This window comes from Aeromonas sp. MR16 (assembly GCF_022549315.1).
Lineage (GTDB): Bacteria > Pseudomonadota > Gammaproteobacteria > Enterobacterales > Aeromonadaceae > Aeromonas > Aeromonas aquatica.
In genome coordinates this window covers 114785-171003 of record NZ_JAKZFK010000004.1, presented here as the reverse complement: position 1 = coordinate 171003, position 56219 = coordinate 114785, and the positions used below count along the sequence as shown (strand labels likewise).

The following is a 56219-nucleotide window of genomic DNA, read 5'->3' as shown; positions in this document are numbered from 1 at the left end:
CCCCTTGGCGCAAGCCTGAACCAGCTCCTGCCACAGGCTCCCAATCTGACCGCAGCGCATCTCGATCAATCGCCCCTCGGCATCGAAGCGCGGCAAGCTGGCGTTGGCATCCGAGCTGAAGCTGATGCGATCGGCGGGCACCCCGGCGGCCAGCAGCTCCACCAACCCATCGGCGGCCAGCCGCTCGCCATCCTCCAGCAAGTCGGGGAAGCTCGAGGTGGTGAGATCGACCCAGCCCCCCGCCTTGCCCCAATGGATGGCCTCGGCAAACAGCCAGGGGTTGCGATTGCAGTGGGTCGGATAGAGCTGGCGCAGGGGGATATCGGTCTCATCCCGCAGGGCCCGCAGCGGTGCCAGCGCCCCACGGCCATCCCCCAGATGGAAGAAGCTGACCCCGCTCTTGCCCGCCAGCAGGCCCGCCACCCGCGCCTCGCTCACCAGCCGGGCCAGCTCGTGGTGAGTCGGCGCGCTGGATCTGTGGTCGCTGATGGCGACCTCCCCCACCCCCAAGACCTCGGGGATCAGCATGATGTCCGACTCCACCGAACCGGTGAGGGTCTTGACCGGCAGATGATAGGATCCGGTATACATGAAGGCGCTCACCCCGGCGGCGCGAAACTCCCGCACCTTGCCGAGCACCTGGGCCAACGTGCGGGTCAGGCTGTCGGTGCCGAGCGCCGCGACCAGGGTGGTGACCCCTGCCCTCAAGGCCTCCCCGGCGGCCAGTTCAGGGGTGCGAAAGGCAAAGCCGCCCTCTCCACCGCCGCCGGTGATGTGGGCGAGGGGATCCACCAGGCCGGGCACCAGGTAGCGGCCACGCCCATCCACCCGCGCCACTGGCCAGCCGTCGGGCACGGCCAGCCCCTTGCCTATCCATGCGATCCGGCCATCGGCCACCAGCAGATCCTGCTGCCCCAGGTGGGCTGGGCAGTAGAGTTCGGCACCCTCGATCAGGGTCAACATCATGGTTATTCCTCGCAATCCGGTTAATGGCGCCAAAGAGACGGATATCTCCCCATTAATCCACCATTGCCGCCTCAGTGAAAGCTTTTCCTCTGCGGCATGCGACCTCGTCCGCCATAGGCAAAGGCGGCCGGATCCGCTAGGCTCAGCAACAATTCTCCCTTGCTGGCCCACCGCGACGCTCATGAACTACCTGGCTCACCTGCATCTGGCCGCCCATACCCGAAGCTCCCTCACCGGCAACCTGCTGGGGGATTTCGTCAAGGGGCCGCTGCCGAGCGCCCTGGGCCCCACCTTCGACGAGGGGATCTGGCTGCACCGCAAGATAGACGCCTTCACCGACGCCCATCCCGAGCACAGGGCCGCCGTCGCACGATTCGAGCAACCCTGGCGCCGCTTTGGCGGCATCCTGGTGGACATGCTCTACGATCACTGGCTCAGCCTGCATTGGCAGCAGTTTCACCAAGAGGCCCTGCCCCACTTCCTGCACGAGAGCTATGGCCGCTTGCTGTCAGACGACACCTCCTTGCCGGAGGGCTTGCCCCCGCCCCTCAAGCGGATGGCGGAGCAGGACTGGATCGCCTCCTATCGCAGCCGGGAGGGGCTGACTCGGGCCCTCAACGGCATAGGCCATCGGCTGCGCCGCCCGCTGCCGCTGGGAGAGGCGCTCACGACTCTGGACGCGCCGGCATGGCAGGCCGGCGAACGGGGCTTCCTGCGTTTCTATCCCGAGCTGATGGCCTATAGCGAGCGGCAGCTGACCGAGCGACGCCGGCCGCCGGCCCCATAAAAAAACGCCCCGAGGGGCGTCTTGTCAGGATCGGGCCTGGCTTATTGAGCCTCACCCTTCTTCTTGCGAATGCTGAGCCCCAGCTCACGGCCGCGCAGGCGGGCGTAGTAGATGGTGCCGACGAAGGCGAGGGTAGTGAACACCAACTCCACCACCGCCAGCCACCGCTCCCCTTCATCCGTGGTGATCAGGGTCAGGGCGTGCAGGAAATAGGGCATCAGCACGAAGTTGCCCCAGGCGTGGGTGTAGGGGTTGCCCTGCACTATGCCCTTGAGGGGGAACAGCAGCGGCACCGTCCAGATCACCGGCAGCAACCAGGGGTTGAGATCCGGGTGGGGCGAGAGCCACAGATGCCAGAGGATAACCCAGGCCAGCAGGCCGAAGAAGCCGACCAGGGTCAGCAGACGGGCGAAGCGGGTGCTCACTTGAGGATCTCCAGCACCAGCTCGGGCGGACGGCCGAGCCGGGCCTGGCCATTCTTGATGACGATGGGGCGCTCGATGAGCTTGGGGTGTTGGTGCATGGCACTAATGAGGGCATCGCCGCTCTGCGAACCGAGCCCCAGCTCCTTGTAGAGATCTTCCTTGGTGCGCATCAGCTGGCGGGGGTCGCTAAAGCCGAGCTGGCTCAGCAGGGTACGGATCTGCGCCTCGCTCGGCGCCTGTTCCAGATAGAGCACCACCTCGGGGGCGATCCCCTGCTGCTCCAGCAGGGCCAGGGTCTCACGGCTCTTGGAACAACGCGGATTGTGGTAAATTTGGGTCTCGCTCATGGTAACTCCCTGATTGATCGCAAGATGGGGCAAGAAATGGCGCTATTGTAGGGGAAACCGATGCGCAGGGTAAGCAGGAGGGGAATGGAAATGAAACGAATTTGTTGGCTGATTGTGGCCAGCCTGCTGGGGGCCTGCACCCCGGCCCCCAGCTTCACCGATGGGGCGGGCAAACAGATTGGCCTGGAGCAGCTCGGTGGCAAGCCGCTGCTGGTCAACTACTTCGCGCCCTGGTGCGCCCCCTGCCTGCGGGAGATGCCGCTGCTGGCGGCCCTGCACCGGGAAGGCCAGATCGGGGTGCTCGCCATCAGCTTCGATCCCGCCTCCCCGGCCGACTTGAAGGTGCTGGCACGGCAGTATCATATCGCCGTGCCGCTGATGATCCCCGATGATGAGGCCAACCTCCCCTTCCCCAGGCCGACGGTGCTGCCCACCAGCTATCTGCTCGATAGGGAGGGCAAGTTGCAGGAGACCCTGGTGGGAGAGCTCGATGAGCAGAAGATCGCCGCCCTCAAGGCCCGACTGGCGGCGCAACCCTAGCGCAAGCTGCTATCCAGGCATGATTTAACGCCATCTAACCCTGTATAAAACATCAAAACCAGCATATAAATCCACCATAACAAGACGGGGTGCCTCTCGGCACCCCGTCTCATACCCACGCGGGTTGGCGGATCAGCCCTTCAGGCTGTCCAGATCCTTCTTCGCACGCTCCAGCTGGGTGATGCGCGCCTCGATGCGGGCCAGGGTCAGCTTGTCGCTGGTGGTGCCCCGCGCGACGATCAGCTCGTCGATGGCCGCCTGGTAGTCCCCGCGCAGGGAGAGGGTCTCCGCCCGCGCCATGTGCAGCTCCGTCATCCGGCCGGCCTTGCGATAGGCATCGGACAGCAGGCTCCAGGCCAGGCTGTTCTCTTCATGCTCGCGGGCATAAGGGTCCAGGATGGCGATGGACTTCTTGTAGTTACCCCCCTCCAGATAGGCGTTGCCGAGGTTGACCACCACCACCTCGTTGTCCGGCATGCGGGTGCGGAATCGCTCCAGCCGGGCGATGGCCTGGGCACTGCGCCCCTTGGCGAGATCGATGTCGGTCAGGCCATCCAGCACGAACAGATCTTCGGGATGACGGGTCGCCAGCTGCTGCATCAGGGTGTCGGCCTCGTCGGTGCGTTTGAGCTGAAGCAGCACCAGTGCCTTGCCGTAGAGGGCGGCGTCTTTGAGGGGATAGTCCCCCTTCTGCAAGCGGCTGTCGAAGTAGGTGAGCAGCGCCTGCGGGTTCTCGGTGCCGTAGCGCACCTGGATACGCACCTTGGCCAGCCAGAAGTCGAGGCTGGGGGGTAACGTCCGCTGGCCATAGCTGCCGGCGCGGGCGCGGGCCTCGCTGATCCGGGTCTCCGGCAGGGGGTGGGTGAGCAGCATTTCCGGCGGCTTGCTGGCGTAACGGTACTCGGCCGCCAGTTTCTGGAAAAAGTTGGCCATGCCCATGGGATCGAAACCGGCGTCATACAGGGTCTTCATGCCGATCCGGTCCGCTTCGTATTCATTGTCGCGGGTGTAGTTGATGGCCGACTGCATCGACAGGCCGAGCGTCGCCTGCAGGGCGGCGATACCGGCGGTGGGGTTGATCACCGCCAGCGCGATGGAGCCCACCAGACCCGCCAGGGTCATGGCCGAGCTGCTGGCCTGCGCCTCCATGTAACGGGCGATGTGGCGCTGGGTCACGTGGGTGATTTCGTGAGCCAGTACCGAGGCCAGCTCGCTCTCGCTGTCGGCGTAGAGAAACAGGCCTGTGTGCACCTTGACTCGCCCGCCGAGGAAGGCGGCCGCGTTGATGCTGGGATCGTTGATGAGGAAGAAGGTAAAGGGGAAACGCACCCCGTCGGCGTTGGTGAGCAGTCGCTGACCCAGATCGTCGATGTACTCGTTCAATACGGGATCGTCGATGATGGGCAGACCGGCCCGCGCAAACCGCATGAAGGCATTGCCATAGCGCACCTCCTGCTCGATGGGCAGGGCCGCGACGCCGGCGGTGCCGATGTCGGGCAGCTGATTACTCGCCTGGGCATGAAAAGTGGCGCCCATCATGGAAACCAGCAGCGGAAGTGATGCCATCAAGGGGGAAAAACGTGCCACGTTATCTCTATCTCCATCAGAAAAGGCTTCGGCAGAATACCCTTGCCCATCAAGGCTCACAAGCGTTGTTTCACGGTGCCATCACGGCCATAATGACGACCACCCACGCGATGGAACCCTCCTCCCTCTATGGAACAGCAATGGGAACGGCTCGACCTGACCCCCTGGCGTTGTCCCGAGCCCCTGATCCGGCTCAAACTCTGGCTACGCGGCGCCCAAGCTGGTCAATCCCTGCTCATTTTACTGGGGGATGCCGGCTCCAGACAGGACATTCCGGCCTGGCTGCGCCGTCAGGGTCATCAGGTGTCGCTGCAGCAGGAGTCCGATAGCCGTCTCGTCTTGCGGCTCGTCGTCGGGGCCGGGCCGTCACCGTGACGCCAATGCCAGCGATCTCCCTTTGCAGTCCGTCGTCGGGGCCTTGTCATTACGATGGACATGACCCCAGTAATCTAAGGAAGCCTCGATGTTAGAAGTATTGAAGCGCTGGTATCAGACCCGTTTTTCCGATCCGGACGCCGTCACCCTGTTCCTGCTGCTGGTATTTTGCTTCGCCGTGCTCTGGCTGTTCGGCGATCTGCTGGCGCCGCTCTTGGTCGCACTGGTGATGGCCTATCTGCTGGAGTGGCCGGTCAGCCGGCTGCAACGGGCCGGGCTCTCTCGCGCCCTGGCGACCAGCCTGATATTGCTGCTGTTCATCGCGCTCACCACCATGGCATTCCTGGGGCTGATCCCGACCCTGGTGAATCAGGGCATCAACCTGGCCAAGGAGGCGCCCTCCATGCTCAACCATGCCCAGGATTACGTGCGCACCCTGCCGGAGAAGTACCCCGAGATCATCGACGTCAGCCTGGTCGAGACCATCATAGACAACATACGCCAGCGCATCCTGGCCGGGGGTGAGCAGTTGGTGAGCGCTTCCCTGAGCTCGCTTATCAACGTGGTCGCCATCCTCATCTACGTCATCCTGGTGCCGCTGATGGTGTTCTTCATGCTCAAGGACAAGACAGTGCTGATGGGAGGCCTGCGCCGCTTCCTGCCGCGCAACCGCACCCTGGTCAACCGGGTCTGGGTGGAGATGAACGACCAGATCATCAACTACATCCGTGGCAAGGTGATCGAAATCCTGATCGTCGGGGTGGCGACCTATGTGCCCTTCGCGCTGATGGGGCTGCGCTACTCGGTGCTGCTGGCGGTGGCGGTCGGTTTCTCGGTGCTGGTGCCCTATATCGGCTTCGTCGCCATCAGCGTGCCCGTCGCCATGGTCGCCCTGTTCCAGTGGGGGCTGACCCCCGACTTTGCCTGGTTGATGGTGGCCTATCTGATCATTCAGGCGCTGGACGGCAACCTGCTGGTGCCCGTGCTGTTCTCGGAGGCGGTCAACCTGCACCCGGTCGCCATCATCATCGCCGTGCTGGTGTTTGGCGGTCTCTGGGGGTTCTGGGGCGTCTTCTTCGCCATCCCCCTGGCGACCCTGGTCAAGGCGGTGCTCAATGCCTGGCCCAAGCGGGATGAACAACCCCGTCCCACGGCCTGATATTGAGATAAGCGGGATCATCAACCCCGCTCGATGACCTGATACGAAAGAGAGACGCCAGCCTCTCTTTTTTTGTCTGCGTGGCCAGACGGCGACGACAAAGAGATCCACTTAGCACCCACCCTGACGCATCGGGAGAATAGGGTGACCGAAATGTTTCTATCGACTTGAATTTAAAATAAAAACAGGCTTCACTGACAGCATCGTCAGCACTACCCTGTGCCCCCAGCCGTGGCCCCGACTAAAAGGATGTTTCCATGCCCCCTCTCCGTGCCCTGCGCCATGCGCCTCTCGGCTGCCTGTTGACCCTGCTGCTCGCACCCGCCGTCCGGGCCGAGATCGATCTCGGCTCCCTCGACATCTTCGTGCAGGACAGTCCCACCAGCCCGGTCCCCAAGGGCCTGGTGCTGGGCGCCGCCGTCATCGGCGGGGATGCACGCTATCAGGGCCAGGACAACACCGCCCTGGCCGTACCCGGCGCCATCTACTTCGGCGATCAGTTCATGTTCCTCGGGGACAGGGCCCGCTACTACTTCCACAAGGACGACAACTTTGCCGCTTACGGCTATGGCCGGCTGCGCTTCGGCAACCTGGATCCCGACGATGCCCCCGAGCTCGCGGGGATGGAAGAGCGCGAGTGGGAGCTGGAAGGGGGCGTAGGCGCCAGCCTGATCACCCCCTACGCCCTGCTCAGCACCCGCCTCAGCACGGACGTGACAGGGACCAGCAACGGCCAGGAGCTGCTGCTGTGGGCCGACTTCCCCATCATTCGCGACAAGCTGCTCATCATGCCCGGCATGGGAGTGATGATCCGCAGCGACAAGATGGCGAACTACTACTTCGGCGGTGTCTCCGGCAGCGAGGCCATGGCCCAGCGCCCCGAGTGGGACACCGGCACTACCCTCTCCCCCATGGTCGCCCTCATCACCAGCTACCGCTTCAGCCCCCACTGGATCGGCATGTTTGCCGCCAACTACGAGCTGTATGACAACGACATCGCCAACAGCCCCATCGTCCAGCACGATGGCGAGCTCTACGCCGGCTTCGGGATCGGTTATATCTGGTAACCGGAGCGCCCGGTAGCAAGAAAACGCCAACAGCAAGAAGGGAGCCCGAGGCTCCCTTCTTTTTCATCGATTGACGGCGAGCACTATAGTCCGGCCAAAAACTCGGCCAGCACCTGGTTGACGAACGCCGGGTTCTCCAGAGTCGAGATATGGCCCGCAGCCGGGATCTCCTTGAAGGGACAAGCCAGCGTCTCGGCCATCAGATAACCCTCCAGCACCGGGCGCGCCTTGTCCTCGCAGCCGGTCATCACCAGGCTCGGTACCGTGATCTCCTCGAGCCACTCCATTCTGTCGTCCCGGGTCACGAAGCTGCGCCCCACCGCCACCAGGCTCGCCACCTTGTCCGCTGGCCAGCTGGCAAGCCGAGCCTTGAAGCCAGCCATCAGCGCCGCATCCGGTTGATGGGCAAAGAACAGCGGCGCCACCTGCTCCACGATGGGCTCGGGGATGCTGCCAAGTTGCTCGATGGCGCCGAGCATGGCGAGATAGCGCTCGCAGGGGATCTGGGGCTCCCAACCGACGAAGCTGTCCATCAGCACCAGTCCCTTGAGGCGAGCAGGAGCGGCTCTTGCCAACTCGACACCCCACATGCCGCCGATGGAGAGGCCCACCAGCACGAAGTCGTCGACGCCGAGGGCATCGAGCAGGGCGAGATGATCCCGGGCCAGGGTTCCCAGGGTGCAGGGGCCTGCGGGCAAGACATCGGAATCACCGTGGCCCCACAGCTCGGGCACGATGCAGCGATATTGCCCCTCGAGCGCGGCAACCTGCGGCGCCCACATGGCGCTGTCCCACAGATAGCTGTGGCCAAACAGCAGGACCGGGCCCTGACCCTCGTCCAGGTAGGCCAGTTGACGACCCGCTATCTCCATCACTTTTTTCATGTTTGCTCCTGTTGCCGCAAAGGGGGCGGCAGTGTAGCACGTCCCTATTGGCAGTGGCGCCTCCCTGGTGCAAGCTGGATCAGACTCAAACAGGAGAAGAGCATGCCGAAGGAAAAGAGCAAGAAACGCCCGCGCCTGGACAAAAAAACCTATGAACACCACCTCGCTCAGCTGCAAGAGGAGCTGGTCAAGCTGCAGGAGTGGGTCAAGCAGGAGGGACTGAAAGTGGTGGTGTTGTTCGAGGGGCGCGATGCCGCCGGCAAGGGCGGCGTCATCAAAACCATCACCGAGCCCCTTAACCCCCGGGTCTGCCGGGTCACCGCCCTGCCCGCCCCTTCTGACAGGGAGCGTACCCAGTGGTACTTCCAGCGCTATGCCGCCCACCTGCCCTCGGCGGGTGAGATGGTGCTGTTCGATCGCTCCTGGTACAACCGGGCCGGGGTAGAGCGGGTGATGGGCTTTTGCACCGATGCCGAATACCGCGAGTTTCTGCGTGCCTGCCCCGAGTTCGAGCGGATGCTGACTCGCTCCGGCATCACCCTCATCAAGTACTGGTTCTCGGTGTCGGACGAGGAGCAGGAGAAACGCTTCAAGGAGCGCATCAACACTCCCATCAAGCGCTGGAAGTTCAGCCCCATGGACTTGCAGTCCCGCTCTCGCTGGGTGGAGTACTCCCGCGCCAAGGATGACATGTTCACCTACACGGATACCGAGGACTGCCCCTGGTTCGTGGTCGATGCCGACGACAAGCGCCGCGCCCGCCTCAACTGCATCGCCCACCTGCTCGGCAAGGTGCCCTACGAGGCGATCCATTACGAACCCATCAAGCTGCCCCCCATCAAGACCGAAGGTTATGAGCGCCCCCCACTGACCAGCCAGACCTTCGTACCCGACATCACGGCCGCGCTGGAGGCCTGAGCATAAGCTCGGGTGCTATGCCTGCCGGACAGATCCCAAACGGCAGGCAATAAAAAGCCGGTCTGACGACCGGCAAAAAGGCATTGAATACAAGGAAAACCTGAACGCTCTCAGGCGCGGATATATTTGGCCGTGCGCGGGAAGGCTTGCTCCTTGGCATCGAACAGGTAGCAGGCCTCGGCCGGAATGCCGACGCTGTACTGCTCGCCGGTGACCACATCGATATCGGAATGGGCCTTGACGGTGAAGTCGTGACCATTCACATCCATGTAGACGAAGGACTCGGCCCCCAGATGCTCGGCCACCTGCACTATGCCGGTCACCTTGCTATGGGCATGGGGGTGATCCAGAGTCACCAGATGCTCGGGGCGCACCCCCAGCTCGACCTTGTCACCGACCGCGCCGCTGCGGGCATCGATCCGGGCACGCACGGTGTCACCTGAGGTCAGCCGAACCACACACTCCTGCTCGCCTATCTCCTGCAGCTCGCCCGCCAGGAAGTTCATCTTGGGAGAGCCGATGAAGCCCGCCACGAACTTGTTGTCCGGGTTGTGGTAGAGATCGAGTGGCGTACCGAACTGCTCCAGGTTGGTCTCGGCCTCGCCCTTGAGCGGGCTCAGCACCACGATGCGGTTGGCCAGGGTCATGGCCTCCACCTGATCGTGGGTCACGTAGATGATGGTGGAGTTGAGCTCCTTGTGCAGCTTGGCGATCTCGATGCGCATCTTGACCCGCAGCGCGGCATCCAGGTTCGACAAGGGTTCGTCGAACAGGAACACCTGCGGCTGCTGCACGATGGAGCGACCTATGGCCACCCGCTGGCGCTGGCCACCGGAGAGCGCCTTGGGCTTTCTGTCCAGCAGCGGCTCCAGCCCCAGGATCTCGGCGGCGCGCATCACCCGCTTGTGGATGTTCTCCTTGTCCATCTTCTTGAGCTTGAGGCCGAAGGCCATGTTCTCGTAGATGTTCATGTGCGGGTAGAGGGCGTAGGACTGGAACACCATGCCCACGTTGCGCTCCACCGGTGGCACGTCGTTCATGTAGCGGCCGCCGATGGTCAGCTCACCGCTGGTGATGTCCTCCAGGCCCGCGATCATCCGCAGCAGGGTGGACTTGCCACAACCGGACGGGCCGACGAAGACGATGAACTCCCCTTCCTTGATGGCCAGGTTGATGTTGCGCAGCGTGTCCTTGTGGACCGCCGGATCGTAGTTCTTGCGAACGTTGTTGAGTACTACTTCAGCCATGACGAGCTCCGCTCTTGAATCTTTGCAAATCGTGATGGAGGGGGGAGCGCACTCCCCCGGCCACAAACCTTAACCTTTGACGCCACCGGCGGTGAGACCGCCCACCAGCCAGCGCTGAGCCAGCAGGAACACCACTGTGATGGGCAGACCCGACAGCACGGCGGCGGCCGCGAAGTCACCCCACAGATAGTTCTGCGGATAGAGGTATTGCTGGGCACCGACCGCCAGGGTCAGGTTGTTCACATCCTGCAGCAGGATGGAGGCCACGGGCACCTCGGTGATGGTGCCGATGAAGGCCAGAATGAATACCACCGCCAGGATGGGCACCGACAGGGGCAACAGGATCAGGCGGAAAGCCTGCCACGGGGTGGCGCCGTCGATGGCCGCCGCCTCCTCCAGGGAGGAGTCGATGGTCTCGAAGTAGCCCTTGATGGTCCAGACGTGCAGCGCTATGCCGCCCATATAGGCCAGGATCAGGCCGCCGTGGGTGTTCAGACCCAGCCAGGGGATGTAGTCGCCGATCTTGTTGAACAGCGCATAGATGGCCACCAGCGCCAGCACCGCCGGGAACATCTGGAAGATCAGCATCCCCTGCAGGATGGTCTGCTTGCCACGGAACCGCAGGCGGGCAAACGCATAGGCACAGGTGGTCGACAGCGCCACTATCATCACGGCGGTGATGCCCGCGATCTTGATGGAGTTCCACAGCCAGGTCAGCACCGGGAAGGGTGGCGGCGTGATGCTGCCATCGGCGTTGGTGATGGACATGCCCAGCGCCAGCTTCCAGTGATCCAGGGTCGGATCGGAGGGGATGATCTCCCCCACCGAGAAGTTGCCGTTACGAAACGAGATGGCGATGACCATGATCACCGGGAAGATGATCAGTGCGAGGAAGCCCCACATGACCAGGTGGGTTGCCCACACCCGGTATTTGACTGACTTGGGTTGTACGATTGCCATTGAGAAGCCTCCTTACTGTTGCTTGTCGGCTTTGGACAATTTCAGGTTGAGCAGTGCGAGCGCGCCGACGATCAGGAAGATGGCGGTGGCGATGGCACTGGCCAGACCGTAGTCCTGACCACCCGAGCCCTGGAACGCGATCCGGTAGGTATAGTTCACCAGCAGATCCGTGGTCCCGGCCGGGGTACTGGCCCCTATGATGTCCGGTGCCCCGTTGGTCAACAACTGGATGAGTACGAAGTTGTTGAAGTTGAACGCAAAGGATGCGATCAGCAGCGGCGTGAGCGGCTTCATCAACAGCGGTACCGTGATCTTGAAGAAGTTCTGTACCGGACCCGCACCGTCCATGGCCGACGCCTCGTAGAGGTCCTCCGGGATCGCCTTGAGCAGCCCCATGCAGAGGATCATCATGTAGGGGTAGCCGAGCCAGGTGTTGACGATGAGGATCATCACCTTGGCCAGGAAGGGGGTGGTGTACCAGTCCGGCTTGATGCCGAACGCCGCTTCCAGGAACAGGTTGATCTCACCGAAGTTCTGGTTGAACAAGCCCTTGAACACCAGGATGGAGATAAACGCTGGTATGGCATAGGGCAGGATCAGCATGACCCGGTAGAAACCGCGCCCCCTGACCTGATCCCACTGCACCAGACAGGCCATCACGGTGCCGATGGCCAGGGTGAAGAACACCGAGCAGGCGGAGAAGATCACGGTCCAGACGAAGATCTGCATGAAGGGACCCTGGATACCCGGGTCTGTCATGATGCGGACGAAGTTCTTCCAGCCCACGCTCACCACGAAACCGGGGGCCATGCCCTTGCCGACGAACTCGCCATTGGCATCGATGTACTGGTAAAAGCCGGTGTCACCGTTGGGCAGCATCAGCTCGCCGCTCTGGTTGTCGCGCAGCAGGTTGCTGTCCTTGATCACCACGCCGGACGGCAGCACGGCGCCATCCGCCAGCTGGGTGTAGAGAGGTTTTTGCGCCGCAAACTTGCGCAGGCTGCTCATGGTCAGGTGGATGTTGCCTTCCGGCAGCACCAGATCCAGCGCAGTGAGATGAGTGCGATGATCGACGATGGCGCGAATGGGGGCCGCCTGGCCGATGGATGCCCCGTTCAGGGGTTGCAACTGGACAACCTGCGCCTCGTCACGGACCTTGCCCTCACGGACGGCCAGGGCATGCGCCTTGTTGTTCAGCAGACTAAGGGGCTGGCTGATGAAGGACTGGTCATCCTGTTGCAGCAACAGCTGGAACTGATTGTTCTCGCCGCCAAGCAGGGTGAAATCGAATTCACCGCCCGCCACCTTGTAGATCTTTTTAAGATGGAATTCCCGCGCCTGCTCGAGGGAGAGCAGGTTGGCACCCGAGTAGTTGGTGAAGGCGATGCCGATCGTGTAGGCAAGAGGGAAGATGATGAACACCACCATGCCAGCCACACCGGGGAAAATATAGCGGTGGGCATAGGTCTTCTTGTTCATGAAGACATACAGACCGACGGAGACCACCACCAGATCGAGCAGGGCGAACACCCACTCACCGCTGGCATACATCATCACGGCAGCATAGCCGTTGAGAATGGCGACCAGGGCAGCGAGGGTCCACTTAAGCCAGGTGTGCTTATCCTTCGGACCGGCATAGGATTCGATAGAAGGTACTACTTCCATGCCAATTAACCTTTATTACGCCAAGAGAGATTGGAGAGAGTGGGAGGCCCGAAGGCCTCCCTGGTGCATGCTTACTGAACGATACGCTTGGCAGCGGTATCCAGGGCTTCGTCAACGCTCTGACGGCCGGAGGTGACGTTCTTGAGGGCTGTTTCGAAGGAGGACCAGAAACGGCTCATCTCAGGCACGGACGGCATCGGCTCGCCATTCTGGGCGTTCTGCATGGTGGCCTTGATGTTGGCGTCGGATTCCAGGGTCTTCTGGAAGGATTTCAACGCCACGGCGCCCAGCGGTTTGTCGGCATTCACCGGCGCCAGGCCAGCATCGGTCAGCAGGTAGTTCTCGAGGAACTCGACAGCCAGATCCTTGTTCGGGCTGGCGGCGTTGATGGTCGCGCCCAGCACGCCAACGAAGGCCTTGGCCGGCTTGCCATTCAGGGTCGGCAGCGGCGCTACACCGTACTTGATGCCGCTCTTGTCCAGGTTGCTCCAGGCCCAGGGGCCGTTGATCATCATGGCCACTTCGCCCTTGTTGAACTTGGCATCCATGACACCGTAGTCGATGCCCTTCTCCAGGTGACCGGACTTGATCATCTCGGAGATGTAGCCGACGCCGGCCTTGGCACCTGCGTTGTTCACGCCGGTGTCTTTCACGTCATAACCGGTAGCGGTCTTCTTGAAGGCATAACCGCCGTTGGCGGCCACCAGCGGGTAGCTGAAGTAAGGGGTGTCATAGGCCCACATGATGGCGCGCTTGCCATTTTTCTTCAGATCTTCGTCGATCTTGGCGATCTCTTCGAAGGTCTTCGGCGGGTTCGGCAACAGATCCTTGTTGTAAATCAGGCTCACGGCTTCCACCGCAACCGGGTAACCGTAGGTCTTGCCATCGACGGTCATGGCATCCCAGGCGAACTGCTCAAACTTGGCCTTGGTGGCGGCGTTCGGAGCGACCGGCACCAGCAGACCGGCCTTGACCCACTCACCGTAACGGTCGTGAGCCCAGAGGAAGATGTCCGGACCATTGCCGGTAGCGGCGGCTTGCTGGAATTTCACTTCAACCTGATCCGGGTGAGCGACGGTCACCTTGATGCCGGTCTCGGCTTCAAATTTCTTGCCTACTTCGGCCAGGCCGTTGTAGCCCTTGTCACCGTTGATCCAGATGGTCAGCTGACCTTCGTCAATGGCGGCGGTGGCTGAACAAGCCACACCCAGGGTAGCCAGACCGATCAGGGATGACAGCAATTTCTTTTTCATGAGCCTTTCCTTGTATGAGTTCCGCGCTGTAAGAGCATTGTGTGCGAGATGAATATTATCCCAAGCCGCCAATGCCTCACATGACATGCCTCGCATTTTTGAAATGCAATTACGTATTTTCTTCCAGAAAGTTCTGAAAACATTTTCTTATTTCAGCGACTTATCGGGGTTTATCGCCATATTTTTGTCTGCACACAGAAAAATAATTACCGAATAGAAATAAAATTACACCAATGAAAGGGCTTTCACCCCATTGAAAACCCTTTCACACCCATTATTTTGTTTAATGTGTTAACAAAGTACCGAGTCAATTTCGACGTGCGCCAACCCCTTAAATAAAAAGACACCGGAGCGAGCCCCGGTGTCTTTTTGCTAAAAGTGATGACTGGATCACATTATGACTGGCGCAGCAGCTGATCCTTGAGGTTCGGCGGCACGCCCCTGATGGTCAGGGTATCGGTCTGCGGGTCATAAAATACACGGCTGTTCAATAACTTCTGCTCGAAGCTCAGGGTCAGGCCACCGCCGGAGCCGACGAACTTGGTCAGGCCACGCAGGGTGGATCTGTCCGCCGGGAAGCGGTCCTCGAGCTCGTACTCCTGGCCGATGAAGCTGTAGAAATCGAGGTCGCCCTCCCCCGGCAATTCTGCCGACAGCTCCTTGATTTCAATTTCCTCGCCGGCACTGGCCTGCTCGGTACAATATTTGAAGACCTGTTTCTTGTAGTCATTGCGTTCGGCGGGCTCGAGCTGACGGCTGTCGCAATAATCGTCCACCGCCTGCAGCAGCCCCTTATTCTGCACCTTGGCATCCATGCCCTCGCGAGCACCCAGCAAGTCCATGAAGAAATCCCCCAGCTTGCGGCCGACTCGCCCCTTGCTGAAGGTGATATAACGGCGTGAATCCGGCTGGGTTTTCCATTCGGTCAGGTCGATGCGTGCCACCAGATTGAGTTTGCCGATATCCAGATACTGGATATGACGCAATTCCAGCGCCTCGCTGACGGTGACACTCTCCTTGCCTTCCAGCAGGGCGAGCATCAGATAATCCACGCCGACATAGTTGTATTTGGCGAATAGCAGCACACCCTGCTCATCCAGGGCGTGATCCACCAGATTTTTCACCAGCAACTGGGTCATGGCCACCGAGAAGGGAACGAAGTCGGTCTGTTCGCCAAGCAGTTGCTCGAGGGCGATGCGAAAGGCCGGGGAAGGCTGCTTCGGAGCCTCCTCGCCGTCGGTGAGCTCGGCGACGGCCGCCTCGGGGTCAGCAAAGAAACCAAACCCCTTGCCGCCCTTGCCGTTATAGATGCGATGCAGCTCCGCCATCAACCCTTGTACCGCCTCGTCTGCGGGCAGAGTCTGGCTACGAGTGTCGGCGTGGGGTTGACCATCGTGGCCAGGCCGCAGGGAGTGAAGAATGATCTTGTCGATATCGAGACTCATGTCACAAAGCCATAGTGTTAGCCGAAAGGGTGAAGTATTATAAGGCGCTTTGAACCGAGATGAACCCAAGATTATGCCCATCGTATCAAAGTACAATAACGAGCAGTTTGACGCCCTGATGAACGATCTGATCACCGCCCTTGAGAAACACAAGGCGCCGGTGGATCTCAGCCTGATGGTGCTTGGCAATCTGACCACCAATATCATCAACGGTATGGCCCCGGCCCAGCGTCAGGCGATCACCGAGAAGTACATCCAGGCGCTCACCGCCTCGGTGGATCATCGCCACGATGCTCACTGAGTTTCTTCGTATTCTTTGATGTTTTTCAAGCAGATGGATCACTATGGTCGAAACCGGCAACCCCTATCGTGATAATGTTTCTCGCCTGATCACCTGGGGGCATTGGTTCTCCTTCTTCAACATCATTCTGGCCATGCTGATCGCGACCCGCTATCTGGGTTCCATCAGCTGGCCATCGACCACGCTCGGCATTACCTATCTCATCATCAGCTGGATAGGCCATTTCTCGTTCCTGAGCTTCGTCACCTACCTGCTGACCGTCTTCCCCCTGAGCTTCGTGCTGCCAAGGGAAAGGTCACTGCGCTTCATCTCGGCCATCATCGCCACCCTGGCCCAGGTGCTGCTGCTCATCGACACCCAGGTCTTCCAGCTGTTCAAGTTCCACTTGAATGGTCAGGTGTGGCAACTGCTGCTGGATCAGGCCCAGACCGAAGAGGGCTCGATCTGGAGCATCATCTTCGTGGCAGTGCCGACCATCTTCCTGCTGCAGTTGCTGCTGTCGGCCTATGTGTGGCGCAAGATCAACAAACGCAAACGGCGCCAGTACGGCAACCAGGTCGGGCTGGCCCTGCTGGTCTGCTTCATGCTGACCCATCTGGTCAACAGCTGGGCCGATGCAACCCTGTATCAGCCCATCACCATGCAGCGCGCCAACTTCCCGCTCTCCTACCCCATGACCGCCAGGAGCTTCCTGGCCAAGCATGGCTGGCTGGATCTGGAGCAGTATGAGAAGCGGGCCGAGGATCAGGGCAGCGCCGAGAACCGGTTGATCTATCCGCTACGCCCGCTGAACGTGAGCGCGCCCGCTGAACACAAGAACCTGCTGGTGGTGGTGGTCGACTCCCTGCGGGCCGACATGCTCAACAACATCAACATGCCCAATCTGCAGCGTTACGCGGATCAGCACCTTAATTTCCAGAACCACATGAGTGGCGGCAATGACGATGTGATGGGGATGTTCAGCCTCTTCTACGGGCTGCCAGGCCACTATTACGGCGACATCCGCACCGACAAGCGCCCGCCGGTGCTGTTCGACGAGATGCTGCGCCAGGACTACCAGTTCGGCCTGTTCGGGGCGCTGGAAGACGCCCAGCAATATCAGCAGAGCCTGCTCGCCGGCCTGCGCAAGCAGGTGTTCGTCTCCGAGCAGACAGATGACACCCGTCTCATCGGTGACTGGCAGCAGTGGCTCGCCAAACGTTCGGCGGACAGACCCTGGTTCTCCCTGGTCTACCTGTCCAGCCCGGGGGATTATCAGGTGCCTGCCGATGTGAAAGGCCCCTTCCAGCCGGAACTGACCCGCTTCAACCCGGCCACCGCCTATAAGCCAGAGAACCTGCAGAAGCTGGAGAATCGCTACAAGAACACGGTGTTCTACACCGATCAGCTGCTGGAACAGATGCTGACCCGGTTGCAGCAACAGGGATTGAGCGAACAGACCATCGTCGTCATCACCTCCAATCACGGCCAGGAGTTCAATGAGACTCAGAGCAACAGCTGGGGCTATGGCAGCAACTACTCCCCCTATCAGGTGCAGGTGCCGCTGGTGCTCGCCTGGCCCGGTGCCGAGAACAAGCCGCAGCCGCAGGCCAGCAGCCACCTGGATCTGGTGCCAACCCTGATGAAGGGCATGCTGGGGGTACGCAATCCGGTGCGCGACTACAGCATTGGTCGCAGCCTGTTTGACGACAGCCCCCGTGGCTGGTTGCTGGCGGGGGATCAGAACGATTTCGCCATCTATCAGGGCAACACCATCACCCACTTCAACAAGCAGGGTGACTTCGAGCTGCTGGATCGCAACACCTATCGCCCCATCAAGCACGGCACCCCGGACATGGGCGCCATGATCCAGGTGATGAACGAGCTCAACCGCTTCTATCGCGCCCCATAACGGGCTTGACCCCGTCCCTTAAAGCCCGCCGCCTTGGCGGGCTTTTTATTGCCTAAAGACTCGCTTAGGGACTGAAAAGGCCCCCTGTCATCGTCTCCATGTTGCCCTGTTTTATCCCCCATATCCGCAAACGTATCCCTTCCACTAATGATGTATAAGTCAAAAAAGTCAGTCTGATCAAGATCATAAAAACAAAATGATAATGATTATCAGTCATTGAACCAAAAGGATTCATCTGTAATAATCCGCGCCCTTCAGGCTTAAATAATAATCATTATCAACAATGAAAAGACTACTGCACTACTGGCCCATGCTGCTGTCCGGTACAGCCTTGGCCGCCAGCGATCCGGCCAGGATCGACTCAACCGAGATGAACCCCGAGCTCAAGGCGCGCGAGACCATAGTGGTCAAGGGCCAGCGCATAGAGCAGAAATTGTCCGACGTGTCGGGCTCCATCACCGTCATCACCGAGGAGGATCTGGATCGCCAGGTCGCCACCGAACTCACCGACGTGTTCAAGAATGAGCCCGGCGTCTCGGTGACCGGCTCCGCCGGCCGGCCGCAGAACATCATCATTCGCGGCATGGGCGGCAACCGGGTGTTGATCATCAAGGACGGGGTTCGGGTCAGCGACGGCTTCGGCGCTGACGACCTCAACGACAAGGTGGGCCGCTTCAGCTTCGACCTGGACGACGTCAAGCAGATCGAAGTCGCCAAGGGCGCCGGCTCCTCCCTCCATGGCTCCGATGCCATCGGCGGCACCATCGTCATCAGCACCAAGCAACCGGAAGACTACCTGCAGGGTCAGGATGCCTATCTGAGCAGCAAGGTGTTGCAGGATGGCAGCAGCGACAAGCAGAAGCTGAGCGCCACCGGCGCCGCCCGGGTATGGGATACCGAGCACCTGCTGCGCCTCTCCGGCTGGCAGGGGCACGAGACCGCCAACTATGACGAGAGCCGCATCCCGGCGGATCTGGACGGCCTCAGCGCCTCCACCAGCTCCCGCTTCGATCTGAGCGATCACCACCTGCTGCGCCTCGAGCTCGATTACTTCGAGGACAACGCCCAGCGGGATCAGGGACCCCGCGAGGTGCCCCAGCCCGACGGCAAGTGGCAGGTGCGCCAGTACCGCGAAGACGCCTCCCAGAAGACCCAGGGCGGCAAGCTGAGCTGGGAGGCCCGCAGCCTCGATACCCTGCTGGCCGACAGCTTCACCTGGAGTGCCTACGGCAATCACGCCAAAAACACCGCCAACAAGCGCAGCCTGCTGCAAAACGATCTGCTGAGCGGCTATCCCCGCTATCGCAGCGAGCGCGAGCTCGCCACCTTCACCGAAGACAGGGTCGGCACCGAGCTGGATGTGCGCCGTGATCTGACCACGGGTGACATCGCCCACAAGCTGAGCTACGGCCTGGAGCTGGAGCGCACCAACCACGAGCGACCGGTGGAGAAGCTGAGCCTGGAGGCCGGCGTGCCGCAACCCCAGCAGTCTGCCCCCTTCAGCCGGGCCCGCACCGACAGGGCCGGCGTCTGGCTGAGCGACGTGGCAACCCTGGGCCAGTGGCAATTCACCCCCACCCTGCGCATGGATCACCAATGGCTGCAGCCGCTCGATGGCAGCAACGGCGAGAACCACAGCTGGCATATCTCCCCGAGCCTGGCCACCAGCTATCGCTTCAACGAGGAGTGGCGCAGTTGGCTGAGCTACGCCAACGGCTTCCGCGCCCCCTCCTATGACAAGGTGTACGGCAACATACCCCACTACTTCGCCCTGCCGCCGTTCGAGATCATCGCCAACACCGAGCTGCAGGAGGAGACCAGCCACAGTTTCGAGTGGGGATTGAGTGGTGAGGGACAGAACTGGAGCATCAAACCGGCCCTGTTCTACAACCGCTACTACAACTTCATCGATTGGCGTGAGGTGGGGTTGCGCCTGCGCGACGGGGTCATACTGCGCCAGTACCGCAACGTGGCCAAGGCCGAAACCTGGGGAGCGGAAGTCGCCGCCAGCTACTGGCTGACCCAGGAATGGGAAGTCGCCACCAAGCTCGGCTGGGTCGACGGGCAAGACAGTCAGGGCGAGGCGCTGCGTACCCTCACCCCGCTGGAGGGCAACACCCGCCTGAGCTATCAGGCCAACGACTGGAGCCTGGGGCTGCAGGCGGATTACGCCGCCGCCATGAACCGGGTGCCCACCTGTGGCAACAGCCTGACCGGCAGCCAGGACGACTGCCTCAAGAGCGCCGGCTGGTTCAGCTTAGGTATGACCGCCGACTGGCTGGTCACCGATGCCCTCAAGGTCAACCTCAAGCTCGATAACCTGTTCGACACCCGCTACACCCGCTATCAGGATGTGGCCGGGCTGGAAGCCGGTACCGATGCCTCCCTCTTCACCCAAAGCGGTCGCACCCTGAGTGCCAGCCTGCGCTACACCTTCGTGGGGATCTGATGCACGCTCTTTTGATCCTGGCCAGCCTGCTGGCCACCCCGGCGCCCGCCTCTGTCCATGAAGTGACCCAAGCCGCGGCGCCCCTCATCCCCGAGCGTCCACAACTGCACAAGGGAGAGATAGCCCGCTTCGACGCCTATGGCGGCTGGCGCGACGACAGCCGCAGCGCCCCCGCGTTGCTGACCCTGCTGCGCGAGCAGAATCGCTGGACCGAGCAACAGCTCGCCGGCCAGCAGCCTCTCGCAGCCAAGCTGCAAACCGAGTGGCAGCACCGGGAGCGGGGCGAGCCCATGCCCGTCGAGTGGCTGAGCCAGGCCGGCAGCCAGTGGCGCATGAGTGCCGATGGCAGCCTGTGGCAACGCAACGATGAGCAGGCGGAGCCCCGCCAACGGCTGGCCCCGCGCCAGAGCGGCGACGGCTACTACGAGCTCGCCGCCTGGTCCCTGCACCCGAACGGGCGCTGGCTGGCCCTGGCCGAAGACAGCCGAGGCGATAGAGACTACCGCATCACCTTGCTGGACTTGGCAAGCGGCGAGACCCTGGCCACCCTGCCCCACAGAGCCAGCGATCTGCTCTGGAGCCTGGATGGCAAGACCCTCTACACGGTCGCCAGCGAGCGCAACACCCTGCGCCCCTGGCAACTCTGGGCCTGGCGAGACGGCAAAGAAACCATGGTGCATCAGGAGGTGGACGCCGCCTGGCTACTCAGTCTCTATCGCACCACGGACAAGCGCCACCTGATCCTGCAGAGCAACAACCACGACAGCTCGGAGCAATACCTGCTGGACGATGGCAAGGCGGCCCTTGTCAAGGCGCGTCAGCCCGGGGTCGAATACTACCTGGACACCCTGGCCGAGCGGGTGCTGATCAAGAGCAACAGAGACGGGGAGCTCGGTCTCTACCAGGCGGCCAGCCTGGCCGAGGTAGGTAGCAAACCCTGGCGACCGCTCTGGTCCGGGCAGGATCGCAGCCTCGAGAAGTGGCGCCTGTTTGCCGCCCATACCGTGCTGCAATACCGCAAAGACGGGGACGACTGGCTCGACGTGCTGGACGCCGACGGCAAGCTGACCCACAGCCTGCCGCTCACCGAAGGAGCCGGCACGGCCTGGATCCAGGGCGCCCAGGATCCTGCGAGCGAGCGGGTCCTCATTCGCCGTCAGGGCATGGCCGAGGCCCCGCACCAGCGCTGGCTGGATCTGGACTCGGGCGCCTGGCTGACTGGCGACAAGCCGACCCAGGCCTCTCCCTATCAGAGTGAGCGGCGCTGGGTGCAGAGCAAGGATGGGGTCAGGGTGCCGGTCTCCCTGGTCTGGCGCAAGGACATCAGCCAACCCAAGGCGCTGCTGCTCTATGGCTATGGTGCCTACGGCACCCCCATGCGCCCCTACTACCAGTCCCAGGTGCTGAGCCTGCTGGATCGCGGCTTCGTCTACGCCATCGCCCATGTGCGCGGCGGCGGCATGCTGGGGGAGGCCTGGTATCTGGATGGCCGTGGCCAGCAGAAGCAGCACAGCGTGGACGACTTCCTGGCGGTGGCAGACAGCCTCGCCCGGGATCCCGCCATCGATCCCGCCCGGTTGTTTGCCATGGGCGGCAGCGCCGGCGGTCTGCTGGTGGCGGCGGCCCTCAATCAGGCGCCGACCCGTTTCGCCGGCGCCGTGCTGCAGGTGCCCTTCGTCGACATGCTCGGCACCATGATGGATCCCGAGCTGCCGCTCACCCGCCAGGAGTATGCGGAGTGGGGCAACCCGGCGAACGCCGCCGATTATGCTGCCATGCGCCGACTCAGCCCCTATGACAATCTGCACGCTGCCCCCTACCCGCCACTTTATGTGACGGCAGGGCTCCATGACAGTCAGGTCCCCTACTGGGAGCCGCTCAAGTGGATAGCCCGCCTGCGGGCCCACAGCACAGGCAAGGGCCCTTATCTGCTCAGGACCGAGCTCGATGGCGGCCACCTCGCCAACCCCCGTACGGCGCAGCTGCGCGCGGCCCAGGAGTATGCCTTCCTGCTCACCCTCGCCGGGGTGAACCACTGATGCCACGCCTCATCTTTTCTGCTTTGGAGTCACCTATGAAACCCTCATCCCTGGCCCTCTGGCTGACGGCGACCCTGCTCGCTCAGCCTCTGCAGGCCGCCGAGCTGCTGTATGTCGATGCACCGCCGCTCACCACCACGCCCCAAGCCTGGCTGGAGAGCCGCCTCGGCGTGACCCTCGTCCCCGACTACGACAGGGTCAGCCTGCTCGGCCACCACCATAGCTTCCATCAATTGGTCAACGGCCTGCCGGTGGCCACCACCCAGGCCGCCGTCAGCATCGATCCGACCGGCAAGCCCTGGCGCCTCTATCACAACCTGCGTCCGCTGCAGAGCACCGAGCCCGTCTGCGACCCCGCCACCAGCCTGGATCCCCTGCTCACCAGCCTGCGTGATGCGGGTGCCGAGGTAGATACGCTGGGGCCGGTCGAGGCCTGGTACTGGCGCGACGGCGACACCCTGGTGCCGGCCCTGCGCCTGCGGGTGCGCGAGCACAAGGACGGCAACGCCAAGGCCGCCTACCAGCAGCTGTTTGCCAGCTGTGACGGCAGCCAGGAGCTCGGCCGCTGGATGGACGCCGCCACCACGGCGGCACCCTTCACCCCGGATGCGGGGGATCAGTCCGTACTGGCCCGGGTGTTTAACCCGGATCCCCGCACCCAGTTGCAGGATGCCAGCCTGGTCTGGCACGAATCCCTGGTGCTGGCAGAGGCAGCCTATCAGGACAATGTGGCCCTGCCGGTCAGCCTGCGAGGCAGTGACTATGTGCTGAGCGGCCCCAATGCCCGGGTGGTGGATGCCATGGAGCCCACCACGGCCCCCTACAGCGCCGACAACCCCCAGGCATTTCGCCTGACCCGGGACGATGCCGGCTTTGCCGACATCAATGCTTACTACCACCTGGACTTGGCCCAGCGCCACCTCAAGGCGATCGGTTTCACCGACCTCATCCCCGGCGCCCTAGACATCGACACCGATGCGGGTTATCAGGACAACTCCCTCTATGACCCCTTCGAGCGCAGGCTGGAGCTGGGCCGCAGCGGCGTGCCCGATGCCGAGGATCCCATGGTCATCTGGCACGAGTTCGGCCACGCGGTGCAGCACCACATAGTGCCGGATCTCGGTGACGAGGCGGACTGGGGCGCCATCGGCGAGGGCTTCAGCGACTATCTGGCCGCCAGCCACCGCCAGCGCAGCGAGGCCGGCCGCAACTTCGAGCCGGCCCTGGTCTTCAACTGGGACGCCCGCTTCACCGACCGGGCCCCGCGCCAGCTGGACGATCTGCGCGCCCGCTACCACCCGGACTACAACTACCCGGCCCACAGAACCGTCAACGGCAGCAACGGGGATCAGCTGTGGGGCACGCCGCTGTTCCAGGCGCTGCTGGCCTCGGTCGCCGAGTATGGAGAGGTGGCGCGGGACGAGTTCGATCGCCTGATCATCGAGTCCCACTTCGGTCTGGGCCCGGCCATCCGCATGCCGCAGCTGGCCCGCCTCACGGTGGACACCGCCGAGCGGCTCTACCCGGCGCGCCATTATGGCCGCCATCTGGAGCAGGCGTTCCGCCAGCACGGCCTGCTGCAGGCCCCGGTCAACCTGGCCCTGGCCGATGGCAGCGCCATCGAGCTGGGTCAACGCCAGTCCGTGGTGCTCACCCTGAGCAACCCCGGCAACACGGCGGTGACCCTGCACGATCTGACCCTGACCCTGCCGACCGGCCTGCAGGCCGACCCTTACCAATGGCAGGCTAGTACCCTGGCGGCGGGTGCCAGCATGAGCACCACCCTGCGACTGTTGGCCCAGAGCCCCCTCGCCTGCGGCGACGTGGCCGCCCTGCCCGTCAACCTGACCCTGACCGGTGCCAGCCCGAGCGAGCGCCAATGGCAACAGTCCCTGAGCCTGCCCATCGGTACCCCCGTCATCAGCCGGGCCAACGGCCAGGCCCTGACCCTCAAGGATGCGCAGAGCGCGGAGGAGAAAGGGTTGAGCCAGGCCAGCCTGCTGCTGGAGAAGACCCAGACCCGGGTGAGCGACCAACTGCAGCTGAGCCTGGACTTGCAACACGAGGCGTTGGATGAGCTGGAGATCTGGCTCAACTCTCCCTCGGGTACCCGGGTCCAGATCTGGGACAAGGGCTACAGCCCGCTGCCGCGCCTCAAGGGTGTCTTCCCGACCGAGCTGCAATCCTTGCAACCCCTGAGTCAGTTCATCGGCGAGCCGCTGGCCGGCCAATGGACCCTGGAAGTGGTGGACAACGCCCCCGGCAAGCAGGGTCGCCTCAATGGCTGGAGCATCAGCCAACGCACCGGCGCCCAGTGTGGCGAGCCCATAGTGCTGCCGGATGACGGCATCATCCACTTCGACACCGCGGACAGCAGCGGTGGCGGCAGCCTCAATCTGCTCTGGTTGTTGCCGCTCGCCCTCTGGCGCCGTCTGGTGCGTCGCGACTGAGACGCCCCTCGACATTATTAATGGCTAAAAAACAGCGAGGGGCCCAAGGCCCCTCCAAGGACAATAAATGAAGATGAGAATGACCCCGCTGGCCTGTTTGCTGGCCCCCCTGCTCACCGCCTGTGGTGGTGGCAGCACGGATGAGGCGCCGCTGGCGGCGCCGGATTATCGCCTGACGGTCACCCTGCCCCAGGCGGGCACCCTGTGTGTCAACCTCAACCAGAACGACAGTTGCGAGCCCGGCGAACCCGAAGTCAGTGGCGCCGCCGGTGCCCGTCAGCTGAGCGGCACCTCCCCCACCTTGCTGACCAGCCCCTTGCTGTTCATCCCACGCGATCCGGCCGCCCTGACCCTGACCCACCCGGCGGCGCGTCTGGATGGACAACAGCTCACCCCCACCCTCTTGAGCAGCCTGTTGCAGACCCGCATCGGCGACGGTATCCCCCCAGCCCAGGCACTGGCCGAGCTGCTGCTGGCTCTGGCCCCGCTCCAGCCTGGCCAGGATCTCGCTGCCCTCGCTCAGCTGACCGCCTTCAACCAGGCCCTCTCCGAGCTGGCGCTGGCCGCCCTCGGTGACGCCGGCACCTTGCCGGGGCTCTCTGCCGATGAGCGCCGACGTCAGATCTGGCAGGGTCTGGTCACCCTGCTGCCCGAGCTCGGCCAGCACTTTGCCAACAGCCCCGAGCTGCAGAGCCTGCAGGCCAGACTCAGTGCCGTCTTGCTGCAGCAGCAGCCAAGAGCCCTGATCACCGCCAGCGGTGTCACCACTTACAGCGACGGGGTGGACTACCTGCTGACCAGCGAGCCCGCGGATCATCCGGGCCAGGACGCCAGCCTCAAGCAGTCCCCCTTGCGCTATCGCAAGCTCGACAACCAGGGGCAGCCGCTGCCGGACAGCGCAACTCAGTGGGACTGCGTGGAGGATCTCAATACGGGTCTCGTCTGGGAGAAGAAGCTGGATGATCCGGACAGCCCGCGGGATCTGCACCGGGCCTTCGCCTGGGAATTTGGCAACTACCATCCCTTGCAGGAGGAGCTGGATTACGCCTGCCCGAACGGCGAGGCCATCTGCACCACGGAGCAATACCGTCAGTGGCTCAACAGCCAGCAGCTGTGCGGCATCGCGCACTGGCGCCTGCCCGAGGCCCAGGAGCTGATGAGCCTGCAGCATTTTGGCTCCCTCAGTCAGCAGGATGGTCAGATAGCGACCCTGGATGTGCGCTACTTCCCCGATCTGGGCACCGGGTTCAATGGCTTCGATGGCTATTACTGGAGTCAGACCCTGACCCCGTCCCGTCGCCTCGAGAGCGCACCGCTCAGCGTCATTGCCCCGCTCTTCTGGGGTGAGGATGCCGGCACCGATTACCCGACCCCCGTACAAACCCCTGACGACACCAATGCCCTGCAACTGCGCCTGGTGGCCGAGGTAACCCGATGAACAAGTTTCTCCTGACCCTGCTGCTCGGTCTGTGCAGCCCGCTGGCACTGGCCATCGCCATCTGCGACGACAACATGCCCAGAACCAGCCCCAGCTCCCGCTTCCTCGATCACGGTAACGGCACCGTGACCGACCGGGCCTCCGGCCTCACCTGGATGCGCTGCCAGCTGGGGCAAACCTGGCAAAATGACAGCTGTCGCGGCGAGCCTACCCGGCTCTACTGGCAGCAGGCGCTGCTGACCGCCGAGCGGATCCGCACCGAACCCAATCACGCCCTCCATGGCTTCGGTGGCCACCAGGACTGGCGCCTGCCCACCATCAAGGAGCTGACCAGCATACTGGAGTCCGCCTGCTACAAGCCGGCATTGAACGAGACCATCTTCCCCCGCGCCATGGCCGGTGACGGGAAAGAGGTGAATGACGGCTACGTCTATCTCTGGTCCGCCACCCCCTTCCCGGCGGGCAAGACGGTGGCCTATCTCGACATCACCAGTGGCTCCGTCGGCCTGCGGGCCCCCAGCGCCTGGGCCAAGCAGGTGTTGTTGGTGCGTTGATGGCCTGGGTGGGGGTCTCATGACCCCTACCCTGTTGCCTGTTTGTGAGGCAAGCCGTCAAAAAAGCATCAAATTACGTCATTGTGTGCCGGTAACGGCAGGTTTTGCGCCCCGCAGCGCTGGCATGAAAACGGCAGAGCGGTTAGTCTAGCGGCGTTGAAGCAATCCCATGAGGTACAGATGAAAACCGTATTGCGTTTTAGCCTGCTGGGCGCCTTGTTATTGGGTGGCCATGCCTTCGCCGCCGAACCGAAAAAATTTGATATCAGCATGTTCCCCGCCGCCGAAGTGAACCAGGAACGTGTCGTGATCCGTCTGCCGGAAGTCGAGAATGAAGCCGACATGATGGTCGAACTGCAGGTCGGCAAGAAGATGCTGGTCGACTGCAACCTGCCGCGCTTCGCCGGCAACCTGGAACAGCACAGCGTCAAGGGCTGGGGCTACAACTACCTGACCCTGGGCCAGGTCTCCGGCCCCGTCAGTACCCTGATGGCCTGCCCGGATGGCCAGAAGAAGGATACCTTCGTCCAGATCTATGGCCAGGGCTTCTTCGTGAACTACAACTCCAAACTGCCGTTCGTCATCTATGTGCCGCAAGAGTATGAAGTGCGCTATCGTCTGTGGCGTGCCGACAACCTCGCGCAGCCAGCCATGATCGAATGAGTGCCTGATGCTCGGGTACAGTTGTTCATAAACATCCAAATAAGGCGCCACATGGCGCCTTATTTTTTGGGTTTTTCGCGCGTCAATGCCGCCATTTCCTTTACAGAAGCTGACATAACTCCACTATTTTTCAGGCTTTTTTGTGGCACTCACCGCAAAATCCCCCCTCGGAATGAGCGAAACCCAGTTCGATGAAATATATTTATTAACATAGTAAAAAAATTGATTTTGCACTCTGCGACGGCCTGATGATACTTGCCCGCAAAGGTCAAACTAACCAGAACAAGAGCACTATGAGCTTCGAATCAGACAAGCGTTTCAATGACTTCAAACATTTTCCCCGTGGCCTGCGTCGCAGCGGCGAATTCACCGTGGCCGAAGCCGACAGTCTGGAAAAATACGGCACCGTCATGCTGGCGCTCTACCAGGGCAACCTGGCTCCGCGCGACGAGGTCGAGAGTGCCTTCATCGAGCAGGTCAAGTCTGGCACCGCCGGTAGCAATCCCCACGCCAAGGTGTGGTTCAAGTATCTGAAGGTGATTGGTCCCAAGCGGGTGCATCGTCTGTGCACCGTCGCCGGTGGCGCCAACGAAGACATGGGCGGCAGTTTTGAAAGCAGCGGTGGCGGCGGCGGTGGCAGCGACGAGTCCCTCGATTAATGGATACCGAGCTGCTTCGGACCTTTATCGAGGTCAGCAAGACCCGGCACTTTGGCCGGGCTGCCGAGAATCTCTACCTGACCCAATCGGCGGTGAGCTTTCGGATCCGCCAGCTTGAGCAGCAACTCGGGGTCAGCCTGTTTGCCCGTCATCGCAACAACATCCGCCTGACCGCCTCCGGTGAGCGTCTGCTGCCCTACGCAGACGCCATCTTGCACACGCTAGGCCGCGCCAAACAGGACGTGGCTCTCTCCCCCGGCTTCAGTCAGCAGCTCGCCATCGGCGCTCCCGCGGTGTTCTGGGAGCTCGATTTCAACGACTGGCTCAATCACGTCTATGCACTGGCCCCCGGCCTCGCGGTGCGGCTCGAAACCGCGTCGCGCGAGCACCTGTGCCGCCAGTTGCTGGAGCGCTCCCTCGACTTGGCCTTGCTCTCAGAGCCGACCAAGATCGACGAGATCGCCCTGCACCCCATCGGTGAGCTGGTGTTCGTGCTGGTGAGTCGGGACAGTGCCGCCAACGCCGACAGCCTGATGCAGATGCCGCACATTCACCTTGACTGGGGCACCAGCTTCGAGCCCCAATCCAGCCGCTTGCAGAGCCTGCAGAAGACACCTGTGCTGCATTCGAGCTCCGCCAGCATGGCGCTGCAGTTCGTGCTGTCCAACGGTGGCGCCGCCTACCTGCCGCGGCGGATGGTGAGCCCCTTCCTCGAGCAGGGACGACTGCACCTGGTGGAAGGAGGGCAGCCGCTGAGCCGCCCGCTCTACCTCGCCTATCTGGAGAAATCCGATCGTCGCGAGCTCATCGATCAGCTGCTGACCCTGCCTCTTGGCTGGGACGAGGTCGAGCTGCGACTGCCATCCCTCGAGCAAGGCAAGCTGCTGCCCTGATGACGCTTCACCCGCGTCTTTCTCTGCGGTGCTTGCACCTGGCAGCATAACCGCAATGAAAAAGGGGCCTGATGGCCCCTTTTGTATGGATGTCGTTCAATCTCAGCCGTGCTGTCGGCGATCGTTGGCCTGGGCCAGCAACATGCGGCTCTCGCGCAGGAACTCGTCCGCCCGCTCGCCGAAGAAGCCGGAGACCTGTTCGAAGGCATCGATGAAACCCGCCCTGTCCCCCTGCTCCAATATCCCCAGCACCTCGCCGAAGTTCTGGTAGTAGCGGCGGATCATCGCCAGGTTCTCCGGTGACGACAGTATGATGTCGGCATAGAGGTGCGGATCCTGGGCAAACAGCCGTCCCACCATGGCGAGCTCCAGCCGGTAGATGGGAGAGCTTAAGGCCAACAGCCGATCCAGGTTGGCCTGCTCCCGGGAGAGGTGCCAGCCGTAGGCGAAGGTCGCGAAGTGGCGCAGCGCCTGGATGAAGGTCATGGCCTCGTCGTGGGCCTTGGCCTCCACCTGCTGCAGGCGCGCGCCCCAGATGGTCATCTGATCCAGCAGCCACTGGCTGGCGGCCGGGTCCCGACCCTGACAGCAGACGATCACCTGCTTGGCGAGGCTCGCCACGTCCGGCCCGAACATGGGGTGCAGCCCCAGCACAGGCCCCTTGTGCACCGCCAGCATGTGGGAAAGCGGCTCACTCTTCACGCTGGTGACGTCCACCAGCAGGCAATCGCCGGGCAACGCACCGAGCCGGTCGATGATCTGGCAGGTGACATCGATGGGCACCGCTACCATCACCAGCCCGGCCCCGGCCAGGATGGCGTCCGCCCGCGGCCAATCGGCCTGCTCCAGGCTCTCGACTCTGTAACCCGACAGGCTGAACAGCTGACCGAACAGCCGACCGAGCTGGCCCTGACCGCCGATGATCACCACCTTGCCGAGGGTCGGCTTCATGCACTTGAAGTGGTGTTCCTTGTCGCTTGCCGATTCCAGGATATAGGACTCGCGCATCACACGGCGCAGCACGTCCTCGATGAGATCCCCCGGCACCCCGAGGGACTCTGCCTCGGCGCGGCGGCGGGCCAGCATGCTCGCCTCCCGATCCGGCGCATAGATGGGCAGGCCGTGCCGGCTCTTCACTTCCCCCACTTCCCCCACCAGGGCCAGGCGCTCGGCGAACAGATCGATCAACTGCCTGTCCACCGCATCAATCTTGTCCCTGAGGGCATTCAATTCTTCGGCCATGTCCAATCCTTGCTGGCGCCGCTGGCGGCGACGCCTTGTGATTCAATCGATTGCAACAGATGTCAGGAGGGCGCCACCGCCGTTGGCCCTGGCGCCCTCCTGCTCCAGATGATGACAAGATACCACGGCTTAAGACGCAGTTCTGCCCTGAAGCGGCGCCGCCAGCTGACGATGGCTGCGGGCCAGCAAGTCGGCGGTGGTGTCCCAGTCGATGCAGGCATCGGTGATGGAGACCCCGTAGCGCATCTGCTCCTTGGGCTGCTCGCTGGACTGGTTGCCCTCCAGCAGGTTGGATTCGAGCATCACCCCTATGATGGAGCGGTTGCCCTCCTGGATTTGGTGGATGACGTTGTCCGCCACCTTGGGTTGCAGGCGGTGATCCTTGCTGGAGTTGCCGTGGCTGCAATCCACCACCAAGCCGGGCAGCAGACCCGCCTTCTCCAGCGCCTCTTCCGCCAGGGAAACATTGACCGAGTCGTAGTTCGGGTGCTTGCCGCCGCGCAGGATCACGTGGCCGTCCGGGTTACCCTGGGTCTGCAGCAAGGCGACCTGGCCCTGCTGGTTGATGCCCATGAAGGCATGGGGGCTGGAGGCCGCCTGCAGTGCGTTGATGGCGGTGCCGAGGTTGCCGTCGGTGCCGTTCTTGAAGCCAACCGGCATGGAGAGACCGGACGCCATCTCCCTGTGGGTCTGGGATTCGGTGGTACGGGCGCCTATGGCCGACCAGGAGAACAGCTCCGCCAGGTATTGCGGGCTGATGGGGTCGAGTGCCTCGGTCGCGAGCGGCAGCTCCAGCTCGGCGAGCCAGCAGAGCAGCTCGCGGGCGCGGTGCAGCCCCAGCTCCACGTCGAAGGTGCCATCAAGATTCGGATCGTTGATAAAGCCCTTCCAGCCGACCGTGGTGCGCGGCTTCTCAAAGTAGACCCGCATGACAATGTAGAGAGAATCCTGGTAGGCATCATGCAGCGCTTTGAGTCTGGTTGCGTACTCTTTGGCGGCGTCCATGTCGTGGATGGAGCAGGGTCCACAGATCACCAGCAGGCGATGATCACGACGGTGGATGATGTCGGCGATGGTGGTGCGAGCCCCTTGCACGAAGGCCAGCGCACGCTCGGAGATGGGTAACTTCTCCTTGAGCTGGGCAGGCGTGATCATCACTTGTTCGGACTGGATATGGATGTTGTTCAGGGGATCTCTCTGCATTTTCTCATTCTCTCTACTGTATTTAAGCCAATCGCGCCGGGTGTATTTTATTGTTTACACAAGTCAGCACTTTGTTACGCAACCGCCCTCACCTTACCAAGGAAAAACAAACAATCAAGTGAAACCAGCGGTGCAATGGCTCAACAGGTGAATAAACGACCAGATTATTGACCTCGGCAGCCATAAAATCGGGCCTCCATAATCCCCAAAGAACAAAATATCGTAAACTTTAATTTACAATAAAGTCATTCGCATGAGTCCAGACGACTGGTTCCCTTCTTGTTTCTCTCTCGGGCATAAAAAAGCGGGGCACCTGGCCCCGCTTGTGTTCCCGTCTTCTCTTCTTCTATTTATGCCTTGCCGTGCGCCTTGATGACCGCCACCGCCTTGTCCGGGAAATCGCTGAACACCCCGTCCACATCGGCCTGATAGAGGAAGATGTTGAGCAGGTCGGTGAAGTCTTTCGCATAGGCCGGGATCTGCCCCTGATCCTGGCGGAAGGTATAGGGATGCACTTTGAGGCCGGCGGCGTGGGCCTCCTTGACCATGCCGGTGAACACCGGCTTGCCCGGGGTGCCCGGCTCGGTGACTATCATCGGCTTCCAGGGGCCTATGCCGTCGGCGTAGCCGGCGATCGTCTTCATGGCCCCCGGCTTGAACATCCAGTCGTAGTCGTAGGGGGTCGCCTTGCCCTTGGCATCGTAGACCATGGTCTCATTCCAGTCGGTCTCGGCCATCAGCTGCACCAGCTTCAAGTCCATCCCTAAGGCAGGCATCAGCTCGGTGTCGATGCGCTTGAGCTCGTCGGCATCGAAGCTCTGCAGGTAGATCTTGCTCTCTTTATTGGTGTAGCCGTACTGCTTGAGCACCTTGAGCACGGCGCTGGAGATGTCCTTGCCCTCGTGGCGGAACAGCCAGGGGGCCTTGATCTCCGGGTAGATGCCGATGTTGTTGCCGGTGCTCTTGTTGAGCCCCTGGATCATCTCGATCTCCTCCTGGAAGGTATGGATCTCGAAGCGGGATTGCCAGAGCGGGAAGCGGGCCGGATAGACGGGCACCTGCTTGCCATCCACCAGCTGGAACGGCTCCGTCATGCGCAATGAACGCACCTCGGCCAGGGTGAAGTCCACCACGTAGTAGCGACCATCCGGGCGAGCCCGGCCGGGGAAGCGCTCGGCCACGTCTGTGATGCCGTCGAGGAAGTGATCGTGCATCACCACCAGCTGGTCATCCTTGGTCATCACCAGATCCTGCTCCAGATAATCGGCCCCCATGCCGTAGGCCAGCGCCTTGGACGCCAGGGTGTGTTCGGGCAGGTAACCGGAGGCGCCGCGATGGGCGATCACTATCTTGCCTTCGTCGGCGGCCAGGGCGGGCAAGGCGAGGGCAGCCCCGAGGCCAAGGGCCACCAGGGAGAGAGGAAGTTTGTTCATGGATTGTGCTCTTGTTATTGTGCCGTTTATTATTGCGACTTGAATGTAGGTTATTGTTATAGCAGAGGTTTATTGCAGATTGATGGCGGGCGACCAGGGCCGCCCGCCTTCTTCATCAGCTTGCCTTCGGCAAGGCCTGATGTTGATCCAGCCAGGCTTGCAGCTGTTGCTGCTCGATCTGGGACAGGCGCAGCCCCAGCTTGCTGCGGCGCCACAGGATATCTTCCAGCGAATGGGCCCACTCGCGGTTCATCAGGTAGCGCACCTCCGACTCGTACAGCCCGGCGCCGAAGTGCTGGCCGCGCGCCTCGTGCAGCCAGAGACGGGCATGACTGCCGTACGCCTCGGCGATGCGGCGGGCGCCGCGCTCATCCAGCCAGTCGAATTCGAGCATGTAGGCGCGGGCCAGCTCTGTGGTGGAGCAGTCGAACTCGCCGCCGGGCAGCCGGCTGCTGGCGGTCCAGTCGTCGCCCATCTGGTGGAACCAGGGTTTGAGCTTGTTGCAGGCGGCCTGGGCCAGCTTGCGGTAGGTGGTGAGCTTGCCGCCAAACACCGACAAGAGCGGCGCCCCGTCGGATTCACCGGACAGTTCGAGGGTGTAGTCGCGGGTCACCGCCTGGGGTGAGTCAGACTCGTCATCGCAGAGCGGGCGCACCCCCGCATAGGTCCAGATCACCTCGGAGGGCGCAATCTGGCGGGTGAAGTGGGCGTTGACCACCTTGCACAGGTAATCCACCTCGGCGGCGCTGATCTTCGCCTCCCGCGGATCGCCCTTGTGTTCCACGTCCGTGGTGCCGATCAGGGAGTAATCCTGCTGATAGGGGATGACGAAGACGATGCGGTTGTCCTCGTTTTGCAGGATATAGGCCTCTTCGCGCTCATGGATGCGCGGCACTATGATGTGGCTGCCCTTGATGAGGCGGATGCCACGCGGAGATTTCTCGTGCAGGCTCTCGTCATAGAAGGTCTTGACCCAGGGCCCGGCCGCATTGACCAGGCCACGGCAGGTGACGGTGAACTGCTCGCCCCCTTCCCGCTCCAGGGTCAGGGTCCAGTGCTTGGAGCCACGCACTGCCTTGATGCAGCGGGTGCGGGTCTGCACCTCGGCGCCCTTGTCGCGGGCCATCATGGCGTTGAGCACCACCAGGCGGGCGTCGTCGACCCAGGCGTCCGAGTATTCGAAGCCCTTGTTGATGCCGCTCTTGAGGCCGTCTTGCGGCAGGAAGCGCAGACCGCAGCTGCCCTTGAGCTTGTCGCGCTTGGCCAGGTTGTCATAGAGGAAGAGGCCGGCACGGATCATCCAGGCCGGGCGCAGGTGCGGGCGGTGCGGCAAGCGAAAACGCATGGGACGGGCGATGTGCGGCGCCATGCCGAGCAGCACCTCCCGCTCCGCCAGCGCCTCTTTCACCAGCCTGAATTCGTAATGTTCGAGATAGCGCAAGCCGCCGTGGATCAGCTTGCTGGAGTTGGACGAGGTGGCCGAGGCGAGATCCTGTGCCTCGAACAACGCCACCTTCAGCCCCCGCCCCGCCGCATCCGCCGCGATGCCGACCCCGTTGATGCCGCCGCCGACGACGACCAGATCATAATGTTCGCTCATGTTCACCTACTTTCTTATTTTGTGTTTGCCATGTGGGCAATGTTTGATTTCGCTCATATTAGAACATGAAAAAATGATAAACGAACATTTTATGATGAGAATGTGATCGGGATTGTTCCGACAATGCTAAAAATGCTGCCAGTCGGTGACGGAATAGCCAGGAAGAGATGCGGCGCGCACAGGGTGCGAGACAGGGGAGATGCCGGGGCTGACCCGCGGCGCGGGTAGAGAGGATGGAAACAGGAATATGGAAGAAAAGAAGCGGCCGCCAGCGCGGCGGCCTGATGCCGGTGCGGGTTAAGGGGTTATCAGCAGATGTGGCATTCTATCTGGTGCTGGGACATCAGCCGCAGCAGCCGCTCCGGCGGCTCCTGATCGGTGAACAGGGCGTGGATCTGGTTGATATTGCCGAGGTTGACCATGGCATTGCGGCCGAACTTGGTGTGGTCGGCGGCCAGGAACACCTGGCGGGAGTGGGCCATGATGGCCTGGGCGATCTTCACCTCGTGGTAATCGAAATCGAGCAGGGAGCCGTCGTTGTCGATGCCCGAGATGCCGATGACGCCATAGTCCATGCGGAACTGGCCGATGAAGTCGCGGGTCGCCTCCCCGACAATGCCGCCATCCCGGTTGCGGATCTCGCCACCGGCGATGATGACGGTGAAGTCATCCTTGGCGGTGAGGATGCTGGCGACGTTCAGGTTGTTGGTGACGATGCGCAGTTCGCGGTGATCGAGCAGGGCGCGGGCGATGGCTTCGGTGGTGGTGCCGATGTCGATGAAGAGGGAGGAGCCATCGGGAATGTGGGCGACGACCTCGCGGGCGATGCGCTCTTTCTCCTTGAGTTGCATCACCTTGCGGGCGCTGTAGGCGGTGTTGACGGTACTCGAATGCAGGGAGGCCCCGCCGTGATGGCGCCGGATCTTGTTCTGTTCGGCGAGATCGTTCAGATCCCGGCGAATGGTCTGGGGGCTGACGTCAAAATGGGTCACCAGATCGTCGGTCGAGACGAAACCCTGCCGCGTCAGGACGTCCAGGATCTCCAGATGTCGTTGGGTTTGCTTCACGCTTGCACTCCGCTGATGGGACGAAAAAAGGCCCCGGCAATGCGGGGCCTCTCGGAGTTTACCTTATCCCCTTTGGGATCGATAAGGTCAGGATCACGTTTTATGCCTTATCGGCAGCCGCTTTCTTGGCCGCGACGGCAATGTTCTCGTGCTTGAGGGTCATGGCCAGCAAGATGATGGAGAGCACGCAAGACGCGGTCAGCACCATGAAGCCACCATCCCAGCCGAAGTGGTCAACCGTGTAGCCCAGCATGGCGTTGGCCGCCACGGCGCCACCCAGGTAACCGAACAGCCCGGTGAAGCCTGCCGCGGTACCGGCCGCCTTCTTGGGTGCCAGCTCCAGCGCATACAGACCGATCAGCATGACGGGGCCGTAGATGAGGAAACCGATGGCCACCAGCGCCATCATGTCGATGGTCGGGTTGCCGGCCGGGTTGAGCCAGTAGACCAGCACGGCGACGGTCACCAGCACCATGAACAGGATGCCGGCCGGGGCACGGCGACCCTGGAACAGCTTGTCCGAGATCCAGCCACACAGCAGGGTGCCCGGAATACCGGCCCACTCGTAGAGGAAGTAAGCCCAGGAGGAGCTGTCAACGCTGAAGTCCTTGGCCTCCTTGAGATAGGTCGGCGCCCAGTCCAGCACCCCGTAGCGGATGAGGTAGACGAAGGCGTTGGCGATGGCGATGTACCACAGCAGCTTGTTGTGCAGCACGTATTTGACGAAGATCTCCTTGGCAGAGAACTCCTGCTCGTGGCTCTCGTTGTAATCCTTCGGATAATCTTCCTTGTACTCCTCGATGGGCGGCAAGCCGACCGATTGCGGGGTGTCGCGCATCACGAAGAAGGCGATCACCGCGATGGCGGCGGCGGCGGCGGCCGGCACATAGAAGGCGCTGCGCCAGTCGTTGAACCAGCCCATCCCCAGGATGAACAGCGGACCTATCATGCCGCCCCCCACGTTGTGGGCCACGTTCCAGACCGCAACCACTTCGCCACGCTCTTTCTGTGACCACCAGTGCACCATGGTGCGACCACAGGGGGGCCAGCCCATGCCCTGCGCCCAGCCGTTCAGGAACAAGAGCACAAACATGATGGCGATGCTGGAGGTGGCCCAGTGCATGGTGCCCATCATGAACATGATACCGGCCGACAGCAGCAAACCGGCGGAGAGGAAGTAGCGCGCGTTCGAGCGATCCGACACGTTTCCCATCAGGAACTTGGACAGACCGTAGGCGATGGAGACCCCGGACAGGGCCAGGCCCAGATCGCCGCGGGAGAACCCCTGCTCGATCAGATAGGGCATGGCCAGGCTGAAGTTTTTGCGTACCAGGTAGTAGCCTGCATAACCGAAGAAGATCCCGAAGAACACCTGCCAGCGCATGCGTTTGTAGAAGGGATCGACCTTGTCGGCGGATAGCCGGTCGATGTGGGGTGCTGGCCTGAAGAGACTAAGCATGTTCGCTTCCTTATTGTTGTTATGGGCGGTTGAGGGTGCCCCGTTCGTGCAGACAAACCAGATGAGTCCCGATTCGCAAGCGAGCCTATTGTGCTCACATGTGAACATTCAATCTGTGATGTAGGCGGAAATATTGCAGTTTTATTACAGAGAAAGTCATCGGATGAGTGAGGACTCAATAGCCGCGAGCCCTTATATAGCACAGCTTTTACATACCCCATTAGTGGTATCATGCTCGACATAAGTTGCTTTTCGTCACATTTCCTTAGCAATGAGTGGGATCTTGTCCACATTTCCTGTGGCGGGGGTATGGTGAATTGATACAGAAGGTTTATTTTCTCTCTCGTCCAAGAACGAGCGCAAACGAGCATAACGTTTGCGCCGGCTCAAAAAACAAGAAGAAACGTTTGCGGACGCAACAAATGGAACTGAACGATAACGAGATGGAACATCAAACCTACTCTGGGTGGATATAAGGAATAACAAGTTATGAGCATACAAAGACCCAATACCCTGCTTGGCGAGTGCATCGCCGAGTTTATCGGAACCGGCCTGCTGATATTTTTCGGCGTCGGTTGTGTGGCAGCCCTGGTGCTGGCCGGTGCCAACTTCGGACAATGGGAAATCTCCATTACCTGGGGTCTGGGTGTCGCCATCGCCATCTATGTCACCGGCGGTATTTCAGGTGCCCACCTGAACCCGGCCGTCACCCTGGCGCTGATGACCTTCGCCGGCTTTGACAAACGCAAGGTCGTGCCCTTCATCATCGCCCAGGTGGCCGGTGCCTTCTGCTCCGCCGCCCTGGTCTACTTCCTCTACGGCGGCCTGTTCACCCAGTGGGAGCTGACCCACAACGTGGTGCGCGGCAGCGTCGAGAGCCTCGGCACCGCCGGCATCTTCTCCACCTACCCCAATGCCCTGCTCTCCAACATGCAGGCATTCGCGGTCGAGATGGTGATCACCGCCGTACTGATGCTGGGTATCATGGCGCTGGGTGACAACAACAACGGCGCCCCCAAAGGCTTCGCCGCCGCCCTGCTGATCGGCATCCTGATCGCGGTGATCGGTGCCTCCCTCGGCCCCTTGACCGGCTTTGCCATGAACCCGGCCCGTGACTTCGGTCCCAAACTGTTCGCCTTCGTCGCAGGCTGGGGTGATGTGGCCCTGACCGGCGGTCGTGACAACCCCTACTTCTGGGTCCCCATCCTCGGCCCCATCGTCGGCGCCCAGCTGGGAACCGCGCTCTATGTGAAAGTATTGGCTCCCTGCGTGCCGGGCAACCGTGTTGCCACCGAAGAAGCCGCCAAGCTGTCTAATAAAGAAGAGGCCGCCGCCTAAGAGCGGTTCCCCAAACGTGGAGAACATCATGTCTGCTGAAAAGAAATATGTCGTCGCCCTGGATCAAGGCACCACCTCGTCCCGTGCCATCGTGTTCGATCAGGACGCCAATATAGTCGCGACCTCCCAGCGCGAGTTCACCCAGCACTACCCCAAGGCGGGTTGGGTCGAGCACGATCCCATGGAGATCTGGGCGACCCAGTCCTCCGTCTTCACCGAGGTGCTGGCCAAGAGCGGCCTGCACAGCGAGCAGATCGCCGCCATTGGCATCACCAACCAGCGTGAAACCACCGTTGTCTGGGAGAAAGCCACCGGCAAGCCCATCTACAACGCCATCGTCTGGCAGTGCCGCCGCACCGCGGCCATCTGTGAAGAACTGAAAGCCCGCGGCCTGGAAGAGTACGTGCGGGAAAACACCGGCCTGGTGCTGGATGCCTACTTCTCCGGTACCAAGGTGAAGTGGATCCTGGACAACGTGGAAGGGGCCCGCGAGAAGGCGATGAACGGCGAGCTGCTGTTCGGCACCATAGACACCTGGCTGGTGTGGAAGATGACCAACGGCGAAGTGCACGTCACCGACCCGACCAACGCCTCGCGCACCATGCTCTACAACATCCGCGATCTGAAGTGGGACGAGCGGATGCTGGACGAGCTGGGCATCCCCGCCTCCATGCTGCCCGAGGTCAAACCCTCCTCCGAGGTGTATGGCTACACCACCCGTGGCGGCGGCTCCCGCATCCCCATCGCCGGCATCGCCGGTGACCAGCAGTCCGCCCTGTTCGGCCAGCTCTGCTTCGAGAAGGGGATGGCCAAGAACACCTATGGTACCGGCTGCTTCCTGCTGATGAACACTGGCACAGAGCCGGTTCGCTCCAACAACGGCCTGCTGACCACGGTCGCCATCGGTCCGAAAGGGGAAGTGAACTACGCGCTGGAAGGGGCTGTCTTTATGGGCGGCGCCACCATCCAGTGGCTGCGCGACGAGCTCAAGATCATCCACGATGCCCGCGACACCGACTACTTCGCGAGCAAGGTGGGCGATACCAACGGCGTCTACCTGGTACCGGCCTTCGTGGGCCTGGGCGCCCCCTACTGGGATCCCTACGCTCGCGGCACCATGGTCGGCCTGACCCGTGGCGCCAACCGCAACCACATCATCCGCGCCGCGCTGGAATCCATCGCCTACCAGAGCCGCGACGTGCTGGATGCCATGCAGCAGGACTCCGGCATCAAGCTGGCCGCGCTCAAGGTAGACGGTGGCGCCGTCGCCAACGACTTCCTGATGCAGTTCCAGGCCGACATGATGCACACCCCTGTGGTGCGTCCGACCCGCATCGAGACCACCGCCATGGGCGCCGCCTTCCTGGCAGGCCTCGCCGTCGGCTTCTGGAAGAGCTCCGACGAGCTGGAAGACAAGTTCAGCGTGGACAGGGAGTTCATCCCCCAGATGGACAAAGCCGATCGCGCCAAGCGTTACAGCGGCTGGCAGAAGGCGGTCGAACGCTCACGCCGCTGGGCCGAAGAGGATTAATCGGGCAACCGACATCTTTCCGAGATGAAAACGCACGAGGCCGACAGCGATGTCGGCCTCTTTTTATTGGCGAGCGCGGGTGATCTGACCGCACCTGACCCCAGCCCTCCCCTTGCCAAGAGGTGGGAGAAAATGACCCCTCCCCCTCGGGGAGGGGGTTGGCACTGTCGGCATGCCCTCTACAACGCCTCGGCGCCGAGCTGCTCTTTGAGGAAGTCGAGCCAGACCCGCAGCCGGATATCCCGCTGGGCATCGGAGTAGAAGACCGCATGAATGGGGCGCGAGGCGCCGCTGTTGCTGCGGGCCAGCACCTCCACCAGGGCACCGCTCGCCCTGTCCTCTCCCGTCATGAAGTCCGACAGGCAGACGATCCCTTGACCTCCCAGCGCCAGCTGGCGCAGGGTCTCGCCGCTGCTGGCCCTCAGGGTCGGGGTGATGGCGAACCTGTCCCCCTGCTCCGTGCTGAGCAGGGGCCAGTGGTTGAGGTGATCGGGGTGCAAAAAGCCGAGCAGCTCGTGGCCCGCCAGCAAGTCAGCTGGCTGGCGCGGGGTGCCGCGCGCCTTCAGATAGTCGGGGGACGCGAGCAGCCGCAGCTTGGATCGCCCGAGCGGCAGGGCGCGCAGGGAGGAGTCCGTCAGCTCGCCGATGCGAATGGCCATGTCCACCCGCCGCTCCATCAGGTTGATGAAGCCCTCGGAGCTGTGCAGTTGCAGCTCGATCCCCGGATAGCGGCGGCGAAACTCGCCTATGATGGGCACCAGCCGGTGCAGAATGAAGGGGGTAGCGGCATCGACCCTCAGTATTCCCTCCGGTTGTTCCCGGCGCATCAGCAAATGGCTCTCCGCCTCGCTCATCTCGGTCAGCACCTTCACCGCCCGCTGATAGAACCAGCTCCCCTCCTCGGTCAGGCTGACCCGCCGGGTGGTGCGATTGAGCAGCACTGTGGCGAGTTTCTCCTCGAGGCGCTTGATGCCGCGGCTCACCACAGAGTTGTCCATGCCGAGGTTCTCCGCCGCCTGGCGAAAGCTGCCCGCCTCCACCACGGCCACGAACAGGGTCAATTCATCGGAATGGGTCTTCATTGTTGTCATCCTGGCAAGAAAGATGGGCCTTTATAGGCGTAATACCGGTTAGTTGGCAAGACGGATGAGGGCGCACGGCCCTTTACTGGCGTTGCTACAGCCCTTTGCAGACAGGTTCCCCTGCCGCTCCCGGCCTCCAAAATAGGGCCTGACTATACTGAGGCGGGTCGCTTATCGCCCCGAGACAGCGCGCCCTGGGTCAAGCAGACCGCAGTGTCGGCGCCTGCTCGGGGCTCCATCAATCAAGGAGTCGGTCATGAAATACAAGGGAAGCTGCCACTGTGGCAGAGTGGCATTCGAAGTCGAGGGGGAGCTGACCCAGGCTATGGCCTGCAACTGCTCCATCTGCCAGCGCAAGGGCTCCCTGCTCTGGTTCGTGCCGCACGACAAGCTGCACCTGCTGACCCCGGATGCGGCCGCCAGCACCTACACCTTCAACAAGCACGTGGTCAAACACCGCTTCTGCCCGATCTGCGGCATGCACCCCTATGGCGAAGGTATCGATCCCAAGGGCAACCACATCGCCGCCATCAATATTCGCTGCCTGGAGGGGGTTGAGCCGGATTCGGTGCCGGTGCAGCACTACGATGGCCGGGCCCTGTGACCGGGCACTGAGCCAAGCCATCCGCACGCTGGGGCAATGAAGCCCCGGCGTGCGATCAGCCGTCAGGATGCCCCCTCTCCCCGCCACCGACCTTCTCGCAGACACTGCCCTCCCCTCGCACCGACGATGTGATCCTGTGCAAACACCCCAACCGAGAATCAGGCTACAATCGGCGCCCACATAAGGATGTTGAGCAGGCGTCTTATCACCAGCCCTGCTGTCACACGAAGGAAGCACAATGTCATTTGAACATCGCCTGTACGCCGCCCATCAAGAGCTGGCCAGCAAGGGCGTGAAGGAGATCAACTACAACCCGCCCCTGTGCCAGTTGCTGCGCAAATTCGGCTGGCAACTGAAACCGCCCCACTATGAGCGCTTTATGGTCAACCTGATCGCCATGGGGCTACCGGTGGGCATCATCTGGGGTCTGCTGATGTGGTTCTTCGGCTGGGAGCATGAGGTGAGCCTGGGGTATGCCCTGCGCCAAACCAGTTTCTTTGCCATCGGTGTCGGCCTGCTGATGGGCATCGCCTTCCAGATTCGCCGCCGACAGCTCAAGTTGACCCCATGGGAGGCACTGCCCCACTCCACGCCGCGGACCCAGAAGCGCTGGCAACCCAAGCAGTAAGGTGTCAGTAATGGAACATCAATCGACAAGCCAGGAAGCCATATGACCAAGGCCCATGAAAAACTGAACTATGTGGAGTTTGCCGCCCGGAATATCGCGGCCACCAAGACCTTCTTTACCGCCGCCTTCGGCTGGCAGTTTGTGGATTACGGCCCCGACTACTGCGCCTTTGCGGGGGAAGGGCTCGATGGCGGCTTCTACCGGGCGGATCTCTGCGGTCAGAGCGCCCAGGGCGGCGCCCTGCTGGTGTTCTACAGCGCCGACATTGCCGCGACCCTGGCCAAGGTGTTCCAGCATGGGGGCACCATCATTCGCCCGCTGTTCGACTTCCCCGGTGGCCGCCGTTTCCACTTCGTCGAGCCCAGCGGCAATGAGTTTGCGGTCTGGTCAGAGGCGGCCGGCACCTGATCTGGCGTGGCGCGCTCCTGGTTACTCCTTGCGGGGCGCCCCCTTCATCACGGCTCTGATTGCTGCGCTCACCTCAATAGTGTTTTGCGACAGCGCCCCTCTTATCCGCACGCCGCCGCAGGCATACTGGCTCTCGTTGTCTCGAGGAGAGTCAGATGTCCGTTCCCGTCATAGTGATTGCCCAGCTCGACGCCAAGCCCGAATTCGCCGCCCAACTCAGGGCCGCCCTGACACCGCTGATCGCGGCCAGCCAGCAAGAGGCCGGCTGCCTGCGCTATCAGTTGCACCAGAGCCTGGATAACCCCCAATCCTGGATGCTGCACGAGGAGTGGGTGAGCGAGAGGGCCCTCGACGCCCACCAGCAAGAGCCCCACTTCATTGCCTTCGTGGCCGACACCCAGGGCTGGTTTGCCAGCAGCCAGGTTCGCCGTTATCACTTGGCCTGACCGCCTGCACCACTTTGCTGCCCACCAGCAGTTCGGCCGCCGACGGCGAACTGACTGATGGGTAAACCCGATAAACAAGAACGTAAAAATGCAGAACATGAGGAGTTTGATGATGAAAATGCCAAAGATGGGTCTGGGGACCTTCCGCCTGAAAGACCAACCCCTGCGCGATTCGCTGACCATGGGTCTGGAGCTCGGCTATCGCCATATCGACACCGCCCAGATCTATGACAACGAGGCCGAAGTCGGCCTGCTGATGAGCGAGAGCGGTGTTCCCCGCCAGGATATCTATCTCACTACCAAGGTGTGGACCAGCGAGTTCGGTCCGGGCAAGGTGATACCGAGCCTGAAGGTGAGCCTCGAGAAGCTGCGTACCGACTACCTGGACTTGGCCCTCATTCACTGGCCCTCCCCCCAGGATGAGGTGCCGATGGCGGTCTATCTGGAGCAACTGGCCGAAGCCAAGGCCCAGGGCCTGACCCGGGAGATCGGGGTCTCCAACTTCACGGTCGCTCAGCTTAAAGAAGCCATCGACATCCTGGGACCGGGTGCCATCGCCCACCAGCAGGTGGAAATTCACCCCTTGCTGCAAAACCGCAAGGTGGTGGAGTTCTGCCGCGAACAGGGCATCGCCATCACCGCCTATATGCCGCTGGCCTACGGCAAGGTGCTCGCCGAGCCCCTGATGCAACAAATTGCCGCGCGCCATGGCGTCTCGGCGGCCCAGGTGTCGCTGGCCTGGCTGCTGGCGCAGGACATGACGGTGATCCCGAGCTCCACCAAGCGCGCCAATCTGGCCGCCAACCTGGGTGCCCTCGAGATCACACTCAGTGCCGAGGAGATGGCTCAAATTGCCACTCTGGAGCGGGGCGAGCGCTGTGCCAACCCGGACTTTTCGCCTGCCTGGGATTAATCCATAAGAATATTTAACTGCATCATAAATATGTGAAAGCGGGAGGCACTGTGCCTCCCGCTTTTTTTGGTTTGGTGCGCTACCAACGCCATGCCCCGCCCAATAACACCCGCCTCCCCTCGGTTATTGCTGCTGATTAAGCAAAAGTAATTTGATGTCATCGTCATTTTTGCCAACAAATCTCATCGGCATACTGGCGCCATTCTCCCGTCGGGAGTCCTATCCAAGGAGTTTGTATGCCACTGGCGTTATTTGCCCTCACCCTGAGTGCCTTTGCGATCGGCACCACCGAATTTGTGATCGTGGGGCTGATTCCCACCATCGCCGAGCAACTGCAGGTCTCCCTGCCCTCCGCGGGCCTCTTGGTCAGCCTCTATGCCCTCGGCGTCGCCATCGGTGCACCGCTGTTGACCGCGCTCACCGGCAAGTTGCCTCGCAAGTGGCTGCTGGTGGGCTTGATGGCGCTGTTCACCGCCGGCAACCTGCTGGCCTGGCAGGCCCCCGGCTACGAGAGCCTGATCGTCGCCCGGGTGCTGACCGGTCTGGCCCACGGGGTCTTCTTCTCGGTGGGTTCGACCATCGCCACCGGTCTGGTGGCCAAGGAGAAGGCGGCCAGCGCCATCGCCATCATGTTCAGCGGTCTGACCGTGGCGCTGGTGACCGGCGTGCCGCTCGGCACCTGGATTGGCCAACAGTTTGGCTGGCGCGAGACCTTTCTGGTGGTCAGCCTGCTCGGCCTCATCGCCATGGTGGGCAGCCTGCTGCTGATCCCGAGCAACCTGCCAAAGGGGGCCGCCTCCAGCATCCGTGAGCAGCTCTCGGTGCTGACCAAGAAGCCGCTGCTGCTGGTCTATGCCAAGACAGCGCTCGGCTACGGCGGCGCCTTCACGGCGTTTACCTTCCTCGCCCCCATCTTGCAACAGGTGAGCGGCTTCGGCGCCAACGCGGTGAGCCTGATCCTGCTGGTGTACGGGGTATCGGTGGCGTTCGGCAACATTTGGGGTGGCAAGCTGGCGGACAAGATGGGCCCCCTGCCCGCCCTCAAGCTGATGTTTGCCGGGCTGGCGCTCATCTTGCTGATGCTCACCTTCACCGCACCCCATCCGGTGCTGGCGGTGCTGACCGTGCTGGTGTGGGGTGCCTTCGCCTTTGGCAACGTGCCTGGGCTGCAGGTGCTGGTGGTGAAACAGGCGGAGATCCATACCCCCAACGCCGTTGACGTGGCCTCCGGCCTCAACATCGCCGCCTTCAACGTCGGCATCGCCTTGGGTTCAGTCGTTGGTGGCTTCGTGGTGGAGCACCTCGGGCTGATGCACACTCCCTGGATAGGCGCGCTGATCGTGCTGCTGGCCTACGGCCTGACCCACATCAGCGAGAAGCGCGAGGCCAAATTGGCGCTGGCGGTCTAACCCCCTCAAACGAAAAGGCCGACACTGGGTGTCGGCCTTTTTCATTTCCAAAGCTAAGAGACTCAAGACTCCTTGAGATCCTCGTCCGCGGCCCAGCGGGCCTCCAGCCAGAGCAGGTTGACCAGGCCGCAGAGCAGGGCAAAACCCAGCCCCAGAATCCAGGTGAAATACCACATAGTCGAAACTCCCTTGAGTAGAAGACGGTTAATAGAGGCTATGGCCGTGCTGGCGAACCTGATCCGTGCTGACCTTGCCGCGCACCACCCGGTAGACCCAGAGGGTGTAACCGATGTTGATGGGCATCAGCACCCCCACTATCCCCAGCATGATGAGCAGGGTGCCCTCGCTGGAGGTGCCATCCCACAGGGTCAGGCTGCTCGACGGATCCAGGGACGAGGGCAGCACGAAGGGGAACAGGGCGATGGCGATGGTCAGCATCATGGTGGCGCAGGCGCCGCCGCTGGCCATGATCGCCAGGCGCGGCAGGCCGCGGGCACTGGCGAGGCTGCTCACCATGGGCAGCAGCAGGCCCAGGGCCGGCACGCACCAGAGCCAAGGCTGCGCCGCGAAGTTGCTGAACCAGCCATCCGGTGCCAGCGCCACCTGCTTCATCAGCGGGGTGAGGGCGCCATTGAGATCGCCGATCTCCTGCACGCGGTAGCCTTCCATCTGGCTGAGCCAGACGCCGCCGAGGGCAAACAGGCCGCTCGCCAGGGGGCCGAGCCAGAGGCTCTGGCGGGCGCAGCGCTCGGCGATCACCCCCTGGGTCTTGCACTGCAGGAAGCTGGCGCCGTGCAGCATCAGCAGGGCCAGCGCCGTGCCCATGCAGGTCAACAGCAGCGGCCAGTTGAACTCGAAGGCGCCGTAGTGGATACGCAAATGCGAGTCGAAGCGAAACGGCAAGCCTTGCAGCAGGAAGCCGAGCGTCGCGCCGAACACCAGGGTCGGCAGCAGGGCCCCCGTCACCAGGGCCCGGTCCCACCAACGGCGCCACTGGGCCGATTCCAGCTTGCTGCGATAGTCAAAGCCGACCGGGCGCAGGAAGAGGCCGAACAACAGGAACATGAAGGGCACGTAGAGCGCCGAGAAGGCGGCGGCATAGACCAGCGGCCAGGCGGCGAACAGGGCGCCGGCGCCGGCGATGAGCCACACCTGGTTGCCCTCCCACACCGGACCCACGCTGTTGAGCAGCACCCGTCGCTCCTCATCTGTCTTGCCGATAATGGGCAACAGCAGGCCCACCCCCAGATCGAAGCCGTCCATCACCACGAAGCCGATGAGCATGAACAGCACCAGGCCCCACCAGATCACTTTCAGGGTTTCGTAATCCATCAAACTGCACTCCCGCTTGCCAAGACTTCACCTTGATAACGACCCGTCTGCAGGCTGGCCGGCCCTTTGCGGATCACATGACGCAACAAGAACAGCTCCACTACCAGCAGGCTGGTGTAGATGAGGCTGATGGAGATGAGGCTGAACCAGATCTGGCCCGGCTGCAGCAAGGAGACCGAGGCCGACACCGGCAGCACCTCGCTGATGGTCCAGGGCTGGCGGCCAAATTCGGCCACGAACCAGCCCGCCTCGATGGCTATCCAGGGCAGCGGAATGCTCCAGAACAGCACTTTCAGCAGGCGCGGCGATTGCACCAACCGGCCCCGGCACAGTTGCAGGAAGGCCGCGGCAAAGAGCACCAGCAGCACAACCCCTATGCCCACCATCAGCCTGAAACTCCAGAACAGCGGCGCCACCTGGGGCACTGAATCCTCTACCGCCAGGGCGATGGCCGCCTCGTCGGCCCGGGCGATGTCCTTAGCATGGGGAGTCAACAGCAGGCCGTAGCCGAGATCCTGGCGGTGCTGCTCGAAGGTGGCGCGGGCGGCGCCGTTGCCACCGTCTTGACGCAGCACCTCCAGGGCACCATAGGCCAGCATGCCGCTACGAATGCGCACCTCGTGATCGGCCTTGAGATCCTTGATGCCGGTCACCGCCTCATCCAGGGAGCGGGTAGCGATGATGCCCATCAGATAGGGGATCTTGACGGCCGCGTGGGTGGTCTCGGCGCTTTGATCGGGCCAGCCGAACAGGGTGAAGGCCGCCGGGGCGGGCTCTGTCTCCCACTCAGCCTCGATGGCGGCGAGCTTGACCTTCTGCACCTCACCGGTGCGATAACCGGACTCGTCCCCGAGCACTATGACCGAGAGGATGGCGGCCAGACCGAAGCCGGAGGCGATGGCGAAGGAGCGCAGGGCGAAGCGCACCTCCATGCGGCGCAGCAGATACCAGCTGCTCACCCCCATCACGAACAGGGAGGCGGCCACGTAACCCGCCGCCACCGTGTGCACGAACTTGACCTGGGCCACCGGGTTGAACAGCACGGCGGTGACGTCGGTCAGCTCCATGCGCATCGTCATGGGATTGAACTCGGCGCCGACCGGGTTCTGCATCCAGCCGTTGGCGATCAGGATCCAGAGGGCCGAGAGGTTGGAGCCGAGTGCCACCAGCATGGTCACCATCAGGTGCTGACCGCGGGAGAGCCTGTCCCAGCCGAAGAAGAACAGGCCCACCAGGGTGGACTCGAGGAAGAAGGCCATCAGTCCTTCCACCGCCAGGGGGGCGCCGAAGATGTCGCCGACATAGTGGGAGTAGTAGGCCCAGTTGGTGCCGAATTGAAACTCCAGGGTGATCCCCGTGGTCACCCCCATCACGAAGTTGATACCGAACAACTTGCCCCAGAAGCGGGTGATGTCCTTGTAGATCACCTTGCCGGTCATCACGTAGGCGGATTCGGCGATCACCAGGATCCAGGACAGCCCCAGGGTGAGGGGCACAAACAGGAAGTGAAACATGGCCGTGGCCCCGAACTGCAATCGGGACAGGCTTACCACATCATCCAGGCTAATCATGCAGGACTCTCTATGTTGCATTTAACAGACAGGTTTTCGCCTGCCAAGTACACCATGAGTCATGACACCTATAACAGATGCAGTTATATTGAAATACACCTAGAACAGTTTGAGCCCACCATGTCCCGCTACGGCCAGCTGGCAGCCCTGCTGCAACAACAGATAGAGCGCGGCGTCTGGCAACCGGGGGAGCGCATTCCCTCCATCCGCCAGAGCTGCAAGACCCACTCCCTCAGCCCCATGACGGTGCTGCAGGCCTATCAGCTGCTCGAAAGCCGTGGCCTCATACTGGCACGGCCCCAGTCCGGCTACTACGTCAAGGCCGCCCCCTCCCCGCTGCGAGCCAGCGCGCCGCAACAGGCCCACTACAGCGGCTCGGTGGACATCAACGATCTGGTGTTCGAGGTGCTGCAGGCGAGCAAGTCCCGCGAGCTGGTGCCCCTCGGCATGGCGGTGGCGGATCCCGCCCTCTTCCCCCACCCCCAGCTCGGCCGGGCCCTGGCCAGCTGCATGCGCCGGCTCGACCCCTTCAGCACGGTGGCAGACCTTCCCCCCGGTAACGAGGCGCTGCGCCGCGCCATCGCCCAGCGCTATGCCGGCGACGGGCTGGCGGTCGACCCCCAGCAGATCATCATCACCACCGGCGCCATGGAGGCGCTCTCCCTCGGGCTGCAGGCCCTGACCGAGCCGGGGGACTGGGTGGTGGTGGAATCCCCCACCTTCTACGGCGCCCTGCAGGCCATAGAGCGCTTGAAGCTCAACGTGGTGGAGATCCCGGTGATCCCCGGGGTCGGCATCGATCTCGCCCTGCTGGTGGAGGCGCTGATCCTGCGCCCCATCAAGGCGTGCTGGCTGATGGGCAATGTCCAGCACCCGCTCGGCCATACGATGCCGGACGGGCACAAGCAGGCGCTGATGGCCCTGCTCAACGAACACCGGGTGCCGCTGGTGGAGGACGACGTCTACGCCGAGCTCTATTTTGGCCGGGAGCGGCCCCGCCCCATCAAGAGCTGGGACGCGCGGGGAGACAGCCTGCTGTGCAGCTCCTGGACCAAGTGCCTGGCACCGGGTTTTCGGGTCGGCTGGGTGGTGGCGGGCCCCCACGCCGAGCGCATCCAGCGGCTGCAGCTGATGTCGACCCTGTCGACCAATGTGCCGAGCCAGCTGGCGCTCGCCGACATGCTGCGCCAGGGCGGGGTGGACGCCCACTTTCGGCGCCTGCGCCACACCCTGGCCCAGCGTCAGCAGCAGATGCGGGCCGCCTTGCTGCGCCTCTTCCCGGATGAGGTGCGCATCAGCGCCCCGGATGGCGGCTACTTCCTCTGGCTGGAGTTTGACCCCCGCCTCGACGGCCGGGCCCTGCACGCCCAGGCGCTGGCCTGCGGTTTCTCGCTGGCGCCGGGGGCGCTGTTCTCCAGCCAGGGCCAGCACAACCACTGCCTGCGCATCAACAGCTCCCATCCCTGGAGCCCGGCGCTAGAGGCGGCTCTGGAGCAGCTGGCCAATCTCATTCACCGGCAACTGGACGCCGGTTAGCAACGTCCGTCAGAGTAGCGGGCTCCCCTTCAACGCCGATCCCCCCGCCCCACAACGCATCTTTTTTTCCGTGCGGCTGCATCCAATCGCTTCCCCCCGTCGTCTCTTGCTTGAACCTCAATCAAGGAGAGACGATGAAACCCCACCCCCTATGGCCGGCCCTGCTCTGTGCGGCCCTCGTTCAACTGCCGCTGCAGGCCGCCCCAAGTGCTGATCAGGCTGGCGCCGACCCCCAGACCGCCGTTGCCCATCAGGCCGGCGATGGCGTGATCCGCCTCTACGGCCCGGGCGGGCCCGATACCGCGCTGAAACGGGCGGCCGCGGCCTTCCAGCAGGAGACCGGGATCCCGGTCGAGGTCACCGCCGGCCCCGAGTCCAGCTGGCGCGATCGGGCGCTGCAGGATGCCGATCTGTTCTTCGCCGGCGCCGAGCAGTCCATGTCCGCCTATCTGGAGCGCTACCCCTTCCTCGACAAGCAGAGTGCCCACGCCTACTACCTGAGGCGCAGCGTCATCGCCGTGCAGAAGGGCAACCCGGCGGGGATCCGCGGTATCGAGGATCTGATCAACCGCCCCCTCAAAGTGGTGGTGACCGAGGGGCTCGGCAGCTACAACACCTCCGGCACCGGCCTCTGGGAAGACGTGGCCGGGCGCAAGGGCTCCCTGGCCGATGTGCAGAAGCTCAGACGAAACATCGTTGCCTTCGAGCAGGGCAGCGGCGCCAGCTTCCGGGCCTTCACCGGCCAGCAGGCCGATGCCTGGATCACCTGGGTGCACTGGCCCCTGAACCACCAGGACAAGGCCGACTTCGTCGAAATAGAGCCGGAGCGCCGCATCTATCGCGATCTCGTCATCGCCAAAGCCGCGGGGGCCGATGCCAGCACCCAGCGCTTCCTCGACTTCATCGACAGCCCCCAGGGCGAGCCCCTCTTCGCCCAGGATGGCTGGACCCGTTAACCCCGACCCCATGAATCTCAGGAGACACACCATGAACAAGTTCCTCATCACCCTCGCCTGCCTGCCCCTCGCCTCGGCCTGGGCCCTGGAAACCCAGCCCCTGAGCGGGGCCGAGCAGGTGCCCCTCGCCCAGATGACCGAGAACGGCAAGACCTATCTGGTCGACGCCAAGGGCTTTAGCCTCTACCGCTTCGACAAGGATGCCCAAGGAAAATCAAACTGTTATGCTGAATGCGCCGAGAAATGGCCGCCGGCATTGGCCAGCGACAGCGAGGTCAAGGCCGGGGTCGGCAGCGCGGCAAACGTCGGTGTCGGCCTGGTCCTGCGCGACGACGGCCGCTATCAGTGGAGCTACCGTGGCCAGCCGCTCTATCGCTGGATCAAGGATGAGCAGCCCGGCCAGAGCAGCGGGGATGGCATGAAGAATGTCTGGCACCGCGTCCAACGATGAGGTCTGAGTGAATATCGACAATCAGCAGCTCGCCCACCTGCTCGCCCGCAGTCGGCTCAGGGACAAGCAGGCGTTTGAAGCGCTCTATCAGCTGACGGGCCAACCCCTTTTCGCCCTGCTCCACGCCCTGCTCAAGGACAAGCAGTGGGCCGCGGACGTACTGCAGGAGGGCTTCTTGAAGATCTGGCACGGCCAGAGCGCCTATCCGGTCGACTACCCCTGGGCCTGGCTCTGCCAGTGCATGCGCAATCTGGCCATCGATGCCCTGCGGGCCAAGGCCCGCCACGGGGAGATCCCGCTGGAGGAGTCCTTCGAGGAGAAAGCCGGTCAGAGTACGGAAGGGGGGCTTGCCCCCTCTTTTTCCCTCGAACGCTGCCTCGGGCAACTCTCCGCAGACAAGCGCAACGCCATAGTGCTGGCCTATCGGCACGGCCTGAGCCATCAGGAGATCGTCACCCACACCCAGACTCCGCTTGGCACCGTCAAGTCCTGGATCCGGCGCGGACTGGAGGAGCTCAAACTATGCCTGACCCAATGACCCCCAAACGCTACCGGGGCCCCGCTCTTCGCGAGCGGCTCGCCGGCGAATACGTGCTGGGCACCCTGAGCCCGCGGGTGCAGGCCAGGATGACCCGCCTGATGGCGCGCGATCCCGACTGGTGGCAGTGGATAGCCCAGTGGCAACAACATCTGGATCCCCTGCTGCATCAACCCCAGCCCGCCCCGACCCTGCCCCGCAGCGTCTGGCGCAACATAGAGCAGGGGATCTCCCCCAAGCCCAGGCCCCATCGCCTATGGTGGCCGCTCGCCATGGCCGCGTCCCTGCTGCTGGGCCTGTGGCTGCAACCCCTGCTCCCCTCGCCCTCCGCCCCCATCCAGCCCGTGCGCTACCTGGCCATGATGTCTTCCGCGGGCGAGGAGGCCCCCTTCGTGCTGGTGGCCTATCAGGGCAAGAAACCGGGTCAGTCCAGCATCCGCTTGCAGCAGAATCAGGCGAGCCCGCTGCACCTGCCCGCCGACGCCATGCTCTGGATGCGCGACAAAGCGTCCGCCAAGCTGGTACCCCTGGCCCCCCTCAAAGAGGTCATGGCGGGTCGCCTGATGAGCCCGACCGAGTGGCAGCAGCTCAAGGCGAGCAGCGAGTTGCTGGTGATGGCGAAGGACAGCGAGCATCCGCTCTATCGCGGCCACTGCATCGAGCTCGGCCCCTGGCCGACGGAGAGCTAGGCACCGCAAGACGCGGTTCACCGCAGATCCGGCACCAACAACAAGGCCCCTTCACGGGGCCTCGTTCATCGAGAGAGGGCCCGCCTATCGGGCATAAATTTCGGACTGTCTGGTGAAACCAAGGGATTCGTAAAGGGACTTGGCCCTCTCATTGAATGACATCACCTCCAGCCGGATCTGGCTCGCATCATGGGCCTTTGCCCAGTCATCGCAGTGAGCCATCAACGCCTTGCCGATGCCGCGGGAGCGATGATCCTCATCAACCACCACGGAGCCGATACGGCAGATGGGGAGCTTGGAGAGGAAGGGGACGGCTTCATTGATCTCGATCCTGGCCGTCAGAAATCCCAGCACCCGTTCGCTGTCCACCGCCACGCAGAACAGCCGTTCCTCGCAGCCTATGGCGCCCAGCAGAAATACACGCTCCTGGGACGAGGGTGGGCAAAACACCTCTGGGGCCTGCTCAAAATGGATCAATCCGATTTGCCGATTCAGTTCGAGAATGGCGTCGATATCCTGCTCAGTAGCCTTGCGTATGTTCAATGGATGCTCCCTGCAATGTCACACTTCCGAAGTCCCCCTCAACAGGGGGACGAGGGTCAATCATAACGGCAGCCAAAGCGAAAAAGAAACCCATTTGAAGCTTTTTCTGTTTTGCCGACACCAACAACAAGGCCCCTTCACGGGGCCTTGTTGTTAAAGCGATGACCGAGGCTTAGCCCGGCCCGTTCAGCTGGGCCACCTGCCGCTCTATGCTGCCCCTGAGGTTGTCGTCGAGCTTGAGGGCCCGCGCCAGCTCGTCGAGGTAGCCGCGTTCCATGAAGTGATCCACGTCGATGGCGAGCAGGGAGGCGAGGTAGACCTCGGTGGCCTGCTCCATGTCGGTGACCTCCCGGGCCAGCGCCTGGGGATCCAGCGGACGGGCGAGCTCGGCATCAATCCAGCGCGCCGCATCGCTCTGCCCCTGCTCGGTCAGGTATTGCTGGATCTTCTGACGCTCGGCGTCGTCGATGTGGCCGTCGGCCCGGGCCGCCGCCACCATGGCGCGCACCAGCAGGGTCGAGCGGGCGTCAAGCGCCTGCCCTTGCAGCGTATCGAGGGGCTGGGCAGGCTGGCTCGCGCCCCCCTGCTGGGACTGCCAGTCCTGATAGAGCTTATAGGCGAGGCCGCCCAGGGCCGCCGCACCGCCTACCGCCGCGACCTTGCCGCCATACTTGCGCACCTTCTTGTTGCCAAGCAGCAAGGCCATGGCCCCGGCGGCCAGACCGCCCTGCGCCATGCCCTTCATCTGGGCCTTGCGGCTGTCGCCGCCGTCGTTGAGCCAGCCCTTGCCGGCACCCAGCAGTTGGTCGAGTATTTGTTTCATAGGTCCTCCTCCACGGTGGTTTTCATGCTAGGTTGGCCTGACTGAATCTGAGGTGAATGAATGCCGCTCCCAAGACTGGCCCTGCTGACCCTCTTTACCCTGCTCGCCTTCGCGGCCAACTCCCTGCTCTGCCGCCTGGCCCTGTTCGAAGAGCGGATGGATCCGGCGCTGTTCACCCTGCTGCGACTGACCAGCGGGGCCCTGGTGCTGCTCCTGCTCTGTGCAGCCCGCAGCCCCACGCCGCCCCGCCAGGGAGACTGGGGGGGCGCCCTGGCCCTCCTCGTCTACGCCGCCGCCTTCTCCTTTGCCTACCTCACCCTGACCACGGGCACGGGTGCCCTGCTGCTGTTTGCGGCCGTCCAGCTCAGCATGCTGGCGCCCCCTCTGCTGCGGGGCGAGCGCCTGCCTGCTCGCCAATGGGCCGGCTTGCTGCTCGCCATGGCGGGGTTGGTGCTGCTGTTGCTGCCCGGCATCCAGGCGCCGGATCTCCTGGGGGCGGTCCTGATGGTCACCGCCGGCATCGCCTGGGCCTGTTATACCCTGCGGGCCTCGCGCTTTGGCGATCCCGTCGCCGCCAATGCCGGCCACTTCCTGCGCGCCAGCCTGCCTGCGGCCCTGCTCTATCTGCTGCTGGGCCGGCTCGAGGCCAGCCCGGCCGCCATCGGTTATGCCCTGGCCTCGGGGGCCCTCGCCTCCGGCCTGGGGTATGCGCTCTGGTATAGCGTGCTGCCCCAGCTGGGACGCACCCTGGCCGCCAGCGTCCAGCTGCTGGTGCCCCTGCTCGCGGCCATGGCCGGGCTCATCTGGTTGGATGAGTCCTGGTCGCTGCGGTTGTTATTGTCATCGCTGGGCATTCTGGGGGGCATAGCCCTGGTCATCTCGGGACGCCCCCCGGCGGGAGACAAACCATGAAGATCGCCATACTGCTGCTCGGACTTACCTTCTCGACCGGCCTGCTTGCCGCCAACCCGGACAGGGCAACCCATCAGGCCGGGCTGGACAGAGCCTGCATCAACGCCCGCCAACAACAGACGGGGCAAGACAGGCAGCAACTCATCGATGCCTGCGTCAGGGCCGGGGGCAAGGCGACCCGATGCCAGCAGCAATACGCCAGCGTCGGCCAGCGCACCGGCAACGAGCGCCCCTATGTGTCGCCCCTGGCGCCCTGCCAGCAGGCCGAGGCTTACCGCAAGAGTGATCGGCAATGAACCGGATACAAGGAGAGAGCATGACCCCACCCCGCGAGCTGACCCTGCAGTTTCTGGCCGAGCCCGCCGACGTCAACTTCGGCGGCAAGGTGCACGGCGGCATGGTGATGAAGTGGATCGATCAGGCGGGCTACGCCTGCGCCGCCGGCTGGTGCGGCGGCTACGCCGTCACCGTCTACGTGGGGGGCATCCGCTTCCTGCGCCCCATCCAGATAGGCCAGCTGGTGGAGGTGCACGCCCGGGTGATCCACACCGGCACCACCAGCATGCACCTGGCGGTGGACGTCTACAGCCGCCACCCCACCGAGCGGGAACGCCACAAGACCACTCACTGCATCATCATCTTCGTCGCCATGGACGAGGGCGGCAAACCGAACAAGGTGCCCCAGTGGCAGCCCGTTTCGGATGAGGATCGGCAGTTGCAGCAGTACGCCAGGAAGCTGATGGCCCTGCGCGAGGAGATAGACAAGGAGATGCGCCAGCATCTGTGAGGGCTGTATGCCAGATACGCTTCAGGCCAGCTCCCGATCCGGACGCTGCCCTGTATAATGGCCGCCATCGACAGACGAGTATCGGAGCAACCCATGTCACTGGAAACTGCCCCCCCCGAGGTCAAGCTCGCGGTGGATCTTATCGAACTGCTGGAGACCAACCGGATAGCGCCAGAGCTGGCGCTGGCGGCGCTGGCCATCGTCACCCAGGACTATCAACGCAAGCTCAAAGAAGGCAAGGATCACTGAGCGCGGCTCGGTTGCGCCCACACCAGGAGGTTACATGACAGATCCCATCCGTTTCGAGACCGGTCGCCCCATGCTGCTGGGGGGCCTGCGCCGCCGCCATGAGTTCCAGCAAGGGGACTTCGGCGGTCAGTGGCGCGACTTCGGCGCCCTGGGCCCGCTGCCCGGCCAGCTCGGGGAGCACGCCTACGGCGTCATCTGCGGTGCCGACGCCACCAGTTGCGAATACATGTGCGCGGTGGAAGTCGCGGCGCTGGAGGTCTTGCCCAAGACCCTTGGCCGGATGCGCATCGACCCCCAGACCTACGCCGTCTTCCTGCACAAGGGCCACGTCTCCACCCTGCCGCAGACCTGGCAAGGGGCGCTCGACTGGCTGGCCCGGTCCGATTATGAGTCTGCCCACAAACCGGACTTCGAGCGCTACGGCGCCGCGTTTGACCCCGAAACCGGCGGCGGTGAGCTGGAAGTCTGGCTCGCCGTAAGGCCCAGACAGGCGATCGCCTGATCCAC

Annotated in this window: 56 protein-coding genes (1 of these 56 cut by a window edge); 34 read left to right on the top strand and 22 right to left on the bottom strand. The window is 62.8% G+C overall.

What is annotated here, in order from left to right; translation table 11 throughout:
* Positions 1-963: the 5' portion of a beta-aspartyl-peptidase gene (gene iadA / locus MM194_RS05720; protein WP_241343000.1), read on the bottom strand. Its footprint begins 168 nt before the window's first position; 963 of the gene's 1131 nt are visible here — the first part of the coding sequence; it begins with the start codon at positions 961-963; its stop codon lies off the left edge, out of view.
* A gap of 184 nt (positions 964-1147) precedes the next feature.
* Between iadA and MM194_RS05715 the strand changes: the two genes are divergently transcribed.
* A complete protein-coding gene (locus MM194_RS05715) occupies positions 1148-1753 on the top strand; it encodes an ACP phosphodiesterase (RefSeq protein WP_033131932.1) in 606 nt (201 codons plus the stop codon).
* Positions 1754-1794: 41 nt separating this feature from the next.
* Here MM194_RS05715 and MM194_RS05710 read toward each other — a convergent pair whose 3' ends face one another.
* Together MM194_RS05710 and arsC are read right to left on the bottom strand one after the other, a co-directional pair.
* The gene (locus tag MM194_RS05710) at positions 1795-2178 is read right to left on the bottom strand and encodes a DUF2069 domain-containing protein (RefSeq protein WP_033131931.1); all 384 of its coding nucleotides are present in this window, start codon (positions 2176-2178) and stop codon (positions 1795-1797) included.
* Positions 2175-2525 (bottom strand): arsenate reductase (glutaredoxin), encoded by a 351-nt coding sequence (gene arsC / locus MM194_RS05705; RefSeq protein WP_033131930.1) that lies wholly within the window; start codon positions 2523-2525, stop codon positions 2175-2177. Before arsC ends, MM194_RS05710 begins: the two co-directional genes overlap by 4 nt.
* A gap of 60 nt (positions 2526-2585) precedes the next feature.
* On the opposite strand from arsC, the gene MM194_RS05700 reads away from it, so the two are divergent.
* Positions 2586-3065, top strand: a complete 480-nt coding sequence (locus MM194_RS05700) for a TlpA disulfide reductase family protein (RefSeq protein WP_241342991.1) — start codon at positions 2586-2588, stop codon at positions 3063-3065.
* 132 nt (positions 3066-3197) lie between these two features.
* On the opposite strand, the gene MM194_RS05695 is transcribed toward MM194_RS05700, so the two are convergent.
* Positions 3198-4652 carry a M48 family metalloprotease gene (locus tag MM194_RS05695; protein ID WP_347006496.1) on the bottom strand — a complete coding sequence of 485 codons (1455 nt, stop codon included), beginning with the start codon at positions 4650-4652 and terminating at the stop codon, positions 3198-3200.
* A gap of 129 nt (positions 4653-4781) precedes the next feature.
* On the opposite strand from MM194_RS05695, the gene MM194_RS05690 reads away from it, so the two are divergent.
* The 3 genes from MM194_RS05690 to MM194_RS05680 all read left to right on the top strand — a co-directional run bounded on the left by MM194_RS05690 (position 4782) and on the right by MM194_RS05680 (position 7253).
* Positions 4782-5027 carry a sulfurtransferase TusA family protein gene (locus MM194_RS05690; protein WP_033131927.1) on the top strand — a complete coding sequence of 82 codons (246 nt, stop codon included), beginning with the start codon at positions 4782-4784 and terminating at the stop codon, positions 5025-5027.
* 88 nt (positions 5028-5115) lie between these two features.
* Positions 5116-6186, top strand: coding sequence for an AI-2E family transporter (locus MM194_RS05685; RefSeq protein WP_033131926.1), 1071 nt, complete (start codon positions 5116-5118; stop codon positions 6184-6186).
* Between the two features lie 257 nt (positions 6187-6443).
* The gene (locus tag MM194_RS05680; protein ID WP_033131925.1) at positions 6444-7253 is read left to right on the top strand and encodes a MipA/OmpV family protein; all 810 of its coding nucleotides are present in this window, start codon (positions 6444-6446) and stop codon (positions 7251-7253) included.
* Positions 7254-7336: 83 nt separating this feature from the next.
* Here MM194_RS05680 and MM194_RS05675 read toward each other — a convergent pair whose 3' ends face one another.
* Positions 7337-8137, bottom strand: coding sequence for an alpha/beta fold hydrolase (locus MM194_RS05675; RefSeq protein ID WP_033131924.1), 801 nt, complete (start codon positions 8135-8137; stop codon positions 7337-7339).
* A 102-nt stretch (positions 8138-8239) separates the two neighbouring features.
* Between MM194_RS05675 and ppk2 the strand changes: the two genes are divergently transcribed.
* Positions 8240-9055, top strand: coding sequence for a polyphosphate kinase 2 (gene ppk2, locus MM194_RS05670; protein ID WP_241342990.1), 816 nt, complete (start codon positions 8240-8242; stop codon positions 9053-9055).
* Positions 9056-9165: 110 nt separating this feature from the next.
* Here ppk2 and ugpC read toward each other — a convergent pair whose 3' ends face one another.
* From ugpC to yejK, 5 genes are all read right to left on the bottom strand, one after another.
* A complete protein-coding gene (ugpC, locus tag MM194_RS05665; RefSeq protein WP_033131922.1) occupies positions 9166-10302 on the bottom strand; it encodes a sn-glycerol-3-phosphate ABC transporter ATP-binding protein UgpC in 1137 nt (378 codons plus the stop codon).
* Between the two features lie 69 nt (positions 10303-10371).
* The gene (gene malG / locus MM194_RS05660; RefSeq protein WP_033131921.1) at positions 10372-11262 is read right to left on the bottom strand and encodes a maltose ABC transporter permease MalG; all 891 of its coding nucleotides are present in this window, start codon (positions 11260-11262) and stop codon (positions 10372-10374) included.
* Positions 11263-11274: 12 nt separating this feature from the next.
* Entirely contained in the window at positions 11275-12927 is a 1653-nt protein-coding gene (gene malF / locus MM194_RS05655; RefSeq protein WP_033131920.1) for a maltose ABC transporter permease MalF, read from the bottom strand.
* Between the two features lie 71 nt (positions 12928-12998).
* Positions 12999-14180: a maltose/maltodextrin ABC transporter substrate-binding protein MalE gene (gene malE / locus MM194_RS05650; protein ID WP_033131919.1), complete on the bottom strand. Its 1182-nt coding sequence runs from the start codon at positions 14178-14180 to the stop codon at positions 12999-13001.
* Positions 14181-14575: 395 nt separating this feature from the next.
* The gene (gene yejK, locus MM194_RS05645) at positions 14576-15625 is read right to left on the bottom strand and encodes a nucleoid-associated protein YejK (RefSeq protein WP_033131918.1); all 1050 of its coding nucleotides are present in this window, start codon (positions 15623-15625) and stop codon (positions 14576-14578) included.
* Between the two features lie 73 nt (positions 15626-15698).
* Here yejK and MM194_RS05640 point away from each other — a divergent pair, with 73 nt between their 5' ends.
* The 10 genes from MM194_RS05640 (at position 15699) to hdfR (ending at position 28962) form a co-directional block, all read left to right on the top strand.
* Positions 15699-15926 (top strand): DUF1414 domain-containing protein, encoded by a 228-nt coding sequence (locus MM194_RS05640; protein ID WP_011705556.1) that lies wholly within the window; start codon positions 15699-15701, stop codon positions 15924-15926.
* A 43-nt stretch (positions 15927-15969) separates the two neighbouring features.
* A complete protein-coding gene (locus MM194_RS05635) occupies positions 15970-17817 on the top strand; it encodes a DUF3413 domain-containing protein (RefSeq protein ID WP_241342989.1) in 1848 nt (615 codons plus the stop codon).
* A gap of 283 nt (positions 17818-18100) precedes the next feature.
* Entirely contained in the window at positions 18101-20266 is a 2166-nt protein-coding gene (locus MM194_RS05630) for a TonB-dependent hemoglobin/transferrin/lactoferrin family receptor (protein WP_241342988.1), read from the top strand.
* Entirely contained in the window at positions 20266-22305 is a 2040-nt protein-coding gene (locus MM194_RS05625; RefSeq protein WP_241342987.1) for a prolyl oligopeptidase family serine peptidase, read from the top strand. Before MM194_RS05630 ends, MM194_RS05625 begins: the two co-directional genes overlap by 1 nt.
* A 35-nt stretch (positions 22306-22340) precedes the next feature.
* Complete coding sequence (locus tag MM194_RS05620; protein WP_241342986.1) at positions 22341-24755, top strand: proprotein convertase P-domain-containing protein; 2415 nt, start codon at positions 22341-22343, stop codon at positions 24753-24755.
* A gap of 79 nt (positions 24756-24834) precedes the next feature.
* Positions 24835-26193, top strand: coding sequence for a DUF1566 domain-containing protein (locus MM194_RS05615; RefSeq protein ID WP_347006497.1), 1359 nt, complete (start codon positions 24835-24837; stop codon positions 26191-26193).
* Positions 26190-26747, top strand: a complete 558-nt coding sequence (locus tag MM194_RS05610) for a DUF1566 domain-containing protein (RefSeq protein WP_033131912.1) — start codon at positions 26190-26192, stop codon at positions 26745-26747. Before MM194_RS05615 ends, MM194_RS05610 begins: the two co-directional genes overlap by 4 nt.
* Before the next feature lie 180 nt (positions 26748-26927).
* Positions 26928-27410 carry a serine protease inhibitor ecotin gene (eco, locus tag MM194_RS05605; protein WP_033131911.1) on the top strand — a complete coding sequence of 161 codons (483 nt, stop codon included), beginning with the start codon at positions 26928-26930 and terminating at the stop codon, positions 27408-27410.
* A gap of 293 nt (positions 27411-27703) precedes the next feature.
* A complete protein-coding gene (locus MM194_RS05600; RefSeq protein ID WP_241342984.1) occupies positions 27704-28069 on the top strand; it encodes a DUF413 domain-containing protein in 366 nt (121 codons plus the stop codon).
* A complete protein-coding gene (hdfR, locus tag MM194_RS05595; RefSeq protein WP_241342983.1) occupies positions 28069-28962 on the top strand; it encodes an HTH-type transcriptional regulator HdfR in 894 nt (297 codons plus the stop codon). Before MM194_RS05600 ends, hdfR begins: the two co-directional genes overlap by 1 nt.
* A 102-nt stretch (positions 28963-29064) precedes the next feature.
* On the opposite strand, the gene tyrA is transcribed toward hdfR, so the two are convergent.
* From tyrA to glpT, 6 genes are all read right to left on the bottom strand, one after another.
* Positions 29065-30204, bottom strand: coding sequence for a bifunctional chorismate mutase/prephenate dehydrogenase (gene tyrA, locus MM194_RS05590; protein ID WP_241342982.1), 1140 nt, complete (start codon positions 30202-30204; stop codon positions 29065-29067).
* A gap of 129 nt (positions 30205-30333) precedes the next feature.
* On the bottom strand, positions 30334-31407 hold the full coding sequence (locus tag MM194_RS05585; RefSeq protein ID WP_241342981.1) for a 3-deoxy-7-phosphoheptulonate synthase: 1074 nt from the start codon (positions 31405-31407) through the stop codon (positions 30334-30336).
* 350 nt (positions 31408-31757) lie between these two features.
* Positions 31758-32840 (bottom strand): glycerophosphodiester phosphodiesterase, encoded by a 1083-nt coding sequence (gene glpQ, locus MM194_RS05580; RefSeq protein ID WP_241342980.1) that lies wholly within the window; start codon positions 32838-32840, stop codon positions 31758-31760.
* Positions 32841-32955: 115 nt separating this feature from the next.
* Positions 32956-34440 carry a glycerol-3-phosphate dehydrogenase gene (gene glpD / locus MM194_RS05575; protein ID WP_241342979.1) on the bottom strand — a complete coding sequence of 495 codons (1485 nt, stop codon included), beginning with the start codon at positions 34438-34440 and terminating at the stop codon, positions 32956-32958.
* A 308-nt stretch (positions 34441-34748) separates the two neighbouring features.
* Positions 34749-35507, bottom strand: a complete 759-nt coding sequence (locus MM194_RS05570) for a DeoR/GlpR family transcriptional regulator (protein ID WP_033131904.1) — start codon at positions 35505-35507, stop codon at positions 34749-34751.
* Positions 35508-35607: 100 nt separating this feature from the next.
* Positions 35608-36966, bottom strand: a complete 1359-nt coding sequence (gene glpT, locus MM194_RS05565) for a glycerol-3-phosphate transporter (RefSeq protein ID WP_241342978.1) — start codon at positions 36964-36966, stop codon at positions 35608-35610.
* A 489-nt stretch (positions 36967-37455) separates the two neighbouring features.
* Between glpT and MM194_RS05560 the strand changes: the two genes are divergently transcribed.
* Positions 37456-38304, top strand: coding sequence for an MIP/aquaporin family protein (locus MM194_RS05560; RefSeq protein ID WP_241342977.1), 849 nt, complete (start codon positions 37456-37458; stop codon positions 38302-38304).
* 28 nt (positions 38305-38332) lie between these two features.
* Entirely contained in the window at positions 38333-39835 is a 1503-nt protein-coding gene (gene glpK, locus MM194_RS05555; RefSeq protein ID WP_241342976.1) for a glycerol kinase GlpK, read from the top strand.
* 179 nt (positions 39836-40014) lie between these two features.
* Here glpK and MM194_RS05550 read toward each other — a convergent pair whose 3' ends face one another.
* Positions 40015-40917, bottom strand: a complete 903-nt coding sequence (locus MM194_RS05550) for a LysR family transcriptional regulator (RefSeq protein ID WP_106887291.1) — start codon at positions 40915-40917, stop codon at positions 40015-40017.
* Between the two features lie 256 nt (positions 40918-41173).
* Here MM194_RS05550 and MM194_RS05545 point away from each other — a divergent pair, with 256 nt between their 5' ends.
* From MM194_RS05545 to MM194_RS05520, 6 genes are all read left to right on the top strand, one after another.
* A complete protein-coding gene (locus MM194_RS05545; protein ID WP_033131899.1) occupies positions 41174-41521 on the top strand; it encodes a GFA family protein in 348 nt (115 codons plus the stop codon).
* A gap of 238 nt (positions 41522-41759) precedes the next feature.
* Positions 41760-42149 carry a DUF6404 family protein gene (locus tag MM194_RS05540; RefSeq protein ID WP_241342975.1) on the top strand — a complete coding sequence of 130 codons (390 nt, stop codon included), beginning with the start codon at positions 41760-41762 and terminating at the stop codon, positions 42147-42149.
* A gap of 42 nt (positions 42150-42191) precedes the next feature.
* Positions 42192-42557 carry a VOC family protein gene (locus MM194_RS05535; RefSeq protein WP_241342974.1) on the top strand — a complete coding sequence of 122 codons (366 nt, stop codon included), beginning with the start codon at positions 42192-42194 and terminating at the stop codon, positions 42555-42557.
* Positions 42558-42712: 155 nt separating this feature from the next.
* Positions 42713-43003, top strand: a complete 291-nt coding sequence (locus MM194_RS05530) for a putative quinol monooxygenase (protein WP_241342973.1) — start codon at positions 42713-42715, stop codon at positions 43001-43003.
* Between the two features lie 109 nt (positions 43004-43112).
* Complete coding sequence (gene dkgB, locus MM194_RS05525) at positions 43113-43916, top strand: 2,5-didehydrogluconate reductase DkgB (protein WP_241342972.1); 804 nt, start codon at positions 43113-43115, stop codon at positions 43914-43916.
* Between the two features lie 236 nt (positions 43917-44152).
* Positions 44153-45325 (top strand): MFS transporter, encoded by a 1173-nt coding sequence (locus MM194_RS05520; RefSeq protein WP_241342971.1) that lies wholly within the window; start codon positions 44153-44155, stop codon positions 45323-45325.
* A 62-nt stretch (positions 45326-45387) separates the two neighbouring features.
* On the opposite strand, the gene cydX is transcribed toward MM194_RS05520, so the two are convergent.
* Genes cydX through MM194_RS05505 form a run of 3 tightly spaced genes read right to left on the bottom strand, consistent with a single transcriptional unit; the run spans position 45388 to position 48228 of the window.
* Positions 45388-45501: a cytochrome bd-I oxidase subunit CydX gene (gene cydX, locus MM194_RS05515; RefSeq protein ID WP_005310033.1), complete on the bottom strand. Its 114-nt coding sequence runs from the start codon at positions 45499-45501 to the stop codon at positions 45388-45390.
* 28 nt (positions 45502-45529) lie between these two features.
* Positions 45530-46657 (bottom strand): cytochrome d ubiquinol oxidase subunit II, encoded by a 1128-nt coding sequence (gene cydB, locus MM194_RS05510; RefSeq protein WP_241342970.1) that lies wholly within the window; start codon positions 46655-46657, stop codon positions 45530-45532.
* Positions 46657-48228, bottom strand: coding sequence for a cytochrome ubiquinol oxidase subunit I (locus tag MM194_RS05505; RefSeq protein WP_241342969.1), 1572 nt, complete (start codon positions 48226-48228; stop codon positions 46657-46659). The genes cydB and MM194_RS05505 overlap by 1 nt, the downstream gene beginning before the upstream one ends.
* A 120-nt stretch (positions 48229-48348) precedes the next feature.
* Here MM194_RS05505 and MM194_RS05500 point away from each other — a divergent pair, with 120 nt between their 5' ends.
* From MM194_RS05500 to MM194_RS05480, 5 genes are all read left to right on the top strand, one after another.
* Entirely contained in the window at positions 48349-49764 is a 1416-nt protein-coding gene (locus tag MM194_RS05500) for a PLP-dependent aminotransferase family protein (RefSeq protein ID WP_241342968.1), read from the top strand.
* A 134-nt stretch (positions 49765-49898) separates the two neighbouring features.
* Positions 49899-50720 carry a substrate-binding domain-containing protein gene (locus tag MM194_RS05495; protein WP_241342967.1) on the top strand — a complete coding sequence of 274 codons (822 nt, stop codon included), beginning with the start codon at positions 49899-49901 and terminating at the stop codon, positions 50718-50720.
* 31 nt (positions 50721-50751) lie between these two features.
* Positions 50752-51171 (top strand): hypothetical protein, encoded by a 420-nt coding sequence (locus MM194_RS05490; RefSeq protein WP_241342966.1) that lies wholly within the window; start codon positions 50752-50754, stop codon positions 51169-51171.
* Positions 51172-51178: 7 nt separating this feature from the next.
* A complete protein-coding gene (locus tag MM194_RS05485) occupies positions 51179-51709 on the top strand; it encodes an RNA polymerase sigma factor (protein ID WP_241342965.1) in 531 nt (176 codons plus the stop codon).
* Complete coding sequence (locus tag MM194_RS05480) at positions 51694-52398, top strand: hypothetical protein (protein ID WP_241342964.1); 705 nt, start codon at positions 51694-51696, stop codon at positions 52396-52398. The genes MM194_RS05485 and MM194_RS05480 overlap by 16 nt, the downstream gene beginning before the upstream one ends.
* Before the next feature lie 84 nt (positions 52399-52482).
* On the opposite strand, the gene MM194_RS05475 is transcribed toward MM194_RS05480, so the two are convergent.
* Both MM194_RS05475 and MM194_RS05470 read right to left on the bottom strand, forming a co-directional pair.
* Complete coding sequence (locus tag MM194_RS05475; protein ID WP_033131886.1) at positions 52483-52941, bottom strand: GNAT family N-acetyltransferase; 459 nt, start codon at positions 52939-52941, stop codon at positions 52483-52485.
* Between the two features lie 172 nt (positions 52942-53113).
* Complete coding sequence (locus MM194_RS05470; RefSeq protein ID WP_033131885.1) at positions 53114-53764, bottom strand: tellurite resistance TerB family protein; 651 nt, start codon at positions 53762-53764, stop codon at positions 53114-53116.
* A gap of 60 nt (positions 53765-53824) precedes the next feature.
* On the opposite strand from MM194_RS05470, the gene MM194_RS05465 reads away from it, so the two are divergent.
* The 5 genes from MM194_RS05465 (at position 53825) to MM194_RS05445 (ending at position 56214) form a co-directional block, all read left to right on the top strand.
* Positions 53825-54676, top strand: a complete 852-nt coding sequence (locus tag MM194_RS05465) for a DMT family transporter (RefSeq protein WP_033131884.1) — start codon at positions 53825-53827, stop codon at positions 54674-54676.
* Positions 54673-54972, top strand: a complete 300-nt coding sequence (locus tag MM194_RS05460) for a hypothetical protein (protein ID WP_033131883.1) — start codon at positions 54673-54675, stop codon at positions 54970-54972. Before MM194_RS05465 ends, MM194_RS05460 begins: the two co-directional genes overlap by 4 nt.
* A 20-nt stretch (positions 54973-54992) precedes the next feature.
* Positions 54993-55463: an acyl-CoA thioesterase gene (locus MM194_RS05455; RefSeq protein ID WP_033131882.1), complete on the top strand. Its 471-nt coding sequence runs from the start codon at positions 54993-54995 to the stop codon at positions 55461-55463.
* A 93-nt stretch (positions 55464-55556) separates the two neighbouring features.
* Positions 55557-55712, top strand: coding sequence for a pleiotropic regulatory protein RsmS (gene rsmS / locus MM194_RS05450; protein WP_241342963.1), 156 nt, complete (start codon positions 55557-55559; stop codon positions 55710-55712).
* Positions 55713-55746: 34 nt separating this feature from the next.
* Positions 55747-56214: a GyrI-like domain-containing protein gene (locus MM194_RS05445; RefSeq protein ID WP_241342962.1), complete on the top strand. Its 468-nt coding sequence runs from the start codon at positions 55747-55749 to the stop codon at positions 56212-56214.
* Positions 56215-56219 lie beyond the last annotated feature (5 nt).

Coding starts and splice junctions, on each gene's coding strand:
- MM194_RS05715 (WP_033131932.1), top strand. CDS start 1,148: ATGAACTACCTGGCTCACCTGCATCTGGCCGCCCATACCCGAAGCTCC.
- arsC (WP_033131930.1), bottom strand. CDS start 2,525: ATGAGCGAGACCCAAATTTACCACAATCCGCGTTGTTCCAAGAGCCGT.
- MM194_RS05700 (WP_241342991.1), top strand. CDS start 2,586: ATGCGCAGGGTAAGCAGGAGGGGAATGGAAATGAAACGAATTTGTTGG.
- MM194_RS05690 (WP_033131927.1), top strand. CDS start 4,782: ATGGAACAGCAATGGGAACGGCTCGACCTGACCCCCTGGCGTTGTCCC.
- MM194_RS05685 (WP_033131926.1), top strand. CDS start 5,116: ATGTTAGAAGTATTGAAGCGCTGGTATCAGACCCGTTTTTCCGATCCG.
- MM194_RS05680 (WP_033131925.1), top strand. CDS start 6,444: ATGCCCCCTCTCCGTGCCCTGCGCCATGCGCCTCTCGGCTGCCTGTTG.
- MM194_RS05675 (WP_033131924.1), bottom strand. CDS start 8,137: ATGAAAAAAGTGATGGAGATAGCGGGTCGTCAACTGGCCTACCTGGAC.
- ppk2 (WP_241342990.1), top strand. CDS start 8,240: ATGCCGAAGGAAAAGAGCAAGAAACGCCCGCGCCTGGACAAAAAAACC.
- ugpC (WP_033131922.1), bottom strand. CDS start 10,302: ATGGCTGAAGTAGTACTCAACAACGTTCGCAAGAACTACGATCCGGCG.
- malG (WP_033131921.1), bottom strand. CDS start 11,262: ATGGCAATCGTACAACCCAAGTCAGTCAAATACCGGGTGTGGGCAACC.
- malF (WP_033131920.1), bottom strand. CDS start 12,927: ATGGAAGTAGTACCTTCTATCGAATCCTATGCCGGTCCGAAGGATAAG.
- malE (WP_033131919.1), bottom strand. CDS start 14,180: ATGAAAAAGAAATTGCTGTCATCCCTGATCGGTCTGGCTACCCTGGGT.
- yejK (WP_033131918.1), bottom strand. CDS start 15,625: ATGAGTCTCGATATCGACAAGATCATTCTTCACTCCCTGCGGCCTGGC.
- MM194_RS05640 (WP_011705556.1), top strand. CDS start 15,699: ATGCCCATCGTATCAAAGTACAATAACGAGCAGTTTGACGCCCTGATG.
- MM194_RS05635 (WP_241342989.1), top strand. CDS start 15,970: ATGGTCGAAACCGGCAACCCCTATCGTGATAATGTTTCTCGCCTGATC.
- MM194_RS05630 (WP_241342988.1), top strand. CDS start 18,101: ATGAAAAGACTACTGCACTACTGGCCCATGCTGCTGTCCGGTACAGCC.
- MM194_RS05625 (WP_241342987.1), top strand. CDS start 20,266: ATGCACGCTCTTTTGATCCTGGCCAGCCTGCTGGCCACCCCGGCGCCC.
- MM194_RS05620 (WP_241342986.1), top strand. CDS start 22,341: ATGAAACCCTCATCCCTGGCCCTCTGGCTGACGGCGACCCTGCTCGCT.
- MM194_RS05615 (WP_347006497.1), top strand. CDS start 24,835: ATGACCCCGCTGGCCTGTTTGCTGGCCCCCCTGCTCACCGCCTGTGGT.
- MM194_RS05610 (WP_033131912.1), top strand. CDS start 26,190: ATGAACAAGTTTCTCCTGACCCTGCTGCTCGGTCTGTGCAGCCCGCTG.
- eco (WP_033131911.1), top strand. CDS start 26,928: ATGAAAACCGTATTGCGTTTTAGCCTGCTGGGCGCCTTGTTATTGGGT.
- MM194_RS05600 (WP_241342984.1), top strand. CDS start 27,704: ATGAGCTTCGAATCAGACAAGCGTTTCAATGACTTCAAACATTTTCCC.
- hdfR (WP_241342983.1), top strand. CDS start 28,069: ATGGATACCGAGCTGCTTCGGACCTTTATCGAGGTCAGCAAGACCCGG.
- tyrA (WP_241342982.1), bottom strand. CDS start 30,204: ATGGCCGAAGAATTGAATGCCCTCAGGGACAAGATTGATGCGGTGGAC.
- MM194_RS05585 (WP_241342981.1), bottom strand. CDS start 31,407: ATGCAGAGAGATCCCCTGAACAACATCCATATCCAGTCCGAACAAGTG.
- glpQ (WP_241342980.1), bottom strand. CDS start 32,840: ATGAACAAACTTCCTCTCTCCCTGGTGGCCCTTGGCCTCGGGGCTGCC.
- glpD (WP_241342979.1), bottom strand. CDS start 34,440: ATGAGCGAACATTATGATCTGGTCGTCGTCGGCGGCGGCATCAACGGG.
- glpT (WP_241342978.1), bottom strand. CDS start 36,966: ATGCTTAGTCTCTTCAGGCCAGCACCCCACATCGACCGGCTATCCGCC.
- MM194_RS05560 (WP_241342977.1), top strand. CDS start 37,456: ATGAGCATACAAAGACCCAATACCCTGCTTGGCGAGTGCATCGCCGAG.
- glpK (WP_241342976.1), top strand. CDS start 38,333: ATGTCTGCTGAAAAGAAATATGTCGTCGCCCTGGATCAAGGCACCACC.
- MM194_RS05550 (WP_106887291.1), bottom strand. CDS start 40,917: ATGAAGACCCATTCCGATGAATTGACCCTGTTCGTGGCCGTGGTGGAG.
- MM194_RS05545 (WP_033131899.1), top strand. CDS start 41,174: ATGAAATACAAGGGAAGCTGCCACTGTGGCAGAGTGGCATTCGAAGTC.
- MM194_RS05540 (WP_241342975.1), top strand. CDS start 41,760: ATGTCATTTGAACATCGCCTGTACGCCGCCCATCAAGAGCTGGCCAGC.
- MM194_RS05535 (WP_241342974.1), top strand. CDS start 42,192: ATGACCAAGGCCCATGAAAAACTGAACTATGTGGAGTTTGCCGCCCGG.
- MM194_RS05530 (WP_241342973.1), top strand. CDS start 42,713: ATGTCCGTTCCCGTCATAGTGATTGCCCAGCTCGACGCCAAGCCCGAA.
- dkgB (WP_241342972.1), top strand. CDS start 43,113: ATGATGAAAATGCCAAAGATGGGTCTGGGGACCTTCCGCCTGAAAGAC.
- MM194_RS05520 (WP_241342971.1), top strand. CDS start 44,153: ATGCCACTGGCGTTATTTGCCCTCACCCTGAGTGCCTTTGCGATCGGC.
- cydX (WP_005310033.1), bottom strand. CDS start 45,501: ATGTGGTATTTCACCTGGATTCTGGGGCTGGGTTTTGCCCTGCTCTGC.
- cydB (WP_241342970.1), bottom strand. CDS start 46,657: ATGGATTACGAAACCCTGAAAGTGATCTGGTGGGGCCTGGTGCTGTTC.
- MM194_RS05505 (WP_241342969.1), bottom strand. CDS start 48,228: ATGATTAGCCTGGATGATGTGGTAAGCCTGTCCCGATTGCAGTTCGGG.
- MM194_RS05500 (WP_241342968.1), top strand. CDS start 48,349: ATGTCCCGCTACGGCCAGCTGGCAGCCCTGCTGCAACAACAGATAGAG.
- MM194_RS05495 (WP_241342967.1), top strand. CDS start 49,899: ATGAAACCCCACCCCCTATGGCCGGCCCTGCTCTGTGCGGCCCTCGTT.
- MM194_RS05490 (WP_241342966.1), top strand. CDS start 50,752: ATGAACAAGTTCCTCATCACCCTCGCCTGCCTGCCCCTCGCCTCGGCC.
- MM194_RS05480 (WP_241342964.1), top strand. CDS start 51,694: ATGCCTGACCCAATGACCCCCAAACGCTACCGGGGCCCCGCTCTTCGC.
- MM194_RS05470 (WP_033131885.1), bottom strand. CDS start 53,764: ATGAAACAAATACTCGACCAACTGCTGGGTGCCGGCAAGGGCTGGCTC.
- MM194_RS05465 (WP_033131884.1), top strand. CDS start 53,825: ATGCCGCTCCCAAGACTGGCCCTGCTGACCCTCTTTACCCTGCTCGCC.
- MM194_RS05460 (WP_033131883.1), top strand. CDS start 54,673: ATGAAGATCGCCATACTGCTGCTCGGACTTACCTTCTCGACCGGCCTG.
- MM194_RS05455 (WP_033131882.1), top strand. CDS start 54,993: ATGACCCCACCCCGCGAGCTGACCCTGCAGTTTCTGGCCGAGCCCGCC.
- rsmS (WP_241342963.1), top strand. CDS start 55,557: ATGTCACTGGAAACTGCCCCCCCCGAGGTCAAGCTCGCGGTGGATCTT.
- MM194_RS05445 (WP_241342962.1), top strand. CDS start 55,747: ATGACAGATCCCATCCGTTTCGAGACCGGTCGCCCCATGCTGCTGGGG.